Origin of the sequence: Janthinobacterium sp. EB271-G4-3-2 (assembly GCF_020858035.1) — a bacterium.
Classification (GTDB): Bacteria; Pseudomonadota; Gammaproteobacteria; order Burkholderiales; family Burkholderiaceae_D; genus Janthinobacterium; species Janthinobacterium aestuarii.
Genome location: NZ_JACYMG010000004.1, coordinates 1 through 56,886 on the forward strand (window position 1 = coordinate 1; position 56,886 = coordinate 56,886).

The 56,886-nt window shown below is 63.6% G+C and carries 54 protein-coding genes and 1 tRNA gene (1 of these 55 only partly in view); 33 read left to right on the plus strand and 22 right to left on the minus strand.

All coding sequences use genetic code 11. The annotated features are described in order from the left end of the window. Positions 1-531 precede the first annotated feature (531 nt). Positions 532-1,911, plus strand: coding sequence for a sodium-dependent transporter (locus IGS55_RS10205; protein WP_230516799.1), 1,380 nt, complete (start codon positions 532-534; stop codon positions 1,909-1,911). Here the strand turns inward: IGS55_RS10205 and IGS55_RS10210 are convergent, their stop codons facing one another. From IGS55_RS10210 to IGS55_RS10240, 7 genes are all read right to left on the minus strand, one after another. Then, positions 1,912-2,526 carry a M15 family metallopeptidase gene (locus IGS55_RS10210; protein WP_230516800.1) on the minus strand — a complete coding sequence of 205 codons (615 nt, stop codon included), beginning with the start codon at positions 2,524-2,526 and terminating at the stop codon, positions 1,912-1,914. Beyond that, positions 2,526-3,428, minus strand: coding sequence for a LysR family transcriptional regulator (locus IGS55_RS10215; RefSeq protein ID WP_034752410.1), 903 nt, complete (start codon positions 3,426-3,428; stop codon positions 2,526-2,528). The genes IGS55_RS10210 and IGS55_RS10215 overlap by 1 nt, the downstream gene beginning before the upstream one ends. 83 nt (positions 3,429-3,511) lie before the next feature. Beyond that, positions 3,512-4,312: an N-acetylmuramoyl-L-alanine amidase gene (locus IGS55_RS10220; protein ID WP_230516801.1), complete on the minus strand. Its 801-nt coding sequence runs from the start codon at positions 4,310-4,312 to the stop codon at positions 3,512-3,514. Further along, the gene (locus IGS55_RS10225) at positions 4,309-5,289 is read right to left on the minus strand and encodes an N-acetylglucosamine kinase (protein ID WP_230516802.1); all 981 of its coding nucleotides are present in this window, start codon (positions 5,287-5,289) and stop codon (positions 4,309-4,311) included. The genes IGS55_RS10220 and IGS55_RS10225 overlap by 4 nt, the downstream gene beginning before the upstream one ends. Positions 5,290-5,381: 92 nt before the next feature. After that, positions 5,382-7,043, minus strand: coding sequence for a glycoside hydrolase family 10 protein (locus IGS55_RS10230; protein ID WP_230516803.1), 1,662 nt, complete (start codon positions 7,041-7,043; stop codon positions 5,382-5,384). A 91-nt stretch (positions 7,044-7,134) separates the two neighbouring features. Next, positions 7,135-8,445: an MFS transporter gene (locus IGS55_RS10235; protein WP_230516804.1), complete on the minus strand. Its 1,311-nt coding sequence runs from the start codon at positions 8,443-8,445 to the stop codon at positions 7,135-7,137. A 45-nt stretch (positions 8,446-8,490) separates the two neighbouring features. Then, positions 8,491-9,372, minus strand: a complete 882-nt coding sequence (locus IGS55_RS10240) for an N-acetylmuramic acid 6-phosphate etherase (RefSeq protein ID WP_072456195.1) — start codon at positions 9,370-9,372, stop codon at positions 8,491-8,493. Between the two features lie 120 nt (positions 9,373-9,492). On the opposite strand from IGS55_RS10240, the gene IGS55_RS10245 reads away from it, so the two are divergent. Together IGS55_RS10245 and IGS55_RS10250 are read left to right on the plus strand one after the other, a co-directional pair. Further along, complete coding sequence (locus tag IGS55_RS10245; RefSeq protein WP_230516805.1) at positions 9,493-10,617, plus strand: helix-turn-helix transcriptional regulator; 1,125 nt, start codon at positions 9,493-9,495, stop codon at positions 10,615-10,617. Positions 10,618-10,744: 127 nt separating this feature from the next. After that, complete coding sequence (locus IGS55_RS10250) at positions 10,745-11,890, plus strand: nuclear transport factor 2 family protein (protein ID WP_230516806.1); 1,146 nt, start codon at positions 10,745-10,747, stop codon at positions 11,888-11,890. 2 nt (positions 11,891-11,892) lie between these two features. Here IGS55_RS10250 and IGS55_RS10255 read toward each other — a convergent pair whose 3' ends face one another. Further along, complete coding sequence (locus IGS55_RS10255; RefSeq protein WP_034752424.1) at positions 11,893-12,633, minus strand: GntR family transcriptional regulator; 741 nt, start codon at positions 12,631-12,633, stop codon at positions 11,893-11,895. Positions 12,634-12,859: 226 nt separating this feature from the next. On the opposite strand from IGS55_RS10255, the gene IGS55_RS10260 reads away from it, so the two are divergent. From IGS55_RS10260 to IGS55_RS10315, 12 genes are all read left to right on the plus strand, one after another. Next, entirely contained in the window at positions 12,860-14,188 is a 1,329-nt protein-coding gene (locus IGS55_RS10260; protein ID WP_230516807.1) for a serine hydrolase domain-containing protein, read from the plus strand. Between the two features lie 81 nt (positions 14,189-14,269). Then, positions 14,270-15,556, plus strand: a complete 1,287-nt coding sequence (locus tag IGS55_RS10265) for a D-amino acid dehydrogenase (protein ID WP_268991899.1) — start codon at positions 14,270-14,272, stop codon at positions 15,554-15,556. 81 nt (positions 15,557-15,637) lie between these two features. Further along, positions 15,638-16,081, plus strand: a complete 444-nt coding sequence (locus IGS55_RS10270) for a YchJ family protein (RefSeq protein WP_139092149.1) — start codon at positions 15,638-15,640, stop codon at positions 16,079-16,081. A gap of 40 nt (positions 16,082-16,121) precedes the next feature. Beyond that, positions 16,122-17,744, plus strand: a complete 1,623-nt coding sequence (locus IGS55_RS10275) for a carboxyl transferase domain-containing protein (RefSeq protein WP_230516809.1) — start codon at positions 16,122-16,124, stop codon at positions 17,742-17,744. Between the two features lie 12 nt (positions 17,745-17,756). Then, positions 17,757-18,545, plus strand: a complete 789-nt coding sequence (locus tag IGS55_RS10280) for an enoyl-CoA hydratase/isomerase family protein (protein WP_035823218.1) — start codon at positions 17,757-17,759, stop codon at positions 18,543-18,545. A 33-nt stretch (positions 18,546-18,578) separates the two neighbouring features. Next, positions 18,579-19,907 (plus strand): adenosylmethionine--8-amino-7-oxononanoate transaminase, encoded by a 1,329-nt coding sequence (gene bioA, locus IGS55_RS10285; protein ID WP_268991900.1) that lies wholly within the window; start codon positions 18,579-18,581, stop codon positions 19,905-19,907. A gap of 1 nt (position 19,908) precedes the next feature. Then, positions 19,909-21,105, plus strand: a complete 1,197-nt coding sequence (gene bioF, locus IGS55_RS10290) for an 8-amino-7-oxononanoate synthase (protein WP_230516810.1) — start codon at positions 19,909-19,911, stop codon at positions 21,103-21,105. Further along, a complete protein-coding gene (gene bioD / locus IGS55_RS10295) occupies positions 21,095-21,880 on the plus strand; it encodes a dethiobiotin synthase (protein ID WP_230516811.1) in 786 nt (261 codons plus the stop codon). Before bioF ends, bioD begins: the two co-directional genes overlap by 11 nt. 51 nt (positions 21,881-21,931) lie before the next feature. Continuing rightward, on the plus strand, positions 21,932-22,978 hold the full coding sequence (bioB, locus tag IGS55_RS10300; RefSeq protein ID WP_128140641.1) for a biotin synthase BioB: 1,047 nt from the start codon (positions 21,932-21,934) through the stop codon (positions 22,976-22,978). 159 nt (positions 22,979-23,137) lie between these two features. Further along, positions 23,138-25,165 carry an acetyl/propionyl/methylcrotonyl-CoA carboxylase subunit alpha gene (locus IGS55_RS10305; protein ID WP_230516812.1) on the plus strand — a complete coding sequence of 676 codons (2,028 nt, stop codon included), beginning with the start codon at positions 23,138-23,140 and terminating at the stop codon, positions 25,163-25,165. 10 nt (positions 25,166-25,175) lie between these two features. Then, positions 25,176-26,108 carry a 2-hydroxyacid dehydrogenase gene (locus IGS55_RS10310; protein ID WP_230516813.1) on the plus strand — a complete coding sequence of 311 codons (933 nt, stop codon included), beginning with the start codon at positions 25,176-25,178 and terminating at the stop codon, positions 26,106-26,108. Position 26,109: 1 nt separating this feature from the next. Beyond that, positions 26,110-27,033 carry a hydroxymethylglutaryl-CoA lyase gene (locus tag IGS55_RS10315; RefSeq protein WP_230516814.1) on the plus strand — a complete coding sequence of 308 codons (924 nt, stop codon included), beginning with the start codon at positions 26,110-26,112 and terminating at the stop codon, positions 27,031-27,033. 169 nt (positions 27,034-27,202) lie between these two features. Here the strand turns inward: IGS55_RS10315 and IGS55_RS10320 are convergent. Then, positions 27,203-27,279: transfer RNA gene (locus IGS55_RS10320), tRNA-Pro, on the minus strand. 148 nt (positions 27,280-27,427) lie between these two features. Here IGS55_RS10320 and IGS55_RS10325 point away from each other — a divergent pair. After that, positions 27,428-28,087, plus strand: coding sequence for a hypothetical protein (locus IGS55_RS10325; RefSeq protein WP_230516815.1), 660 nt, complete (start codon positions 27,428-27,430; stop codon positions 28,085-28,087). A 41-nt stretch (positions 28,088-28,128) separates the two neighbouring features. On the opposite strand, the gene rsmI is transcribed toward IGS55_RS10325, so the two are convergent. After that, positions 28,129-29,037, minus strand: coding sequence for a 16S rRNA (cytidine(1402)-2'-O)-methyltransferase (gene rsmI, locus IGS55_RS10330; RefSeq protein ID WP_230516816.1), 909 nt, complete (start codon positions 29,035-29,037; stop codon positions 28,129-28,131). A gap of 165 nt (positions 29,038-29,202) precedes the next feature. Here rsmI and IGS55_RS10335 point away from each other — a divergent pair, with 165 nt between their 5' ends. The 7 genes from IGS55_RS10335 (at position 29,203) to IGS55_RS10365 (ending at position 34,085) form a co-directional block, all read left to right on the plus strand. After that, complete coding sequence (locus tag IGS55_RS10335) at positions 29,203-30,414, plus strand: penicillin-binding protein activator (RefSeq protein WP_230516817.1); 1,212 nt, start codon at positions 29,203-29,205, stop codon at positions 30,412-30,414. A gap of 9 nt (positions 30,415-30,423) precedes the next feature. After that, a complete protein-coding gene (locus IGS55_RS10340) occupies positions 30,424-30,783 on the plus strand; it encodes a YraN family protein (protein WP_128140648.1) in 360 nt (119 codons plus the stop codon). A gap of 57 nt (positions 30,784-30,840) precedes the next feature. Continuing rightward, positions 30,841-31,437: a phosphoheptose isomerase gene (locus IGS55_RS10345; RefSeq protein WP_034752465.1), complete on the plus strand. Its 597-nt coding sequence runs from the start codon at positions 30,841-30,843 to the stop codon at positions 31,435-31,437. Continuing rightward, entirely contained in the window at positions 31,430-32,113 is a 684-nt protein-coding gene (locus IGS55_RS10350) for a BON domain-containing protein (RefSeq protein ID WP_230516818.1), read from the plus strand. The genes IGS55_RS10345 and IGS55_RS10350 overlap by 8 nt, the downstream gene beginning before the upstream one ends. Before the next feature lie 82 nt (positions 32,114-32,195). Beyond that, positions 32,196-32,717, plus strand: coding sequence for a peroxiredoxin family protein (locus IGS55_RS10355; RefSeq protein ID WP_034752467.1), 522 nt, complete (start codon positions 32,196-32,198; stop codon positions 32,715-32,717). Positions 32,718-32,802: 85 nt separating this feature from the next. Then, positions 32,803-33,393, plus strand: coding sequence for a sigma-70 family RNA polymerase sigma factor (locus IGS55_RS10360; RefSeq protein WP_034752469.1), 591 nt, complete (start codon positions 32,803-32,805; stop codon positions 33,391-33,393). Beyond that, the gene (locus IGS55_RS10365) at positions 33,390-34,085 is read left to right on the plus strand and encodes an anti-sigma factor (protein ID WP_230516819.1); all 696 of its coding nucleotides are present in this window, start codon (positions 33,390-33,392) and stop codon (positions 34,083-34,085) included. Before IGS55_RS10360 ends, IGS55_RS10365 begins: the two co-directional genes overlap by 4 nt. 46 nt (positions 34,086-34,131) lie before the next feature. On the opposite strand, the gene IGS55_RS10370 is transcribed toward IGS55_RS10365, so the two are convergent. Beyond that, on the minus strand, positions 34,132-34,554 hold the full coding sequence (locus tag IGS55_RS10370) for a PaaI family thioesterase (protein WP_230516820.1): 423 nt from the start codon (positions 34,552-34,554) through the stop codon (positions 34,132-34,134). Between the two features lie 84 nt (positions 34,555-34,638). Continuing rightward, on the minus strand, positions 34,639-35,796 hold the full coding sequence (locus tag IGS55_RS10375; RefSeq protein ID WP_230516821.1) for a PepSY-associated TM helix domain-containing protein: 1,158 nt from the start codon (positions 35,794-35,796) through the stop codon (positions 34,639-34,641). A 155-nt stretch (positions 35,797-35,951) separates the two neighbouring features. On the opposite strand from IGS55_RS10375, the gene IGS55_RS10380 reads away from it, so the two are divergent. Both IGS55_RS10380 and IGS55_RS10385 read left to right on the plus strand, forming a co-directional pair. Beyond that, positions 35,952-36,296 (plus strand): hypothetical protein, encoded by a 345-nt coding sequence (locus IGS55_RS10380; RefSeq protein WP_230516822.1) that lies wholly within the window; start codon positions 35,952-35,954, stop codon positions 36,294-36,296. A 90-nt stretch (positions 36,297-36,386) separates the two neighbouring features. Next, positions 36,387-38,543 carry a TonB-dependent receptor gene (locus IGS55_RS10385; protein WP_230516823.1) on the plus strand — a complete coding sequence of 719 codons (2,157 nt, stop codon included), beginning with the start codon at positions 36,387-36,389 and terminating at the stop codon, positions 38,541-38,543. A gap of 68 nt (positions 38,544-38,611) precedes the next feature. Here IGS55_RS10385 and ung read toward each other — a convergent pair whose 3' ends face one another. The 6 genes from ung to pdxR all read right to left on the minus strand — a co-directional run bounded on the left by ung (position 38,612) and on the right by pdxR (position 43,341). Next, positions 38,612-39,274, minus strand: a complete 663-nt coding sequence (gene ung, locus IGS55_RS10390; protein WP_230516824.1) for a uracil-DNA glycosylase — start codon at positions 39,272-39,274, stop codon at positions 38,612-38,614. A 90-nt stretch (positions 39,275-39,364) separates the two neighbouring features. After that, the gene (locus IGS55_RS10395) at positions 39,365-39,670 is read right to left on the minus strand and encodes a Txe/YoeB family addiction module toxin (protein WP_230516825.1); all 306 of its coding nucleotides are present in this window, start codon (positions 39,668-39,670) and stop codon (positions 39,365-39,367) included. After that, positions 39,651-39,920, minus strand: coding sequence for a type II toxin-antitoxin system Phd/YefM family antitoxin (locus IGS55_RS10400; protein WP_070223351.1), 270 nt, complete (start codon positions 39,918-39,920; stop codon positions 39,651-39,653). The genes IGS55_RS10395 and IGS55_RS10400 overlap by 20 nt, the downstream gene beginning before the upstream one ends. Before the next feature lie 122 nt (positions 39,921-40,042). Next, positions 40,043-41,050 (minus strand): lipoyl synthase, encoded by a 1,008-nt coding sequence (gene lipA, locus IGS55_RS10405; protein WP_034752483.1) that lies wholly within the window; start codon positions 41,048-41,050, stop codon positions 40,043-40,045. 38 nt (positions 41,051-41,088) lie between these two features. Further along, on the minus strand, positions 41,089-41,793 hold the full coding sequence (lipB, locus tag IGS55_RS10410; protein ID WP_230516826.1) for a lipoyl(octanoyl) transferase LipB: 705 nt from the start codon (positions 41,791-41,793) through the stop codon (positions 41,089-41,091). A 75-nt stretch (positions 41,794-41,868) separates the two neighbouring features. Continuing rightward, the gene (pdxR, locus tag IGS55_RS10415; protein ID WP_230516827.1) at positions 41,869-43,341 is read right to left on the minus strand and encodes a MocR-like pyridoxine biosynthesis transcription factor PdxR; all 1,473 of its coding nucleotides are present in this window, start codon (positions 43,339-43,341) and stop codon (positions 41,869-41,871) included. Positions 43,342-43,466: 125 nt separating this feature from the next. Here pdxR and IGS55_RS10420 point away from each other — a divergent pair, with 125 nt between their 5' ends. Beyond that, complete coding sequence (locus IGS55_RS10420) at positions 43,467-44,675, plus strand: multidrug effflux MFS transporter (protein WP_230516828.1); 1,209 nt, start codon at positions 43,467-43,469, stop codon at positions 44,673-44,675. Here the strand turns inward: IGS55_RS10420 and yfcF are convergent. After that, positions 44,626-45,264: a glutathione transferase gene (yfcF, locus tag IGS55_RS10425; protein ID WP_230516829.1), complete on the minus strand. Its 639-nt coding sequence runs from the start codon at positions 45,262-45,264 to the stop codon at positions 44,626-44,628. The two genes, IGS55_RS10420 and yfcF, sit on opposite strands and share 50 nt — an antisense overlap. Before the next feature lie 110 nt (positions 45,265-45,374). Between yfcF and gcvA the strand changes: the two genes are divergently transcribed. Next, positions 45,375-46,280, plus strand: a complete 906-nt coding sequence (gene gcvA / locus IGS55_RS10430; RefSeq protein ID WP_230516830.1) for a transcriptional regulator GcvA — start codon at positions 45,375-45,377, stop codon at positions 46,278-46,280. On the opposite strand, the gene IGS55_RS10435 is transcribed toward gcvA, so the two are convergent. From IGS55_RS10435 to IGS55_RS10445, 3 genes are all read right to left on the minus strand, one after another. Further along, positions 46,273-46,569, minus strand: a complete 297-nt coding sequence (locus IGS55_RS10435; protein WP_034752493.1) for a DUF493 family protein — start codon at positions 46,567-46,569, stop codon at positions 46,273-46,275. The two genes, gcvA and IGS55_RS10435, sit on opposite strands and share 8 nt — an antisense overlap. Before the next feature lie 316 nt (positions 46,570-46,885). Continuing rightward, entirely contained in the window at positions 46,886-48,619 is a 1,734-nt protein-coding gene (locus IGS55_RS10440; RefSeq protein ID WP_230516831.1) for a FecR family protein, read from the minus strand. A gap of 100 nt (positions 48,620-48,719) precedes the next feature. Beyond that, on the minus strand, positions 48,720-49,361 hold the full coding sequence (locus IGS55_RS10445; protein ID WP_230516832.1) for a LysE family transporter: 642 nt from the start codon (positions 49,359-49,361) through the stop codon (positions 48,720-48,722). A gap of 192 nt (positions 49,362-49,553) precedes the next feature. Between IGS55_RS10445 and IGS55_RS10450 the strand changes: the two genes are divergently transcribed. The 6 genes from IGS55_RS10450 to IGS55_RS10475 all read left to right on the plus strand — a co-directional run. Continuing rightward, on the plus strand, positions 49,554-50,501 hold the full coding sequence (locus IGS55_RS10450; protein ID WP_230516833.1) for a DUF808 domain-containing protein: 948 nt from the start codon (positions 49,554-49,556) through the stop codon (positions 50,499-50,501). A gap of 84 nt (positions 50,502-50,585) precedes the next feature. After that, positions 50,586-51,017, plus strand: coding sequence for an inner membrane protein YiaA (gene yiaA / locus IGS55_RS10455; RefSeq protein ID WP_230516834.1), 432 nt, complete (start codon positions 50,586-50,588; stop codon positions 51,015-51,017). Between the two features lie 45 nt (positions 51,018-51,062). Continuing rightward, the gene (locus tag IGS55_RS10460; protein ID WP_230537198.1) at positions 51,063-53,171 is read left to right on the plus strand and encodes an EAL domain-containing protein; all 2,109 of its coding nucleotides are present in this window, start codon (positions 51,063-51,065) and stop codon (positions 53,169-53,171) included. Positions 53,172-53,366: 195 nt separating this feature from the next. After that, positions 53,367-55,034, plus strand: coding sequence for a methyl-accepting chemotaxis protein (locus tag IGS55_RS10465; protein ID WP_230516835.1), 1,668 nt, complete (start codon positions 53,367-53,369; stop codon positions 55,032-55,034). Positions 55,035-55,058: 24 nt separating this feature from the next. Beyond that, complete coding sequence (hemN, locus tag IGS55_RS10470; RefSeq protein ID WP_230516836.1) at positions 55,059-56,507, plus strand: oxygen-independent coproporphyrinogen III oxidase; 1,449 nt, start codon at positions 55,059-55,061, stop codon at positions 56,505-56,507. 9 nt (positions 56,508-56,516) lie between these two features. Next, positions 56,517-56,886 carry the start of a sulfite exporter TauE/SafE family protein gene (locus IGS55_RS10475; protein WP_230516837.1) on the plus strand. 398 nt of this gene lie beyond the right edge of the window, so 370 of the gene's 768 nt are visible here — the first part of the coding sequence; it begins with the start codon at positions 56,517-56,519; its stop codon lies beyond the right edge, outside the window.

Genomic DNA, 56,886 nt, shown 5'->3' on the forward strand with positions numbered 1-56,886 from the left:
GCATGCCGCCAGCGTTCAATCTGAGCCAGGATCAAACTCTTCAGTTTAATCTCTGTTACTTTGCCGTTTTACCGGCACCGTCATTGCTGACGGGTCGCTCACTCAAAAAACTGACAGGCCACTACTTGCGTAGCGCCTATTTCATTATTTCTTGTGAACATTTGATATTTTAAGTTTTACAGCGATCCGAAGATCACTGCTGCACTTACATCAAATGCCCACACTTATCGACTGTTAATTGTTAAAGAACTGTATTCGGTTACTGCTTTCGCGCTATCGACAAAGCGTTGTGTTTGTCAGCTGCGAAGAAGGAAGAGTATGAAGCATTTCACTACATCCGTCAACTCCTTCTTTTCCTGCTCATCGCCGTTTCCGGCGATCCTCAAAGCCGCATTTGACTGCGTCTCATTGGGGAGGCGAACTATAGCAAAGCGCCCCGGGAGTAGCAAGGCTTTTCCCGGGTATTTGCGGCCAACTGCTACAATTTCGCCCCCTCAGCGCAAATTCGCGTCCCACCATAGAAGATTCACCATGAAACAACAAGCTCAAGGATCAGGCCTGACCCTGAAACGGGCTGGCTTTACCACTGGCTTCGGCGTGCTCGCCGCCACCCTCGGTTCCGCAGTCGGTCTCGGCAACATCTGGAAGTTCCCCTATCTGACAGGCGCCAATGGCGGCGCCGGCTTCCTGCTCATTTATTTACTCGCTACCTTATTAGTGGGACTACCCGTGATGATCGCGGAAATCACCTTGGGACGCCGGGCCAAGGTCAATCCCATCTCGACCATGGAGCAGCTGGCACCGAAGGGCAAACCCTGGTGGCTGGTCGGCTTCATCGGCATGATCGCCGCCTTCCTGATCGTCGCGTTTTACTCGGAAGTGGTGGGCTGGGTGTTTGCCTATATTGCCAAGGCCATCGATGGCTCCATCCTCAGCAGCGACAAACTGGTGACGGAAGCGGCCTTCGCCTCCCTGATCAGCAATCCTCTGCAATCGCTGTTGTGGCAATGGGGCGTGCTGCTGTTTATCGGCGGCATATTGATGCTGGGCGTGACCAAGGGTATAGAGGCGATCGCCAAGAAACTGATGCCGCTGCTGTTCCTGTTACTCCTGCTGCTCTGTGCGGTCAGCCTGTCGCTCGATAAGGCGGGCGAAGGCCTGGCCTTCCTGTTCCGTCCTGATTTTTCCAAGCTGACGGCCTCCGTCGTGCTGACAGCCATGGGTCTGGCCTTCTTCAAATTGTCCGTCGGCATGGGCACGATGATGACCTACGGCAGCTATTTCCGTGACGACCAGAATATCCCAGTCACGACCTTGCGCGTGATGGCGGCCGACCTCGGTGTATCAATGCTGGCCGGCATCGCCATCTTCCCCGCCGTGTTCACATTTGGCTTCGCACCCAGCGCGGGACCGTCGCTGGTGTTCATCACGATTCCCGCCGTGTTTTCGCAAATCCCCATGGGGCAAGTCCTGATGGTGGTGTTCTTTATCCTCGCCGCCGTGGCCGCCACGGGGGCGATGCTGTCGCTGATGGAAGTGCCCGTGGTGATTTTCCATGAACGTTTTGGCTGGACGCGCACCAAGGCAACGGTCGTGACCATGCTGCTGCTGGCCGTGCTCGGTTCCGTGTGCGCGCTCAGTAACAGCACCCTGGCAGACTTCAAGCTGTTTGATTTGAATATGTTTGATCTGTTCGACTTCGTCTCATCGAATATCTTCTTGCCCTTGGGCGGCATCGCGATTGCCTTGTTTACCGGCTGGGCCTGGGGCAAGCAGCATTTCATCGATGCGATCAGCAATCACGGCCAGTTGCAGAACAGACAACTGGCACATGTGCTGCTGTTCCTGCTGCGCTTTGTCTCGCCCGTCTTGATCCTGATCGTGATGCTGAAGGGCCTGAACGTCTTCTAGTCAGAGCACCCGGGTGTAGGTCTGGCGCACCAGCACCCGGTCGCCGCAATCGAAATGCCACCATTCGCTGTTGATGCCAAAGAAACCCGCCTGGAACATGGCCTCGCGCAAAAGGCGGCGATTGTCCACTTGCTGCTCCGTAATTTCTCCCCTTTCCAGCATCACCAGCTCCAGCGCTGGATGCGAGCGCTCACTTAGATCATCAAAACCCGTGCCCATGTCCAGTTCCTGCCCATCGGGCCCGACGATGGTGATGTCGAGCGCCATGCCGAACGAGTGAATCGAGCCACGCGACGGCTCGGCGATGTAGCCGAGCAACTCCGTTCCCTGCAGCGCATCCCATAGTTGCTGCTGCACCCGCTGCGGGCGCAGGGCGTCGAGCACCAGTAAATGATGATCGGGCCGCCGCTCGGCCAGCCACGCCACGGCCTGTTCCAGGGCCGCGGCCGCATTGCAGTGCAGCCAGGCGCAATCGATGGGGCTGTATAGGTCGCGGCCGACGAAATTGTCGGGCGTGGCATAGCGCAAGTCGACGGCGATGCCGGCGATGCTGCTCAGGTGGCGAAATTGCGGATCGCTGCCGACCGCTTCCAATTGCAAACTTGCAACAGACATCAGACTCCTCTTTCCAGGCAATTGCGCGCCGCCACGCCGATGCTGTCGGCCAGGCGCCGCGCGCCATGCGACAGCGGCGAGTGGCTCGCCGTCAATAAATACAGTTGGATCGGTATCGTCGGCGCCCAAGGACGGCGCTGCAGCCGCTCGGGCGAACCGGACGCAGCCGTAAACGGATCGACCACGGCCATGCCGGCGCCCGCTTCCACCAGCGAGCGGGCGATTTGATAGGTCTGCACTACGGTGGAAAACACGGGGTGGATATCCTGCGCCTCGCAGGCGGCGATCACCAATTCACCTAGCGGATCGTTGTCCGTATGGCCGATCAGCTCGCCGTTCAGGCCATGCGCCGTCAACGGGGTGCCGCAATCGGCCGCGCGCCAGGTGCCGGCCGGCGCGATCACCGTCATGACGCCCTGCGCGATCGGTTCGGCCACGATGCCCGGATGGCGCGGGTCTTGCAGCGACACGGCCAGGTCCGCTTCACCGAGGCGCAAGGTATTGACGATCTCGCCCGTGTGGTGGGTGGCCAGCTGGCAACGTGTATGGGGAAAGTCGCGCCGCCACTCCGTCATGGCAAACGGCAAGACGCTGATGGCGATCGTCGGCGTGGACACCAGGCGGATGGTTTCCACGGCATGGCCCTTCAGGCTGGCCGCCAGGCGGCGGATGCCCAACAAATCGCGGTTGAGCTTTTCCGTCTCGACAAACAAACGGTGCGCCTCGGGTTTCGGGTACAGCTTGCCCCGCACGCGCTCAAACAGCGGCATGCCCAGCTGCAACTCGCAATGTTGCAAGACCTTGGTCACGGCCGGTTGCGAGATATGCAGCACCTGAGCGGCGCCGCTGATGGTCCCAACTTGCATGATGGCGTGAAACACTTCGATATGACGCAGCCGCATGAGCTATTCCTTTACCTTGCCGTGGCCGCCTGGGCCGTCAACGTTCAGCATATAAGAAAAAGTCATGGGCTGGAACGGCCATGCTACTTTGCAACAACAACTGGCGCCGGCGTCGTCAGCACTTCCAGCAGGGCCGCCGTTTCGCCGTCGGGTGTGCCGTCAAACAAGGTGTTGCGGTATTTCATCTGGAAAGCGATCAGCACATTGCGCGTCGCCTCGTCGAAAACGCCCGTGTTCGGCGTCGCATAACCGTGCTGGGCCAGCTTTTTCTGGAACCAGACGGCGTCCGGTACTTGCTGCTCAAAAATAAGGCGCTGCGCGGCAACACGGTTCGCATCGGGCCAGACGATCAGGCCCGCATCGGCCAGTTGACGCCATGGGAACAACGGACCCGGGTCCTGCTTGCGCTGCGGGGCGATCTCGTTATGGCCCAGGATATTTTCAGGCGCGATGTTGTAGCGGGCCTGGATATCTTTCAACAGTGGAATCAGCTCATCAATCTGTGCCTGGGGAAACGGATACCAGAGGCGGCCTTCCGGCGTGTCCTTGTAGCCGGGGTTGACGATCTCGATGCCGATCGAGCTGACATTCAACTGTGTATAAGTCTTCCAGTTACTCACACCCGCGTGATTGGCCTGGCGCGATTCGTCGACCAGCACGTAAAACTTCGGCTTGTCCGTGTCCGTCAGCAAATAATGGCTGCTGACCACTTGTTCCGTCAGGATCTTGATCGAGCGGGGCAGGTCGCTGACCGTGTAATGGATGACGATGAATTTCACGCGCGCGCTCTGGCTGCGCGCGCTCAAGCTGTGGTCGAGGTGCGGCGCGGGCGTGGTACAGGCGGAGAGCAGGGCCACCAGCAGGGCGAGGGCGATTTTTTTCATGAAAGATCCGTGTTCGGGTTAATAAAATGTTCAGTATTGGCCTGTGTATTGACCGCCGTCTTGACGGCTATCCTGGCCGCCGCTTCATGTGGATGGGCAACTTTCTGTTCCATCGTCAACGATACAGGCAAAGCGGCGCGCATGGCTGATGCGATGGCTGGGTGCAACTGCGCCGCACGGCCCGCCAGCATCACGGGACGCGGACCATGGCGCGAGACCAGTGCCAAGGCCAGGCGCGCCAGTTCCTGTCCCGCGCGCTGCAAAATGTCCAGCGCCAGCGGGTCGGCATCCGCACTGGCGGCCACGGCCAGCGCCAGCCGGCCGATGGCGCCCCGGTCCTGGCCATACATGAAGGCGCGCGACAGCGACCAGTCGCTGCCGCCCAGTTGCGCAAACACGGCCTCGGCCATGGGCGACGCTTGCCAGCTGCCCGGCGCCTCGTCTTCGCGGCGCCAGATGTGGCGCAAGGCTTCGCGCGCGATCCAGTAGCCGCCGCCGCCATCGTCGAGCAGCACGCCGCGCCCGCCCGCGCGGTGAAACACGCCATCCGCATCGATCCATGCGGCAATCGAGCCCGTGCCAGCGTAGACCAGATAACCTTCGCCGGGTTCAAAACTGTCGCGATAAGCGATGTCGATATCGTTGCCCAAGCGGACATCGCCGGCGTCCAGCGCCAGCAACTCCGCCAGCATGTGCGCCAGCGTCACATCGTCGCCGCCAAAGCCCGTCAAGCCCGCCACCACGGCGCGCGGCTGGCCAACGGCCAGTACAGCCTGAGACAATTTCGCAAACGTGGCGTGCACGGCTGCGCGGCCCACATCGCTGCTCATTTGCAAGGCAGACAAACCTTCCACGGCGCCGTCCGCCACGATGGCGCCATCCGCGCCGGCCAAAGCCCAGCGCGTCTGCGTGCCGCCCGCGTCGATGCCCAGCCCGAGCACGGCAGTGTCAATATTATTTGCGGGGAAGGAAATCATGGCATGAGTGTAAAGCCAAGCGGGGCTTGCAGGCATGAAAGCTTGCGCATGTTTCATGCCTGCAGGTTATGGATTGCCGGTAAACCGGCAAATTACTTGGCGGCAACCGTAAACGGTGCGCGCACAGTGACGCGGGGGCTTTCATTGCCGAGGCGGTCCACGGCGCTGACCACCACCGCATTGACTTTACCAATAGCATCGTCGACCAGGGTCAGCTCGCCTTGCACGCCGGTGACCACGGTAAAGCGCCAGTCTTCCCCGTAGCGAGCCCAGACCGCGTACTGCGCCACGGGTTTGCCGCCGCCCGCCGTCAATTTGATGTTCAGGCTGGTGGAATCGCGGCGCAAGGCCAGCACGGGCGTAGCCGGTGCTTCCTTGCCCAGCCATGGCGTGGCGGGAATCAGGGCAGGGCTTTGATACACGGTCGCCTTGAGTTGCTCGCTGACACCCTTGCGGTTCTGCATCAGCGGTACCATGCTGAAATGCACTTGGCCATTCGCGCCGGGGCGCGTGCGCGTCACTTCGATCTGCTTGATGATCTCTTGCGGCGTGAAGGACTTGGCGGAATTGTCGATACGGCTCGTGTACAGGCCAGGCCACACGTGGCGGCCATACGGGTTTTGCGCCAGCCAGTAGTCGAGCAGCACGCCAAACGCTTGCGGCGCCTGCGCCACGGGCCAGTACAGCTGCGGCGACAGGTAATCGAGCCAGCCCTTGGCCAGCCACAATTCCGCGTCCGCATACAATTTATCGTACTGGCTGAAGCCGACGATGCCGGCAGGGCGACGGTCCGGACGGCCGATGCCGAACGGGCTGATGCCAAAGCGCACCCAGCTCTTTTCGCGGTGGATGCCTGTATACAAGGCCTCGATCAGCTGGTTGACGTTCTGGCGGCGCCAGGAAGCGCGGTCCAGCTGGCCGCCGGCCAGCAGATATTGCTGCCAGGAAGGCTCATCGGGAAACGGCAGTTCGCGCTTGGCGCCGCCATTGCCCGCGTCCAGCGCGGCTGTTTCCGCACCGGCGCCGGCGCCAGGCGCGTCGATCGGGTACGGGTAAAAGTAATCGTCGATGTGCACGCCGTCGATATCGTAGCGGCGCACCACGTCGAGCACCACGTCCGTCGTGTGCTTGGAGGCGGCGGCGTCGCCCGGGTCCATCCACAGGTAGCGGCCGTATTGCTTGACGGATGCCGGGTTGGTGGACGCGAAACTGTCGCGCGCCAGCGGCGACTTGGCCGTCGCGTGACGGGCCCGATACGGGTTGAACCAGGCATGCAATTCCAGGCCGCGCGCATGCGCCTGGGCCACCCAGAAGGCCAGCGGGTCATACAGGGGCAATGGCGGCTGGCCTTGCTTGCCCGTCAGGTATTCCGACCACGGCTCCAACTGCGACGGGTAAATCGTGTCGGCGCTAGGGCGCACTTGCAGCACAATCGCGTTCAGATTCAGGGACTTGGCACGGTCGAGAATGGCCAGCGCTTCCGCTTGCTGCTTGGCGACCGGTAAATTGCTGCGGCTGGGCCAGTCGATATTGGCCACCGTCGAGACCCAGGCGGCGCGGAATTCGCGCGGCGCCGGCGGCGGCACTTCGCCCGTGATGTGCTGCACGGGCGGCACGGCTGGCAAACCTGCTGCGCCCGGCGTCACTGCGGAGGGGATCCTGGTGCTGGTACAGCTGCTGAGCAATGTGGCGGTGGCCAGCGCGGCCAATACGCCGGCGCTGGCGCTCAGGCGTTTTTTAAAAGTAGACAACAAAACAATTCCTTGCAGTGATGAAGCGCAGGTCTATCGGTGCGGGCATTTTACTGTGCGCCCGCCATCCATGCGGGCGCACGGTTCAAAAGAATCAGGCCTCGGCCTTCTTGCCGAATTCGGGATCGATCTTGACCAGCGCGGCCATGATGAAAGCAGGAATGGTGGCGATGCAGACCCAGATAAAGAAGTGCTGGTAGCCGAGCATTTGCTGGATCCAGCCGCTGGCCATGCCCGGCAACATCATGCCCAGGGCCATGAAACCCGTGCAAATGGCGTAATGGGCCGTTTTATGCGCGCCATCGGAGACCATGATCATGTACAACATATAGGACGCGAAACCGAAGCCATAGCCAAATTGCTCCAACGCAATGCCACCGGCGATCACATAAATGCTGCTGGGCAAGGCGGTGGCCAGGTAAACAAAGACCAGGTCGGGCAGGTGGACGGACAGCACCATGATCCACAAACAGCGTTTCAAACCGAAGCGGGAAATGATGAATCCTCCCAGCAAGCCGCCCAGGGTCAGGGCGATCACGCCGATGGTGCCATAGACGAGTCCCACCTGTTCCGTGCTGAGGCCCAGGCCGCCCTTGGCAACAGGGTCGAGCAGGAATGGCGCGGCCAATTTGAGCAGTTGCGCTTCGCCGAGGCGGAACAGCAGCAGAAAGCCCAGGATGACGAAAATATCCTTCTTTTTGAAGAAGGAAGCAAAGGTGGCGACGAATTCTTGCAGCGGAGAAATGCCGGCGCCCTGGATGCTGGGGCGGTCGTCCTTCGGTTTCGGCAAGACAAAATAGTGGTACAGGAAGAGGGCGATGAACAGGCCCGCCAAAATCGCGAACACGACGGACCAGGCCAGCTGCACATTGCCCGTCGCATGCGTCAGGTAGCCGGCCAGATACACAAGGCCGCCCTGGCCGGCGATCATCGCCAGGCGATAGAAAGTGCTGCGCACGCCGACAAAGGCCGCCTGCTGGTGCTCTTCCAGGCCCAGCATATAAAAGCCGTCGGCGGCAATGTCATGCGTGGCGGAACTGAAAGCCATCAGCCAGAAGATGGCCAGGCTGATCTGGAAAAAGTGCGGCAAGGACGTCGTCAGGGCCACCAGCGCCAGCGCGGCGCCGATCACCAGCTGCAAGCCGACGATCCAGAAACGCTTGGTGCGGTACATATCGATGAAAGGCGACCACAGCGGTTTGATGACCCATGGCAAGTACAACCAGCTCGTGTACAGCGCGATATCGGTATTACTGAAACCGTAGTTCTTGTACATGATCACGGACAAGGTCATGACCACTACATAGGGGATACCCTGGCCGAAATACAGGGAAGGGATCCACAGCCACGGCTTATTTGACGGCTTATTTGCGCGCGCCGCGGCGGTTTGTTTCACTAGCTCCATACATCCTTCTTTGTCTCCCAGACAGAAGAATGCCGCGCCATCGGATCACGCCGCCAGTGCCGCCCGCACACTGCCGTTCGCGCCGGCCAACAATGCCTGTGCCTGGTTTGTGTTGATTTTTTTTATCAAGGCAACAATCGCCACCTTGACGTGATAGTGGCATTGCTCCAGCACGGTCCTGGCCTGCACTTCGCTGGCGCCCGTGGCGTGCATGGTCAGACGCACCGCCCGCCAGATCAGTTTGGCGTTGGTCGGCTTCAAGTCTACCATCAAGTTTCCGTAAGTTTTATGCAAACCCACCATCAGCGCGCTGGAAATCGTGTTCAGGGTGATTTTTTGCGCCGTGCCCGCTTTCAGGCGCGTGCTGCCGGATATGACTTCCGTACCCGTGTCGAGCACGATACCGCATTGCGCCTCGTGCGCCACGGGGGCATCCACATTGTTGGCGATGCCTATCGTCAAGGCGCCCGCCTGGCGCGCGGCCAGCAAGGCGCCCAGCACATACGGCGTGGCGCCGGAGGCGGCCAGCAGGATCACGACATCATTTGCTTGCGGCTGCAAGGCCAGTAAATCCGCCTCGCCTTGCTGCAAATCGTCTTCCGCCCCTTCGACGGCCGTAAACATGGCGCCCGCGCCGCCGGCCAGGATGGCGACGGCCCGCTCGGGCGGCCAGGAAAACGTGGGATTGAGTTCAACGCTGTCGAGCACGCCCAGGCGTCCCGACGTGCCCGCACCCACATACAGCAGCCGCCCCCCGGCCGCGATGCGGGGCAGGGCGGCCGTGATGGCGGCGGCGATGTCGGGCGACGCCAGCCGCACGGCCTCGACGGCCCAGAACTGGTCATCGACCAGCGCCGCCACCAGCTGCTCCACCGGATACAGGTCCAGATCCGGATGCCGCCGGCTCGGAGTTTCAGTTTTCAACATGATTTCAGAACATGGTTGAAGGTGAAACCAGTTTAATACCAACGAGCAATATCAGCCATGAAAGGTTGGCGGGCGGGCATAACGGGAGTTTATGGCTGGTGCAGGAACGTGGTGTACTACATGTACTTCGATACGTTCCCGTTTGTGTCTATACTTGGGTTCGACGCCAACATCAACGACATTCCCATGATCGCTCGCCAATTGCTGTTCCTGTTTAGCGCCCTTGGCGCCATCAACGGCATTTTCCTGGCCGTCTATTTTTTCAGCCGCCGGCCTCGCTGCCTCGCCGACTGCATGCTCGGCGCATTGCTGCTGGCCGTCGGGGTGCGCACCGCCAAATCCGCCTTCCTCTTCTTCAACCCGGCGATCGCACTCGAATTCCGCCAGCTGGGTCTGTCGGCCTGCCTGCTGATCGGTCCCTTGACCTATCTCTATGTACGCTCTTTTCTGGCCGGGCTCGGACAATTGCCTGCCGGGCAACAATGGCGTTGGCATCTCGGCTTGTCCTTCCTACTGATAGGCATAGGCGTTGCCTTTCCGTATGCCGCGTATCGTTCTGTGTGGAACCTGTCGAGTCATGCCATTCATGTGTTCTGGCTATGCTACCTGCTGGCGGCCGCCAGGCTGCTCTGGCAAAGCCGCCGTGCATGGTTGAACGACGGACAGCGGATGGCGACCAGCAACGTGCTCCTGCTGAGCGTCTTTGCAGGCAGCTGTGTCATGCTGGCGGCGTACGCGAGCACGCCGTTCACGTCCTATATCGTCGGTGCCTTGTCGTTCACCTTCTCGCTGCATGTCGCGGTCATGGTTTTTCTGCTGAGAAAAGAAACCTCTACGCCTGCCGAGCCAAAACAGAAGTACCAACATAGCCGCCTGACGCACGCCGATGCGCTTGCCGTGCTCGCTGCGCTGGAACAACAGATGACCGGGCAGAAATCCTATCTGAATCCGAATCTGACCCTGGCCCAACTGGCCAAACGGGCGGGATGCACGCAGGCGCAGGTGTCGCAGGTACTCAATGACAAGCTGAGCAAGAGTTTCAACACCTACGTCAACGAATACCGCATCGCCGAGGCGAAACAGGTGTTGACGGGCGAGCCGCAACTGAACATGGATACCGTTGCCGAGCGCTGCGGGTTCAATTCCAGTTCCACCTTTTACTCGACCTTCAAAAAAGTGGCTGGGCAGACTCCCGCCAGCTTCCGCGCCCAATCCGGCCAGGCCGTCAGGGCCGTTTCCGCGTAAAACCGCTCCGGAATCGCCATTCCGGAGTCTGACATCCTGATTGGCGACATCAATTCCCCTGCGCTTCGCTAAATTATCGACCACCAGCGACCTGAAATAGTCGTTGCTCCGATAAACGAAATTCTTTATGCAGGGTAAAACCATGATCCAGTTTTTAGTGCGAACCGTACTCGCCTGTTACTTGCTTGGCATCACCGCCGTCGGCACCGCCGCAACCGCGGACCAGGACGAACATGCCATCCAGGACACCGTACGCTTGTATCTGCATGGCACCAGCTTCAACGTGCAGGGCGAGATCAACCAGGCCTTCCATGCCAACGCCCGCCTTTACCTGGACGGCAAAGACGATGCGGAATGGGAGTTGAGCGGTCCCGAATACGCCAAACTCTTTAGCGACGAGAAAAAAGGGCAATTCAATGGACGCCACGGGCGGCTGATCAAGGTGGAGGTGAACGGCAAGGTGGCCACCGCCAAGGCCGAGATCCATATTCCCCGACAAGGAGTCCGCTATGTGGATGTCTTCCTTTTGAAAAAGATCGCCGGCAACTGGAAGATCGTCAGCAAGTCGGCCCATCGCGAGCAAGCGGCGCGCCACGCACGCAAGGTGTTGCTGGTCGTGTCGAATGTGCATCAATATCCCGGCACAAAAGTTAACGCAGGCAATAATTTTCCCGAGCTTGCCTATACCTATGATGCATTTCGCAAAGCAGGGTACGCGGTCGACTTCGTCAGTCCCGAGGGTGGCGCCGTTCCGTTGGAAATGATCGTCACGTCGGACGAGTTGCTCAAGAAGTATCTGTACGACAGTGATTTCATGTGGGCACTGGCCCATACCAAACCCGTCGCCGAGGTCAAGGCAGACGAGTATGCGGGCATGGCTTTCGTCGGCGGCGGCGCGGCCATCGTCGGCATTCCGGACAACAAGCCGCTGCAGGACATCGCCTTGCGTATCTATGAACAGCAAGGCGGGGTGATCGCGGCCATCTGCCATGGCACCGAGGGCATCAAGAACCTGAAGCTCAGCGACGGTACTTTCCTCATCCAGGGCAAGGTGCTCACCTCGTTCCCCGATGCGTTTCTCAACAAGGAATCGCCGGTATACAAAGCCTATCCCTTTTCGGCGGAAGGCAGCATCAAGCGTCAGGGCGGCATTTTCAGGCACGGTGCCAGCGGAAAGAGCCACGTCGAGGTCGATGGCCGGCTGGTGACCGGCATGAGCTGGGAGTCGTCCGTCGGCGTAGCGGAATCCATGATCCGCCTGATCCAGCAGTAAGTTTATGGCGCGCGGCGCATTTCCGCCACAAAGTCGTAATGGTCGCTGCGGCAATACGAATGCGTGAGTTCCACCGCTTCGCCCGTCTCCAGATAGGCGATGCGCGTGATGAACAGCACGGCCTGGCCATCGGGGATACCCAGTTGCTTGGCCAGCACGTCCGTCGCATTCATGGCGCGGATGTGCTGCAAGGCGCGCACGGGGGCCTTCTTGATGCTGCTCAAGTATTCATACAGCGAGTCGCCCATGGCGTCCGGGTCCGGCACCACGCTGAACGGCAGCACGCTCACTTCATACGCCATCACCACGTCGTCGGCCAGGCGCAAGCGCTCAAGGCGCGCCACTTTCGTGTTCTGGGCCAGGCCCAGGCTCAGCTGCTCATCGCTGCTGGCGATGACGACTTCACGCTTGAGCCAGCGCGAGCCGGGGCGGTAGCCGCGCTGCTGCAGCTGCTCGGAAAAGCTCGACAGGTTCGACAGCGGCTGCTCGATGCGCGGGGCAATATAGTTACCCGAACCGCGGCGGCGCACGACGAGACCTTGCTCGACGAGCTGGTCGATGGCCTTGCGGGCAGTCACGCGCGATACGTCGAGCAGTTCGGACAGGGTACGTTCGGATGGCAGGGCCTGGTCTACCTGGTAGCGGCCGTTGCGTACGTCATCGCTCAGCTTGCGGGCGATCTGCATATATAAAGGCGAATTGTCATTTAAATCGACCTTGAGTTCTACGCTGGTCTGGCTCATACAGTTCTCCTTGTCCTCCTAGTGTAATAGCGATGGCGCTTGTGCGTAGCCCGTCCACCCATGAATAAATGGAAAATGGCCATAAATAACGGTTATACACTTAAAAAAACAATGTTTTACCGTACGTATAGCTTTGCATTATAGATAAATAAGCAATTTTCATTGGCGTCGTGAAGCATCCCGCCCTATGCTGGCGATGCCTCCACTACGCCGTGAACAGGGAAACATGCACAATACAATGACGGGTTTGCTGGGCTTGCTGCTGTTGGGCACGACCTGGAGCGCACTTGCCGCCCCGCCCGGTGGCGGCAAGGACCAGCAGCGCGCGCTCGATGCCACGCTATCGACCATCGTTGATGATCCGCTCCACCCGCTGGCCAGCCTGTCCGTGCTGGCCATACGCCACGGCAAGGTGTCGTATCAGCAACAATTTGGCTACCGGCACATCGGCGCCACGCCGGCGGACAGCTTGCCCGTGACGCCGGCCACCCTGTTCCGCATCGCCTCGGTTTCGAAGATGATGACCACACTGGGGTTGATGCGGCTGGTCGAGCAGGGCAAGCTGAGCCTGGACCAGGACGTGGGCATCTATCTGGGCTTTTCCCTGCGCAACCCGCGTTTCCCCCAGCAACCGTTGACCTTGCGCAGCCTGCTCAGCCACACTTCCTCGCTGCGCGACGCGGGCGGCTATTCCTGGGGGCCGGAACGCAGCCTGCGCGACGTGTTTACGGCCGGCGGCGACAGCATGTGGGACAAGCAAACGGCGCCGGGCCGCTATTTTACGTACGCCAACCTGAACTGGGGCGTGATCGGCACGGTGATGGAAAAAGTCACGGGCGAGCGCTTCGACTTGCTGATGCGGCGCTTGCTGCTCGATCCCCTCGACGTGCGCGGCGGCTATCATCCGGCGGCATTTTCTACGGAAGACGTGGCGAACACGGCCACCCTGTACCGCAAGCGCACCTTGGACACGGAAACCTGGCAGCCGCAAGGACCGTGGATCGCGCAAGCCGACGATTTTTACCAGCGTCCGCCCACCGGCCTTGCCAACTATGTGATTGGCAGCAACGCCACCGTCTTCAGCCCCACGGGCGGCTTGCGCATTTCCGCTGCGGGATTGGGCAAGGTCATGCAGATGCTGCTCGACGGCGGCCGCTACCAACATCAGCAACTGTTGCAGCCGGCCAGCATCGCCCTGATGTTTGGCCGCCAATGGCAGCTGGCGCCCGATGCCAGCAATGGCGACAGCGAGCGGGGCCTGTACCGCGCCTGGGGCCTGGGCAACCAGCAGTTCGATGCGGTGGCGGAGCAGGGCAACGGCCTCGTCGAAGGCGCCAGCTTCACGGCCGTGGGCCATCTGGGCGACGCGTATGGCCTCGTCTCCGCCTTCGTGCTCGATTTCAAAAACAGGAACGGCATGGTGATGCTGGTGGGCGGCACGGGCAGCGATCCCGAGCAGTATCCGGGCACGTATTCCGCCATGGGGCGCAGCGAGGAACGGATACTCACCGCACTATACCGTGGTGCGATGGACAACAATCAGCCATTGCATTGAAATGGTGCATTCCTGGAAGTTATGGCTGCACCATGATGTTTCATTGGCTGCGTTGGCGGCCAGCCTCTAAGCTCTTCCCGAATGCTCCCGCACCATGGGAGCGCAACGCAGCGAGGCAACATGCAGCAACAAGTCATCATCATCGGCGGCGGCGTCGTCGGTCTGACATCGGCCTGGTGGCTGGCCGAGGCCGGCTACAAGGTCACTTTACTGGAACGCAATGAACAAGTGGCGATCGCCGCCAGCTACCGCAACGGCGGCCAGCTCAGCTATCGCTATGTGGCGCCGCTGGCGGACGCGGGCGTACCTTTCAAGGCCCTGCAATGGCTGCTGCAGAAAGACGGTCCGCTGCGCTTCCGCCCCGAGGCCGACTGGCGCCAATGGCGCTGGATGGCCAGTTTCCTGCGCAATTGCAACAGCGCCAGCAATGCCCGCACGACGGCCAAGCTGCTGCAACTGGGAGAATGGAGCCGCGCCGGCATGGCGCAACTGGAGTTGACCGTGCCGCCGGAAGCGTATGCCCGGCGCGAGGCGGGCAAGCTCATCGTCTACCGCTCGCCCGCCATCTTCCAGCGTGCCGTGGCGCGGCCCGAATCGGAAGAGGCGCGTGTCGTCTTGTCGCCGCCGGAAGCCGTGCAGCGCGAACCGGCGCTGGCCGCCTTGCAGGGTTCCCTGGCGGGCGGCATCTTTACGCAGGGCGAAGCGGTGGCCGATTGCCACGCCTTTTGCCTGGCGCTGGAAGCGCGCCTGCTGCAGCACCCGCATTGTTCGCTCTTGTTAAAAGGCGAGGCGCGCCGCCTCGTCACGCACAAGGGCAGGATCACGGGCGTCGACACCAGCCTGGGCCTGTTGCAAGCGGATCACTATGTGCTGGCGGCCGGCATCCAGAGCCGCGACCTGGCCGCCACGGCAGACATCTACCTGCCCCTGTATCCGTTGAAGGGCTACAGCCTGACGGCGCCCATCCGCGCCCAGCACCGCGCGCCCGAGATCAGCATCACGGATTTCGAGCGCAAGGTGCTGTATGCGCGCATCGGTGGCGACTTGCGCGTGGCCGCCATGGTCGACATGGTGGGCGCCGACAACAGCATCGACTGGGGCCGCATCGCCGGCCTGACGCGGCTGGCGCGCGAAGCCATGCCGCACGGCGCCGACTACGACCAGGCCACGGCCTGGGCCGGCCTGCGCCCCGCCACGCCGAACAGCGCGCCGCTGGTGGGCGCCAGCAAAGTGGCGAACTTGTGGCTCAACGTGGGCCATGGCCCGCTGGGCTTTACCTTTGCGGCCGGCACGGCGCGCATCCTGGCCGACCTGATGGCCGGCAAGGCGCCGCCGTTCGCGCTGGACTTCCTCGCGCCTAAAAAATAGGCGGACCGGCGGCAGCGGCGACCGGCGCCGCCGTTATGGCGGATAATTGCGGAACTTTTCAGCTCCCCTATTTGCCAGCGCATGCCCACACCCTCGACATCTGCCGCCTGCCCCTGTGGCGGCGCCTCCTACGCCAGCTGCTGTGGCCCGTATATCGCGGGCGACGCCTTGCCGCCCACGGCCGAAACCCTGATGCGTTCGCGCTACACGGCGTTTACCTTGCGCGACGAGCCGTATCTGCTTGCCACCTGGCATGCCAGCACCCGTCCCACCGACGCTTTATTTGCCGAAGAAGAAAAAGTCCACTGGCTGGGACTTGAGGTAAAATCTGCTTTACGTTTACGTCAACGTAAAGCAGAATCAGACGATCAAGCCGAAGAGATACACCGCGACAGCGTCGAATTCGTGGCCCGCTACAAGGTCAACGGCCGCGCGCACCGCCTGCATGAAGTGAGCCGCTTCGTGCGTGAAGCTGGTGACGGTGGCATGCGCTGGTTTTATCTCGACGGCAGTTTTCCCGAATAGCGCGACCCGAGAGACCGGGCGATAATAAAAAGGAACCGCAATGCCGCACATCGAAAGCAAACTCAATCCGCGCAGTGAAGATTTCAAGGCCAATGCCGCGGCCATGCAAGCCATCGTCGACGATCTGCGCGACAAGGTGGAAAAGATCGCGGCCGGCGGCGGCGAAGCGGCTGCCGCCAAGCACCTGGCGCGCGGCAAACTGCTGCCGCGCGACAGAGTCCAGATGCTGCTCGATCCCGGCACGCCCTTCCTCGAGTTTTCCCAGATGGCGGCTTACGCCATGTACCAGGACGCCAAGGGCGTCGATGCGGCCCCTTCCGCCGGCATCATCACCGGCATCGGCCGGGTCTCGGGCCAGGAATGCGTCATCGTCTGCAACGACGCCACCGTCAAGGGCGGCACGTATTATCCGATGACGGTGAAAAAACACTTGCGCGCCCAGGAAATCGCCGACCAGAACAACCTGCCCTGCATTTACCTGGTCGATTCGGGCGGCGCCAACCTGCCGAACCAGGACGACGTCTTCCCCGACCGCGACCATTTCGGCCGCATCTTCTACAACCAGGCGAATCTGTCGGCCAAGGGCATTCCGCAAATCGCCGTCGTGATGGGTTCTTGCACGGCCGGCGGCGCCTACGTGCCGGCCATGAGCGACGAGTCGATCATCGTCAAGGAGCAGGGCACGATTTTCCTCGGCGGCCCGCCGCTGGTGAAAGCGGCCACCGGTGAAGTCGTGACGGCCGAAGACCTGGGCGGCGGCGACGTGCACACGCGCTTGTCCGGCGTGGTCGACCACCTGGCGCAGAACGATCTGCATGCGCTGTCGCTGGCGCGCACCATCGTCTCGAACCTGAACCGCACCAAGCCGCAGCAGATGGCGCTGCGCGAGTCCGTCGAACCGAAATACCCGACGCAGGAACTGTATGGCGTGATCCCCGTCGATACGCGCAAGCCGTTCGACGTGCGCGAAGTCATTGCGCGCATCGTCGACGGCAGCGATTTCGATGAATTCAAGGCCCGCTACGGCACCACGCTGATCTGCGGCTTTGCGCACATCTATGGCGTCAAAGTTGGCATCATCGCCAACAACGGCATCTTGTTCTCGGAATCGGCGCTGAAAGGCACGCATTTCATCGAATTGTGCTGCCAGCGCAAGATCCCGCTCGTGTTCCTGCAAAATATCACGGGCTTCATGGTGGGCCGCAAGTACGAAAACGAAGGCATCGCCCGCAATGGCGCCAAGATGGTGACCGCTGTCGCGACGGCTAGCGTGCCGAAGTTCACGGTCATCATCGGCGGCAGCTTCGGCGCCGGCAATTACGGCATGTGCGGCCGCGCGTTTTCGCCACGTTTCATGTGGATGTGGCCCAATGCGCGCATTTCCGTCATGGGCGGCGACCAGGCCGCTTCCGTGCTGGCGACCGTCAAGCGCGACGGCATCGAGGGCAAGGGCGGGCAATGGAGCGCGGACGAGGAAGCGGCCTTCAAGCAGCCGATCAAGGATCAGTACGAGCACCAGGGCCACCCGTACTATGCCACCGCGCGCCTGTGGGACGACGGCGTGATCGACCCGGCCGACACCCGCATGGTGCTGGGCCTGGGCCTGTCGGCCGCGCTCAACGCCGAGATCCCGGACACGAAGTTCGGCGTATTCCGCATGTAAGGGGAGAAGACCATGGAATTTGAAACCTTAAAGCTGGTCATCGAGGGCAATGTCGCCACCGTGACCCTGAACCGTCCCGACGTGCGCAATGCCTTCAACGAGACGACGATCGCCGAACTGGCGCGCGCCTTCGAGGGCCTGGGACGCAGCGACATGGTGCGCGCCATCGTGCTGGCGGCGAATGGCGCGGCCTTCTGCGCCGGTGCGGACCTGAACTGGATGAAGAAGATGGCCGGCTACACGCATGCCGAAAACCAGGCCGACGCGCTGCAGCTGGCGCAGATGCTGCGCACGATTTACCTGTGCCCCAAGCCCGTCGTGGCGAAGATCCAGGGCGACTGTTATGCGGGCGGCATGGGCCTCGTCGCCGCATGCGATATCATTCTGGCTGCGGAAGACGTGCATTTCTGCCTGAGCGAGGTGCGCCTGGGACTGATCCCGGCCACTATTTCACCGTATGTCATCAAGGCCATGGGCGAAAACGCGGCACGCCGCTATTTCCTGACCGCGGAGCGATTCTCCGCCCAGGAAGCGCTGCGCATCGGCTTTGCCCACGAGGTAGTCGAGGCAAGCGCGCTGGACGCGAAAACGGCCGAGGTGCTCAAGGCGCTGACGGGCAACAGCCCGCACGCCGTGGCGCAAGCGAAAACGCTGGTGCGCGAGATCGTTGGCCAGCCGGTCGATGACGCGCTGCTGGCCGACACGGCCGAGCGCATCGCGCAAATCCGCGCTTCGGAGCAGGGACGCGAAGGCGTGCAATCGTTCCTCGACAAGCGCAAGCCGAGTTGGCTCATGGGCTAAAGCCCATGGTCTAGGAATATCATTGGAGCAGTTTTGAAAGCAGAAAACCAATCGGGCTGGGTCGAACGCAGTCTGCGCAGCGTGTGGCATCCTTGCACGCAAATGCAGCACCACGAGACTGTACCGCTCATCCCCGTCAGCCATGGCCGCGGCGCCTGGCTGTACGACCACGAAGGCCGACGCTACCTGGACGCCATCAGCTCCTGGTGGGTGAACCTGTTCGGCCATGCGAATCCGCGCATCAATGCGGAACTCAAGGACCAGCTGGACCGCCTGGAACACGCGATGCTGGCCGGTTTCACGCATGAACCGGTGATCGAACTGTCGGAAAAACTCTCCGCATTAACCGGCGGCGTGCTTGGCCACAGCTTTTACGCATCCGACGGTGCATCGGCCGTGGAAATCGCCCTGAAAATGAGTTTTCACGCATGGCGCAACAGCGGCAAAAGCGAGAAACAGGAATTCGTCTGTCTGAAAGGCAGCTACCACGGCGAAACCATCGGCGCCCTCGCCGTCACGGACGTCGCCCTGTTCAAGGATGCCTACGGCCCCCTGCTGCGCGCCACGCAGACGGTGATGTCGCCCGACTTCCGCCAGGCGCGGGAAGGCGAAACAGCTGAAGATGTAGCGCGCCGCGCGGCCGCCGAAGTCGAGCAGCTGTTCCAGCAAAAAGCGGACAAGATCGCCGCCATCATCATCGAGCCGCTGGTGCAATGCGCGACCGGCATGGCCATGCACGACCCGCTGTATTTGTCGCTGGTGCGCGCCCTGTGCGACCGCTATCAAGTCCATTTGATCCTCGATGAAATCGCCGTCGGCTGCGGCCGCACGGGCACCTTCTTTGCGTGCGAGCAGGCCGGCATCTGGCCCGATTTCGTCTGTCTCTCCAAGGGCATCAGCGGCGGCTATCTGCCTTTATCGCTGGTGATGACGCGCGAAGACATCTACCAGGCGTTCTACAGCACCGACGTGCGCCGCGGCTTCCTGCATTCGCACTCGTACACGGGCAACCCGCTGGCCTGCCGCGCGGCGCTGGCGACCCTGTCGATTTTCGAGGAAGACGATGTGCTGGCGGCCAACCGCGTGCGCGCCGAAAAAATCACGCGCGCCCTGGCGCCGCTGGCGCAGCACGAGCGCGTAAAACACTTCCGCCAGCAAGGCATGATCTGGGCCTTCGATGCGGTGGACGCTGCCCCGGATTTTTCGCGCCGCTTCTTCAGCACGGCGCTGGAACACGAACTGTTGATGCGCCCCATCGGTTCCACCGTCTACCTGATGCCGCCGTACATCCTCGACGACGAGGAAATCGCGGGCCTGGGCCAGCAGACCCTGACCGTCTTCAATCATGTGATCGGGGCCTGAGATGGAACTGATCGCGCGATTGCAACAGCAGCTGCAAGGGCTGGAAGAGCGTAGCCTGATCCGCCGCCGCCGCACCGTCGACACGCCTTGCGCGCCGCGCCTGACGGTCGATGGGCGCGCCATGCTGGCCTTTTGCAGCAATGACTACCTGGGCCTGGCCGCGCATCCGCGCATCGTGGAAGCGCTGAAAGAGGGCGCCGACCTGTATGGCGCCGGCAGCGGCGCTTCGCACCTGATCAGCGGCCACAGCCGCGCCCACGCGCAGCTGGAAGAGCGGCTGGCCGCTTTCGTGGGCGCCAACCTGGAACAGGCGCGCGCCCTGTATTTCTGCACCGGCTACATGGCTAATCTGGCTGTACTCACGGCCCTGGCGGCCGGCGATGCAGAAACCGAGATTTTTTCGGAAGCGCTGAACCACGCTTCGCTGATCGACGGCACGCGCCTGGCCCGCGTCAAGACGCGCGTGTATCCGCACGCCGACCTCGATGCCCTGACGGCCCTGCTGGCGGCCAGCACGGCACAGACGAAAATCGTCGTCACCGACAGCGTCTTCAGCATGGACGGCGACCTGGCGCCGCTGCCCGCGCTGCTGGCCTTGTGCGAGCGCTATGGCGCCTGGCTGGTGGTCGACGACGCGCACGGCTTCGGCGCGCTGGGAGCCGATGGCCGTGGCGCGCTCGAACATTTCAATCTGCGTTCGCCCTACCTCGTGTATGTGGGCACCCTGGGCAAATCGGCCGGCGTGGGCGGCGCCTTTGTGTGCGCGCACGAAGCCGTGATCGACACCCTGATCCAGAAGGCGCGCCCCTACATCTTCACCACGGCGGCCGCGCCGGCGCTCGCGCATGCGCTACTGGCCAGCCTGGACATCATCGCCGGGGAAGAAGGAAAACAACGCCGGGCTCACCTGGCGGCGCTGGTGGCGCAATGGAACGACGGCTTGCAGCTGCGGCACTGGCAAGCCTTGCCATCGGTAACCGCCATCCAGCCCGTCATCATCGGCGAAAATGCGGACATGCTGGCCGTCGCCGCCCAACTGTACCAGCAGGGACTGTGGGTCGGCGCCATCCGCCCGCCCACCGTGCCGGCGGGATCGGCGCGCCTGCGCGTGACCCTGTCGGCCGGCCATACGGCGCAGGAAGTGGCGCAATTGATCAATGCAGTCAACACCCTGGAAAGGACTCGCCATGAGCCTTGATGACCCTATCGTGGCGGACGTGCTGGCGGACCTGGCGCCGGCCGTGCAACCGGCGCCGGCGGCCACCGGCCTGCCATCGCGCTTTGCCTGTTTCGTCACCGGCACCGACACGGAAATCGGCAAGACCCTGACCTCGTCGGCCCTGCTGCACGCGCTGGTCGCGCGCGGCGTGCGCGCCTGCGGCATGAAGCCGGTGGCTGCCGGCGCCGAAATGCGCGACGGCGAACTGCATAATGAAGACGCCGACAGCCTGATCGCCGCCGGCAACGTCACCATGCTGCGCAGCCTGACGACGCCCTACATGCTGAAGGAACCGGCCGCGCCGCATATCGCCGCCGCGCTCGAAGGCGTCAGCATCGAGTCCGTGCCGATCCTGGCCGCCTACCTGGAAATCGCCGCCGCCTCGGACGCCGTCGTGGTCGAAGGCGTGGGTGGCTTCCGCGTGCCGCTCTCCAGCGATTTCGATTCGGCCGACCTGGCGCAGCAGCTCGATCTGCCCGTGATCCTCGTGGTCGGCATGCGTTTGGGCTGCATCAGCCAGGCCTTGCTGACGGTGGAAGCCGTCGAGGCGCGCGGCTTGACGGTGATCGGCTGGGTCGCCAACACCCTGGAAGTGGAAATGCGCTTCCTCGACGAAAATATCGATGCGCTGATCGAGCGCATCCCGGCGCCGCTGCTGGGCAGGGTACCGCGCCTGGCGCACCCGAGCGCGGAAGCGGCGGCGGCGTATCTCAATTTCACCGGCTTGCCCAACTGGCCGGCGCAGCAGTCATAGAATTACACCGAACACTTAACGTAGCTAAAAAATAGAAGCGAAGGAATCACCATGTCTTTAGTCCAAGAAGCAGCAAAAACCGTCGAACTGCACCGCCCTGCGGCGCGCATCACCCTGCCCGAAGCGGCCACTTGGCCCATCGATGATGTGCTGGCCCTGTTCGACCTGCCATTCAATGACCTGATGTTCAAGGCCCAGCAAACCCACCGCGCCAACTTCCCCGATGGCGACGTGGAACTGGCGACCCTGTTGTCGATCAAGACGGGCGGCTGCGAGGAAGACTGCGGCTACTGCCCGCAGGCGGCCCGCTACGACACGGGCGTGGAAGCGAAAAAAATCCTCGACATCGACACGGTGCTCGACGCGGCCCGCCAGGCGAAAGCCAATGGCGCCACGCGCTTCTGCATGGGCGCCGCCTGGCGTGGCCCGAAAGACCGCGACATGGACAAAGTCGAAGAGATGGTCAGCAAAGTCAAAGCGCTGGGCCTGGAAACGTGCGCCACCCTGGGCATGCTGGAAGAAGGACAGGCGGACCGCCTGAAAAACGCGGGCCTGGACTTCTATAACCACAACCTCGATACGGCGCCCGAGTTCTACGACAACGTCATCTCGACGCGCGAATACCAGGACCGCCTGGATACCTTGGGCCGCGTACGCGAAGCGGGCTTGAAAGTATGCTGCGGCGGGATCGTCGGCATGGGCGAGACGCGTCTGCAACGCGCGGGCCTGATCGCCCAGCTGGCCAATCTGAATCCGTATCCGGAATCGGTGCCCGTCAACCACCTGGTGCAGGTGGAAGGCACGCCGTTGTTTGGCCTGGAAGCGCTGGACCCGTTCGAATTCGTGCGCACGATCGCCGTGGCCCGCATCACCATGCCGAAAGCGCGCGTGCGTTTGTCGGCCGGCCGCCGCCAGATGGGCGAAGCCGTGCAGGCGATGTGCTTCCTGGCTGGCGCCAACTCGATTTTCTACGGCGACAAGCTGCTCACCACCGACAATCCGGAAGCGGAAGACGACCGCGTCTTGCTGGGCAAACTGGGCTTGCAGACACGCGGCGCCATGCTCGAATCGGTACAGAAAGAGAAGTGCGGCTGCTGATGACAGCCTTGTCGGGTTACGCCGTGCCGGCTAACCCGACCTACGAATACCGCCTCACCATGCGTAGATCGGTTTGGCGCGTAGCGCGTAAACCGACACACCAGCAGACAAGGTCCGCCAAGAGACAGCTGCCCCTTTTTGAGAGAATAGAGAGAGACCATGTTCACTAAAATCCTGATCGCCAACCGCGGCGAAATCGCTTGCCGTGTCGCCGCTACCGCGCGCCGCATGGGCATCCAGACCGTCGCCGTGTATTCGGAAGCGGACGCCAATGCCAAGCACGTCGCCGTGTGCGACGAAGCCGTGTTGATCGGCCCCGCGCCGGCCAAGGAAAGCTATCTGTGCGGCGACAAGATCATCGCCGTGGCGCTGGCCACTGGTGCGCAGGCGATCCACCCCGGCTATGGTTTCCTGTCCGAGAACGCCGACTTTGCCGACGCCTGCCACGCTGCGGGCCTGGTCTTCATCGGCCCGCCGGCATCGGCCATGCGCGCCATGGGCTCGAAGTCGGCCGCCAAGTCGCTGATGGAAAAAGCCAATGTGCCGCTGGTGCCCGGCTACCACGGCGACGAACAGGATGCGGACTTCCTGCATGGGCAGGCCGACAAGATCGGCTACCCCGTGCTGCTGAAAGCCTCGGCCGGTGGCGGCGGCAAGGGCATGCGCGTCATCGACAACAGCGCCGACTTCAAGGCCGCGCTGGCGTCGTGCAAGCGCGAAGCGATCAGCTCTTTCGGCGACGACAAGGTGCTGGCCGAAAAATACCTGTCGCGTCCGCGGCATATCGAAATCCAGGTGTTTGCCGACACGCTCGGCAACTGCATCTACCTGTTCGAGCGCGATTGTTCGGTACAGCGCCGTCATCAAAAGGTGCTGGAAGAAGCACCGGCGCCGGGCATGCCTGCCGAGCGCCGCGCCGCCATGGGCGAAGCAGCCGTCGCCGCCGCCAAGGCCGTCGGCTATGTCGGTGCGGGCACGGTGGAATTCATCGCCAACCAGGATGGCTCGTTCTACTTCATGGAGATGAACACGCGCCTGCAGGTCGAGCATCCGGTGACGGAAATGATCACCGGCACGGACCTGGTGGAATGGCAGCTGCGCGTCGCCTTTGGCGAACCGCTGCCGAAAAAACAGAGCGAACTGGCCATCCACGGCCACGCCATCGAAGCGCGCATCTATGCGGAAAATCCGGAGAAGGGCTTTTTGCCATCGATCGGCACCCTGCGCCACATGCGATCGCCATCGGCCGTCACGTTCGAACTCGGTGGCACGATGGTGCCGGCGTCCGTGCGCATCGATTCGGGCGTGCGCGAGGGCGATGCGATCTCGCCATTCTACGACCCGATGATCGCCAAGCTGATCGTCTGGGGCGCGGACCGCCGCGAAGCGCTGGCGCGCATGGCGCAGGCGCTGTCCGACTACCAGATCGTCGGCCTGGCCAGCAATATCGCCTTTTTGAAACGCCTGGTCGAAGGCGAGGCATTCAGCTCTGCCGATCTCGATACGGGCCTCATCGAGCGCAATCAAGCGTCGCTGTTCCCCGCCTTGCAAGCGGCGCCCGACACGGCCCTGGCGCTGGCGTCCGTCGCCCTGCTGCTGGAAGAAAAAGCGGCGGCCGAAACGCAATCGGCCAACCGCGCCGACCCGTGGGGCAATGCCCTGGGCTGGCGCCTGAACGGCACCCTGGGCCGCAGCCTGTCGTTCGCCGATGAATTCACGCAGGCGGGCGACAGCAAGGCCTACGCAGCGCGCGTTGCCTACAAGACGGATGGCTGGCTGTTCAACGGCCAGCCCCTGACCTTGACGGCGCGCACAGGCGACGAGCTGCATATCAAGCTCGGTGAGCGGGCCGTTCACGGCACCGTGCGCCGCGATGGCGAACAGTTCCACGTGTTTACCGGCGGCTTGCACCATACCTTGCATTACAACGATCCGATGGCGCATGCGGGCGAAGTGGAAGCGGAGGGCGGCCGCCTGACGGCGCCGATGCCGGGCAAGGTCGTCGCCGTACTGGTGAACAAGGGCCAGGACGTCAAGAAGGGCGAGCCTCTGGTCATCATGGAAGCGATGAAGATGGAGCACACGATCGCCGCGCCGCACGACGGCCTGGTGGAAGACGTGCTGTATGCGGTCGGCGACCAGGTGGCCGATGGCGCGCCGCTGCTGGCCTTCAAGGCTGCCGCATAAAGGTAAGCACATGCGCATCCTGTTACAACGTTCGGACGGCAAGGAAGCGGCGTGGATCAGCGACTTCCGCGACTTGCTGCCCGAGGCCGACATTGTCTTCTGGCGCGAAGGCGAAGCGGTTGAACCATGCGACTACGCCGTCGTGTGGCAGCCGCCCGCCGCCATGCTGCCCGAACTGGCCAAGGTCAAAGCCATTTTCAACACGGGCGCCGGCGTCGACGCGCTGTTGAAGTTTGGTGACGCGCTGCCGGCCCACGTGCCGCTGGTCCGCCTCGATGACGCGGGCATGGGCGTACAGATGGCCGAATATGTGAGCCATGCCGTGCTGCGCCACTTCCGTCGTTTCGACGATTACGAGGCGCAGGGCCGCGCGGGCATCTGGCAGCCGCTGCCCGCGTTCGACAAGGCGGACTTTCCCGTCGGTGTGCTGGGCATGGGCGTGCTGGGTACCCGCGTGCTGCAAGCGCTGGCGCAGTTCGAATTCCCGCTGCGCGGATGGAGCCGCAGCCCAAAACATGCCGATGGCATGCAATGCTATGCAGGCGAAGAGGGGCTCGAAGCATTTTTGCGCGGCACGCGCGTGCTCGTGTGCATGCTGCCGCTCACGCCAGAGACGCACAACCTGCTCGACCGCGCACGCCTGTCGATGCTGCTGCCGGGCGCCTATGTCATCAACGTGGCGCGCGGCGCGCATATCGCCGAACCGGATTTGCTGACGCTAATCCGCTCCGGGCATATCGCGGGGGCGACCCTGGACGTGTTCCGCAACGAGCCGCTGCCGCAGCAGCACCCGTTCTGGCAAGAACCGCGCATCACCATCACGCCGCATATTTCGGCCGCCACCCTGCGCCGCGAAAGCGTGGCGCAGATCGCCGCCAAGATGCGCCGCCTGCAAGCCGGAGACGTGGTCGCCGGCATCGTCAACCGTTTGCAAGGATATTGAGATGAACCCTACTACCAGTTTGCCCAAGCAGGTCAAGATCGTCGAAGTGGGGCCGCGCGACGGCCTGCAAAACGAGAAGGAAACCATCAGTGCCGCCGTCAAGATCGAGCTGGTCGACCGCCTGACCCAGGCCGGTTTTGTCAACATCGAGGCGGCGTCCTTCGTCTCGCCGAAATGGGTGCCGCAGATGGCCACCAGCGCGGAAGTGATGGAAAAGATCGCGCGCCGCCCCGGCACGATTTACTCGGCGCTGACGCCGAACATGCAGGGTTTTGAGGCTGCACTGGCGGCGAAGGCCGATGAAGTGGTGATCTTCGGTTCCGCGTCGGAAGCGTTCTCGCAAAAGAACATCAACTGCTCGATCGCCGAATCGATCGCCCGCTTCGAAGGCGTGGCGAAGGCGGCCAAGGAACACGGCCTGCGCCTGCGCGGCAGCATCAGCTGCGCCTTCGGCTGTCCCTACCAGGGAGACGTGCCGCTGGACGCCGTGGCCGACGTGGTGGGCCGCATGCGCGACCTCGGTTGCGACGAGATCGACATCGCCGACACCATCGGCGTGGCCACGCCGCGCAAGACGCAGGCGGTGATGGCGCGCGCGATTGCCGCCTTCCACGTGGGCGGGCTGTCCGGCCACTTCCACGACACCTATGGCCAGGCGCTGGCGAATATTTACGCCAGCCTGGAAACGGGCATCGCGATTTATCACTCGTCCGTCTCGGGCCTGGGCGGCTGCCCGTACGCCAAGGGCGCCACGGGCAACGTGGCCACCGAGGACGTGCTGTACATGATGCAGGGACTGGGCATCGCCACCGGCATCGATCTGGACCTGGTGGTGGACGCGGGGCAGTTCATCTCGCAGCAGCTGGGGCGCAAGGGATCGAGCCGCGCCGGCAATGCACTGGCGGCGAAACGGGCCGCGGCGTAGGTCGGATTAGCGTGGCGGAGCCACGCGTAATCCGACGCCACCAGCGCCATGGCCTACACTGTTGTCGGGTTACGCGCTTTGCGCTAACCCGACCTACCCGACCAATGCGACCCGTACAGGCGAAAAAAAAACCCAAGAGCCGAAACTCTTGGGTTTTTTTCTACAAATTTGGTCGGAGTACAAGGATTCGAACCTTGGACCCCCTGGTCCCAAACCAGGTGCGCTACCGGGCTGCGCCACACTCCGAAGACCAAGATAATACAGGCCGTATCGACTTCGGTCAAGGGGCAGGTGAAACTCTGTGTAAATTATTTACGGACGACACTGAGATGCATGTATTTTTCAACATGCCGGAAATATGCGACACTGGCTTGGCAAGTTTTCCCGATCAGACATGAAGGCGACGACGGCAATGGAGTTCAGGATAGAAAGAAGCGGCGGCGGCCAGCCCGTGCCGAACCGCCGCGGCATCGTGCTGGGCATCGCCGTGTCCTTGCTGCTGCATGGCGCATTGATCACTCTGTGGCGCCACGTGCAACCATCTGTTCCACCAGACACGGCCCCGCGCGTGGAATCGATCGCCGTGTGGATACGTCCGCTGGCGGCCAAGCCGCCCCCGCCGCCGGTCGAAGTCGTCAAGCCGAAGCGCGAACCAAAACCCATCAGCAAGCCGAAACTCGCCACGGCCCGGGAAACGCCGGCGGCGCCCACGGCGCCAGCATCGAGCCCGCAAGCCATCACGGTCGTACCGGCATCACCGGCCACACCGGCGGCCAGTCCCGATACCCTCAGGCAAGAAACCCCGGAGACGCCAAAGTTCGACATGGAAGCGGCCAGGAAAACGGCACGCAAGATGGCCGGCGAGCGCGATCCATCCAAGGTGGGCACGGCCGTGGGGCAAATCCCCGACAAGCCGCTGCAAACGGAAACCCAGCTGGCGCGCGACATCGCGCAGGGCAAGCGCGGCGATTGCCGCACCGCCTACTCAGGCGCAGGCTTGCTGGCGCCCGTGCTGATGTTGCTCGACAAGAAGGATAGCGGCTGCAAGTGGTAATAGTTTAACAACCCACCCATTTTGGGTAGATCGCAATCAAATTATTCCTGCCCCTTCAACTGCAAGGCCCGCTCATACAGCGCATTCTTCTTGCGGCCCGTGATCTGCGCCGTCAAATTCGCTGCCTGCTTGACGCTGCATTCGGCCAGCAGGATGTGCAGGATGCGCTCCGCTTCCATGTCTTCCGCGTCCTGCGCTTCCGTCGCGCCTTCGAGCAGGACGACGAATTCTCCCTTTTCGCGGTGCGCATCGGCGCGGATCCAGCTTTCCGCTTCGGACAGGGGGCAGCGGTGGATTTCCTCGAACAGTTTCGTCAGTTCGCGCGCGAACACCACCTGGCGCGTCGGTTCGAACGCTTCCACCAGGGCCGTGGCGCAATCGAGGATGCGGTGCGGCGCCTCATAAAACACCATGGTGGCCGTCACGCCGCGCAGGCTGTGCAGCATGTTTTCGCGCTGCTTGGCTTTCGCGGGCAGGAAGCCGACAAAGTAAAACTGGTCGTTCAACAGGCCGCTGGCGGAAATGGCGGTGATCGCCGCCGACGGGCCGGGCAGAGGCAGCACGCGCAGGCCGGCCGCGCGCACGGCGTCGACGATGCGCGCACCGGGGTCGGACACGGCGGGCGTGCCGGCGTCGGAAACGAGGGCGATGCGCTCGCCGGCCTGCAGGCGGGCGATCAGGGTTTGCGCCACTTCGCGCTCGTTATGTTGATGCGCCGCAATCAGGGGCTTGTTCAAGCCAAAGCGCGTCAGCAGGTGCGCCGTGTTGCGCGTATCTTCACAGGCGACGGCATCGGCAAGGCTCAGCAAATGCAGCGCGCGCAGGCTGATATCGGTCACATTGCCGATCGGCGTGGCCACTATATACAATGTTGCGATAGGATAGACCTGGTGCGCCGCCTCTGTCATGATGGGCAGGCTGGCGATGGAACTGATTTCTTGTACGGTCATTTTGGAGGTTAAATGCTTGCTAATAGTGTGAAGTTACTGCTTGTTTGTGCCGCGACCGGCATGCTGAGCGCTTGCAGCACGCCTTGCGACGCGCCCGGGCAATTGTGCGCGCCTATTGAATCTAACACAAGGGCGCTGCCGCCACCGAAGCCGTTGCCGCCGCCCGTGCCGCCCAAGCCGCCCGCGCCCGAACCGGTGACGTTTGCCGTGGCCGTACCAGATATTACCGCCTACGACGGCAACGGCGCCCCATTGGCGCCCATCAATACCAAGCCGGCGACCGGCACGCCGCAAGACATGCCGGCCGCCACGGCGCCGGCGCCGGCCGACGGCAAGGTCCACCACATCGGCCTGCTGCTGCCGCTGCGCTCCGCTTCCCTGGGCCCGGCCGCCGAACTGCTGCGCGCCGGCTTCATGGCCGCGTACGAGCGCGACCGCAGCGGCTTCGAAGTGACGGTGATCGACACGGGCGACGGCAGCACCGACGTGCTGAACAAGTTCGCGCAGGCGCAAGAGGAACAGGATATCGTCGTGGGGCCGTTGTCGCGCTCGGCCGTCACGGCCGTGGCGAATAGCGACCTGGTACGCAAGCCGACGATCGCCCTGAACCACCCGGACAACCGCGGCGAGGCGCGCCTGCCGGCCAAGCTGCTGGTGATGGGCCTGTCGATCGAGGCGGAAGCGCGCCAGGTCGCCGCCTGGGCCGCCAGCGAACAGCCGGGCGCCAGCGCGCTGATCCTGTCGGCCGGCTCGCCCTCGCAGCGCCGCATCAGCGCCGCCTTCAAGCAGGAATGGCTGCGCCAGGGCGGCAAGGTCGAGACGATGGACTTGACGGCCACGAATGGCTACCTGAGCGATGCCGAGCTGGTACAGCTGCGCGCGCGCCTGGCCGCCACGCCGCCGGGCCTGCTGTTTGCCGCGCTCGACGCCGACCAGGCGCGCCAGCTGCGCGTGGCCATCGGCAGCGATCTGCCCCTGTATGGCACCTCGTCCTTGAATCCCGGCGCCGGACGCGGCGCCAGCGGCCCCGAGCTCGACGGTGCGCGCCTGCTGGACTTGCCATGGCAAGTCCAGCGCGAGCATCCGCACGTGATGGTGTATCCGCAGCCGCCACAACCGGCCGACGCCCGCCTGACGGCCGACATGGAACGGCTGTACGCGCTGGGCATCGACGCCTTCCGCGTGGCGCGCGAAGTGGCGCTGCGGCCGAACGCGCCATTTACCCTTGATGGCGTAACGGGCCGCCTGGCCGTGCGCTTCGAGAATGAACAAAGCGTATTCGAACGCACGGAACAGGCCGCCACCTACCAGCAAGGCGTGCTGGGCACCTGGCCACCGGCCACGCCGGCGCCTGTCGCCGTGCCGCCGGCCCAATAAAGACACGCCATGCCACCCCTGCCTTTCCAGAATAAACAGGCACGGGGACGGCAAGGGGAAGACGATGCGCTCGCGTATCTGCTGCTGCAAGGCCTGGTGCTGCTAGAACGTAACTATCTGTGCAAGGGCGGCGAGCTGGACCTGATCATGCGCGATGGCGCGTCGGTCGTCTTCGTCGAAGTGCGGCTACGCAGCAGTGCAGCCTTCGGCGGCGCCCTGGCCAGCATCACGCCAGCCAAGCAGCGGCGCATGGTCGTGGCCGCGCAAACCTGGCTGCTGGGGCAAAAAACCGTGCCGCCCTGCCGTTTCGACGCGCTGGCCATCGATGGCGGGCGCATCAGCTGGCTGAAGAACATCCTCGATATGTAAGCATTTTTAACAGTGCTTGTCCGCCACGCCGCGCGCCTGCACTATAATCGGCAGACTATGAATAATCAACGCATCCTCTCGCACTTCCACGAAAGTGCCGAACTCAAGATCCAGGCAGCCACCGTACTGGCGCAACCGATTGCGCAGGCGATCGACCTGATGTTTTATGCATTGTCCAACGGCAACAAGATTCTCGCCTGCGGCAACGGCGGTTCCGCCGCCGACTGCCAGCATTTCGCAGCCGAGCTGGTGGGGCGCTTCGAACGCGAACGCTTTCCGCTGCCGGCCCTGGCGCTGACGACGGATACGTCGATCCTGACGGCCGTGGCCAACGACTACAGCTACCGCGAGATTTTCTCGAAGCAGGTGCAGGCCTTCGGCCAGGCCGGCGACATCTTGCTGGCCATCTCCACGTCGGGCAATTCGGCCAACGTGATGGCCGCCGTGGAAGCGGCGCTCGAGCGCGAAATGCGCGTCGTGGCGCTGACGGGCAAGGACGGCGGCGCCATCGGCAAGATGCTGACGGACGCCGACGTGCATATCTGCGTGCCGGCCGAGCGCACGGCGCGCATCCAGGAAGTCCACCTGACCACCATACATTGCATCTGCGACGGCATCGACGTCGCGCTATTCGGAGGAGACGTGAATGACTAAATTCGGTACTGGCCCAGGCTGGAAACGCGTACAACGCCCGCTGGCCACCGCACTGCTGTGCGGCGCCATGCTCACCTCGCTCACCGGCTGCATCGAACTGATGGTCGGCGGCGCGGTGATGGGCGGCGTTGCCGCAGCGGACCGCCGCACCCTGGGCGCCCAGACCGAAGACAAGTCGATCGCCGTCAAAGGCGAGTCGCGCATCCCCTCCATCACCGGCGACATGGGCCATGTGAACGTCACCAGCTTCAACCGCCGCGTCCTGCTGACGGGCGAAGTGCGCGACGAGGCGATGAAAAATGCCGTCGAGCGCGAAGTGCGCAATATCGAAGGCGTGGAATCGGTGGCCAATGAATTGATCATCGCCGGTCCGGCCAGCTACACCTCGCGCTCGAACGACGCGCTGATCACCACCAAGGTCAAGGCCAGCCTGGTCGACATGAAAACCATCTCGGCCGCCTCGTTCAAGGTCGTCACGGAAAACGCCACCGTCTTCCTGATGGGCCGGGTCACCCAGCGCGAAGGCACGGTCGCGGCCGACGTGGCGCGCGGCGTGGGCGGCGTGCAGAAAGTGGTCAAGCTGTTCGACTACATTTCGGAATCGGAACTGAAGCAGTTGCAGCCCGATCCGGCGCCAGCACGCACCACCAGCACTGGCGACACGGCGCAGCAATAAACGCCTCCTCCGTTTGACCTACGGCTTTGATGCGGCGATATGGCTATAATGGCCGCATCGCCGCGCTTTTCAAGTAAAAACCATGTCAACTTCGCCATCCGCAAGCAAGTCCTGGGTCAAGCCAGCCCTGATCGCCGTCTTCGTGGCGGGCGTGGCCGCCGCCGCTTATCTGTCGCTCAATGACAAGCAAAGCGCGCCGGACGTGACCTTCCACGGCATCCATGGCGAGAAAATCACGTCGGCCAGCCTGCGCGGCAAGGTCGTGATGGTCAATTTCTGGGCCACCTCGTGCACCACCTGCGTGGCGGAAATGCCGGACATGGTCGACACCTACAACAAGTACAAGGGGCAGGGACTGGAATTCGTGGCCGTGGCCATGAAATACGATCCGGCCAACTACGTGCTGAACTTCGCCGAAACGCGCCAGCTGCCGTTCAAGGTGGCGCTCGACGTCACGGGCGAAGCGGCCAAGGCCTACGGCGACGTGGCCCTCACGCCCACCACCTTCGTGCTCGACAAGCAGGGCAAGATCCTCAAGCGCTACGTGGGCAAGCCGGAATTCGCGGAACTGCACAAGCTGCTCGAGACGGCCATCGCGGGATAACACCGCACAAAACCTTGTTGCCAAGTGTTGCCAAACCGTTATAACCTTCCCAGGCGTGATCCCACTCACCTTGTGAAGGCCAGCCGTGCCCCTAGCCGCTCAATCGCTCGACCCGCAGCAACTGAAAACCTGGCTGCTTGCCACCGGCAACAAGGACGCCACCGCGTTCCGCCAGTTATATAACTCCACCTCATCGAAACTGTTTGGCTTCGCGCTGCGTATATTGCATAAGCAAGAGCTCGCTGAAGAAGCCTTGCAAGAGGGTTTCGTCGCCATCTGGAACAACGCCGCCACGTATCAAAGCCATCTGGCGGCGCCGATGACCTGGATGGCCACCATCGTGCGCAACAAGGCGTTCGATGTGCTGCGGCGCAGCGACGATACCGTGGAAATCGATGCCGAACAGTTTGATAGCGAAGTCATGAATGCACTCCGAGACCCCCAGGCCACGCCGATCGAATCGCTGCAACTGAGCGGTGACGCCAAGGCGCTGGCGTTTTGCATGTCGGCCCTGGAAGGGCTGCACCGGCAGGTGGTCGCCCTGGCGTTCTATCACGACCTGTCGCACAGCGAAGTGGCGCAGCAGATGTCGCTGCCGATCGGCACCGTGAAGACCTGGATACGCCGCAGCCTGGAACGGCTGCGCACGTGTCTGGCGAAACGGGAGGCATCATGAATATCCGCGGCAATGACACCCTGCGCCAGAAACTGGCGTCCGAATACGTGCTGGGCACGCTGAAAGGGGGCGCGCGCCGGCGTTTCGAAGGCTGGCTGCACAACGACGCCGACTTGCGCAATATCACGGCCGAATGGCGCCAGCGCCTGGAACCGATGGCCGAATTTGCCACGCCCGTGGCGCCGCCCAAGCGCGTGTGGCAGCAGATCGAGCAGCGCTTGCACCTGGCGCCGCAGGGCGGCTGGTCGTGGTTCCGCGATTCGCTGTCGTTCTGGCGTTCGCTGGGCATGGCCTCGAGCGCCATCGCCGCGCTGCTGGTGATCGTCGTGGCCACGCGCATGATGGACGCGCCGCAGATCAGCTATGTGGCCAGCCTGACGGACGAGAAAGCGCAAACGGCCCTGCTGCTGACGGCCGACAGCCGCCACGGCGCGCTCGAGGTGCGCATGGTGGGCAACGCACCCGTGCCGAGCGACAAGGATCTGGAACTGTGGGCCGTGCCGAAGAGCGGCAACCCGCGCTCCCTGGGTTTATTGGCCGACAAGGGCAACGTGAAACTGGCCTTGTCCGAACGTGCCATCGGCAACGACGTGGCCTTGCTGGCCGTCACGCTGGAGCCGAAGGGCGGTTCGCCGAATCCGGACGGACCGACGGGGCCGATCTTGTATAAAGGTAACTGGGTCAGGCTATAAGGAAATGTCGGGTTACGCAGCGCTGCTGCTAACCCGACCTACCGGCCTATTTCGGATACAAAATCATCTGCGTGCAGCGGAACAGGGCGATGGTCTTGCCCGTTTCCTTGCTTTTCACTACGGCATCCCACACTTGCGTGTTGCGGCCCTTGTGCTCGACCTTGGCCGTGCAGGTGAGCGTGCCTTCGCGGGCCGTGCCCAGGTGGTTCGATTTCAGTTCGATGGTCGTGAAATTGCTGGCGCCTTCGGGCAGGTTGACGATGCAGCCGTAGCCGGAAGCCGTGTCGGCCAGGGTCACCACGCTGCCCGCATGCAGGTAGCCGTTCGGCGCCAGCAAATGCGCCAGCACGGGCAATTCCGCCGTCAGCTGGCCGTCGCCCACTTCCGTGATGACGATGCCCAGGTGGCCGGGCAGGCGGCCGGTGCCGCGTTCATTCAACATTGCTACGGTGATCTCGGGATTGCTCATGCTGGTCCTTGTGCGGGTGAGTCGGGGATACGCCGGAAAATACTATGATGATAGCAATTTTCCCGGCAACGGTCTGGCGACCGCTTATTTCCGGCCGCGCCGCCGTTTCCACCACACCAGCGTCCCCGTCAGCAGGAACAGCAGCGGCATCAGGCCGAAGGCGGTAATAAAACTGCGCCCGGCCACGCCAAACGCCTGGCCCGAGTGCAGGGGGAATTGCCAGCCCAGGAAGACGTCTCCGGCCGGCGCCCGCAAGGGATCGCGTATGCGCAGGGGCAAGCCACTGCGCGCATCCAGGGTGATGCGCGTGGCGCCGTCGCCCTCGGCGATCTCGCCGGGCTGGCGCACGCGCACGTCATACGGCTGGTCCTTGCTGGCCGGCAGCACGATGCGCGACACGCGCGCCTGCGGATACAGCTGTTGCGCCGCGGCCATGGCCTGGCCCGCATCGAGCAAGTCGCCGTCCTGCCGCAGATTTTTCAGTTTGGCCTTGTCCGGCGCCGTCGAGACGAGCTCCACCAGCGGCACGACCAATTGCGGCAAATTGAAATAAATGCCGGAAAAGGCGAGTACGGCCAGCACGGGCGCGGCAAAGAAGCCGGCCGCCTTGTGAAACGTGTAGTTGAAGCGGGGCCAGGAACCGCCATGCGACACCGTCAGCGCGCGCTTGATGGCCGTCCACTGCAGGCGCGGCCACCACAGATAGATGCCGCTCAAGGCCATCAGCAGCAGCATCACGCCCGAGATGCCCGTGATGGTCTTGCCCACTTCGCCCGACAATAAATAGCGGTGCAGATGAAACATGCCCGACATCAGCAACGGGCGCGTGAGGCCGAAACGCCCCCAGTCGCGCTCGCCTTTGACTTGCAGGGTGTAGGGGTCGACCATCACCTGGCGCACGATGGCCTGGCTGAAAGGCGACGGTTTGCCGGCTTGCCGGTACGAGGCCACGTACACGTCGAGCGCATCGGCGGGCGGATTGAGCTGGGCCGGCTTGCCGTAGGCGGGATCGGCCGTGAGTCCATCGACCACCGCTTGCAGCGTGCGCGGCGTCACCTGGAACACCTGGCCGGGCGCGGGCGTGCTCGCCTGCAACAAATTCGGATTCAGATACGCGTCGAGCTCCGGCATCCAGGCGATGGCGGAGCCCGTCAAGCCCAGCAGGACGAACAGGGCACCGAACCACAGGCCCGCATACAGGTGCAGCTTGGCGAACAACCACTTGATCGGGCGTTTGGACATGGGAAGGCGACTCGGGGAATTTTGGGCTGCGAAACGATAGCATGAAAGGCCCGGAGTGAAAATCATTATCAGCTGGCATGCTGTCGTGCCCGCGCAGCGCAAATCAATTGCAACAAGCGCTGACAACGGGACGATTTTCTTGCTACTATGCGCCCATGTCTTCCCGCCAGCCCGCCCGCAAGCTTGCTCATCATGGTGCCGCCGCCCTCGCGCGCACGCCATGGCGGCTGTGCGTGGCGCTGTTCAGTGCGCTGGCCCTCGTGTTCCTGCTGTCGACGGCCGCCTCGCACCTGCACAAGACGTCGCTCGACGCGGAAGAGTGCGCGCTGTGCGCCACGGCCATCGACAAGGTGGCCGATCTCGCCGTGCCGCCGGCCATCAGCGAGCCGCCCGCCCAGTTATTGCCGTACCGCCTGCTGGCCATCGCGCCCGCCACCCTGGCGCCCGTCGCCGCCCTGATCCTGCCGCCCGTGCGCGGCCCGCCTGCCGCCTCACTGTAGTTCCCACGCTGTTTTTCCTTTTTCAGGCTGCCCCTTGTCGCGCGATCATGCGCGCCGGGCCGCCTGGCGTTGACTATTTTGAGGTTCATCATGCAACACACACCACGCCTGAGCGCGCTGTCGCTCGCCCTTGCCAGCCTGTTTACCGTTTCCGCCCATGCCGCCGAGCCTGCCGAAGCCAGTGCCGATACCGCACCGCAAGACATGCAAAAGGTCGAAGTCACGTCCGCCCACCTGAAAAGCGCGCGCATCGAGCTGTCGCCGAAAGTGGGCACCACCATCTACAGCATCGACAGCCACATGGTCGACATGCTGGGCCAGGGCGACAACACGCCGTTCAATGAAGTACTGCTGCGCCTGCCGGGCGTGTCGCAGGACTCGAAGGGCTCGGGCGCCTTGCACGTGCGCGACGACCATGCCAACGTGCAATACCGCATCAATGGCGTGCAACTGCCGGAAAGCATCACCGGCTTCGGCCAGTCGATCGACACGCGCTTGATCGACAAAACGGATTTCATGACGGGCGCCTTGCCGGCCCAGTTCGGCCTGCGCACGGCGGGCATTGTCGATATTGAAACGAAGGAGGGCGGCATGATGCCGGGCGGGCGCATCGGCATCATGGTCGGCAGCCACGACCACGTGGAGCCAAGTGCCGAATTTTTCGGCAGCGTCGGCAAGTTCAATTACTACCTGTCCGGCAGCTACCTGGGCAATGCGCTGGGCGTGGAAAACCCGCAAGCCACGCGCAGCGCCCTGCACGACAAGACGCGCCAGAACAAATCGTTCGGCAGCCTGTCGTATTTCCTTGATGACAACACGCGCCTGGGCGCCATGTTCGGCACGTATAACGGCCGCTTCCAGATTCCGAACAACCCGGACCAGGCGCCGGGCTTCTCGCTGGCCGGCCACAGCGATGCGCAGGCGGGCACGTCCAGCATCCCTTCATCGCAGCTCAATGAAAACCAGCGCGAAGTGAACCGTTTTCTCGTGCTGTCGCTGCAAAAGAGCCTGGGCGACGTCAATTACCAGGTGTCGGCCTTCCACCAGTATTCGGAACTGCACTTCACGCCCGATGCCATTGGCGACCTGATCTACAACGGCGTGGCCTCGGACTCGCGCCGCGCGAACAGCGCTTCCGGTGCCCAGTTCGACATCAGCTACAAGTTGCACCAGGACCACACCGTGCGCGCGGGCCTGGCCTACACGCGCCAGAAGACGACGAGCGACAACACGGTGGCCGTCTTCCCGGCGATCGATGGCGCGCAAACGTCCACCACGCCCATTACGGTGCTGGACAACAGCGGCAAGACGGGCACCCTGGCCAGCTTTTACCTGCAGGATGAATGGCATATCAGCAAGCCTTTGACCCTGAACTATGGCGCCCGCTTCGACAAGGTCTCGGCCTACACGAGCGAGCAGCAATGGAGCCCGCGCGTCAACCTCGCTTACCAGATCGCGCCGGGCACGGCCCTGCACGCCGGCTATTCGCGCTACTTCACGCCGCCGCCGCAGGAACTGGCGGCGCAGGCCAGCATCGACCTGTATGCGAACACGACGAATGCGCCGGAAATCGGCCGGTCCGACAACGTCAAGGCCGAGCGCACGCATTACTACGATATCGGCATCAGCCACCAGGTCAATGCAAAACTGACTGTGACGGCCGATGTGTACTATAAAAAGATCAACAACTTGCTCGACGAAGGCCAGTTCGGCCAGGCATTGATCTTGACGCCGTTCAACTATGCGGACGGCTACGCCAAGGGCCTGGAGCTGTCGGCCATCTACAGCGAGAAAAACTGGGGCCTGTTCCTCAACGCCAGCACGCAAAAGGCCCAGGGCCGCAACATCAATTCGGGGCAAGCCCTGTTTGGCGCCGATGAGTTGAACTACATCAGTAGCCACTATGTCTACCTCGATCATGACCAGAAATACACGCTGTCGGGCGGCGGCCACTATCACTTTGGCGACTCGCAAGTGAGCGCTGACTTCCTGTACGGCAGCGGCCTGCGCATGACACCGGACGGCGGCGCACCGAATTCCGGCCATCTGCCCAGTTACTTCACCGTCAACACGGCGCTCACGCACACGTGGAAGAACACGCCCGTGGGCAAGGTGGAAGGACGGCTGGCCCTGATCAACCTGTTCGACAAGTCGTACCTGCTGCGCGACGGTTCCGGCGTGGGCGTGGGAGCGCCGCAATACGGCGCCCGCCGCAGTTTCTACGCAGGCCTGTCGACAAGCTTCTAAAAGTTACGCGCGAAGACAGCGGCAGGGAGCAACGCCTGCCGCTGTCGGTTGCCGTACTGTGTCATGACTTATCCCCAGGTGATGGGTGCCTGCCCATGCGCCTGCAAATACGCGTTGGCCTGGCTGAACGGCTTGCTGCCAAAGAAACCTTTGCTGGCCGACAAGGGAGATGGGTGCGGCGCCGTCAGCACCAGGTGCTTGCCGGGATCGATCAGGGTGCGCTTGGCTTGCGCATAGCCGCCCCACAGGATGAACACGAGGTGCTCGCGCTCGGCGGACAGGTGGCGGATGGCGCTGTCCGTCAGCTTTTCCCATCCCTTGGCCGCATGCGAACCGGCCGCGCCGGCGCGCACCGTCAGCACGCTGTTGAGCAAGAACACGCCTTGCTCGGCCCAATCGGACAAATCCGTGCGCGTGCGCACCACGCCCACGTCGCTCAGTAATTCCTTGAAGATATTCTGCAGGCTAGGCTGCGGCGGCGTGCCTTCGGGAATCGAAAAGCACAGCCCCATGGCGGCGCCCGGCGTGTGATACGGGTCTTGCCCCAGGATCACGACTTTGACTTGCTCGAACGGCGTCAGGTCGAAGGCGCGAAAAATGTATTTACCGGGAGGAAAACACGGCCCCGCCGCGTACTCTTCCTTCACGAAGGCGGCCAGGCGTTCCCAGTAGGGCTGGGCAAACTCCTCCTCCAGCCGCGCCTTCCACGATGCGTCGATGCGTACGTCCATGGCTCCCCCGTCAATCATGTTTTTAAAACATCATTGATCAGTATAGCCGCGTCACGTCCGCTACCGCGTTACGGTACGGCTGGGCAATGGCTATTTGTCGTCATAGCGATAACGGCAGGCGGCCACGTAGATGCCGCCCGCGTCGGGCAGATACACGAGCCGGTGCTGGCGGTCGATGCGGCGCGACCAGAAACCCGTCAGGTCGCCTTTCAGCGGTTCCGGCTTGCCCGTGCCCTTGAACGGGTCGACCAGGCACTCATCGAGCAAGTCGTTGATTTTTTGCAGGATTTTCAAGTCGTTCTCTTGCCAGAACAAATAATCCTCCCAGGCATGATCGGTCCAGGCCAGCACGGCGGCGCGCGCCTGCCGTTTGTTTTCAGTCTTCCGGTTTTTCATGCCGCGCCAATGCTCGTGGCTGCGCCTTGCCCGCCTTGATCTGCGCCACGGACGCCATCAGGCGGCTGGCATTCTTGGCCGTGCCCAGCAAATACAGGGTTTCCTCGATGCTGTTGTAGTCCGACAAGGACAGCATCACCACGTGTTCGCCATTCACGCGCGTGATCACGGTGGGCGTATGGTCGTTGCAAACGTCGTCCATCACGCTTTTCAGGCCCGCGCGCGCCTCGCTGAAAGTCAGGATATTCATGCCGTGCCACCGCTCCATGGAAAGTACTTGCCAATAATTGTACAGGATGTTGTACATCGCTTCAATCAGGCAAAAAAAACCGCCCGGCTAAAGCGGACGGTTTTTGATACGGCGCAAGGTGCTTAGAAATTCAGCGCCGATTCCACGCCGGCGCTGTGCGCCTGTTCATCCGCATGGTACGAGCTGCGCACCATGGCGCCCACGGCCGCGTGGGTGAAGCCCATCTTGTACGCTTCCTCTTCGAACATTTTAAACACGTCCGGGTGCACGTAGCGGCGCACGGGCAGGTGGCTGTTCGATGGCGCCAGGTACTGGCCGATGGTCAGCATGTCGATGTCGTGCTCGCGCATGTCGCGCATCACTTGCAGGATTTCCTCGTCCGTCTCGCCCAGGCCCACCATGATGCCGGACTTGGTCTTCACGTCCGGGTACATGGCCTTGAAGTCCTTCAGCAGTTTCAGCGAGTGCATGTAGTCGGAACCGGGACGCGCTTCCTTGTACAGGCGCGGCGCCGTTTCCAGGTTGTGGTTCATGACGTCAGGCAAGCCATCCTTGAACAACAACAACGCTTTTTCCAGGCGGCCGCGGAAGTCCGGTACCAGCACTTCGATGCGGGTGTTCGGCGACAGGGCGCGCGTTTGCTGGATGCACTCGACGAAATGGCCGGCGCCGCCGTCGCGCAAGTCATCGCGGTCGACGGAGGTGATGACGACGTAGTTCAGGCGCAGCTTGGCGATGGTTTTCGACAGGTTGGCCGGCTCTTCCTTGTCCAGCGGATCAGGACGGCCGTGGCCGACGTCGCAGAACGGGCAGCGGCGCGTGCACTTGTCGCCCATGATCATGAAGGTGGCCGTGCCCTTGCCGAAGCACTCGCCGATGTTCGGGCAGCTGGCTTCTTCGCACACGGTCACCAGCTTGTTTTCGCGCAGGATGTCCTTGATTTCATAGAAACGGGTCGATGCCGAGGCGGCCTTGACGCGGATCCAGTCCGGCTTTTTCAGGCGCTCGACTTGCTCGATCGGAATGATCTTGATCGGGATGCGCGACGTCTTGCTGGCGCCTTTTTGCTTTTCGCTCGGGTTGTAGGCGGGAGCGGCGGGGGCGGTGCTGGAAATGGTCTCAGAAGTCATGGCTGCAAGCCCTTGACGGGCAATGTTGGTTTGTTTGCTCAGGCATCCGCTGCCTGAGGCGCGCCTGCGGCGCTGTTTGCTTCGCTTACATCGAGTAATACGGTCAATTCATGGGCCAGGGCCCGCTGCACTTCGGCCAGCGGCGCCACCACGCCCATGCTGCGCATGTCCACCGTCTTCAGACCGGAATAGCCGCAAGGGTTAATCCAGGAAAACGGCGCCAGGTCCATCGCCACGTTGAGCGATACGCCATGGTAGGTGCAGCCGTTGCCGCGCACTTTCAAGCCCAGCGCGGCGATCTTCGCACCCTTGTCTGGTCCGCCGGCAATATAGATGCCAGGCGCGCCATCGATGCGCTCGCCAGCGAGATTATACGCCGCCAGCACGTTGATGATGGCTTGCTCGATTTTATGCACGAACTGGCGCGCATACAGCTTGCCGCCCGGCTTGTTGCGGCGCAAGTCCATCAGCAGGTAAATCACCACCTGGCCGGGACCGTGGAACGTCACTTCGCCGCCCCGGTCCGTCTGCACCACGGGAATCGCGTCCGCGCCAGCCAGCAGATGGCCGCGGTCGGCCGCCAGGCCCAACGTAAATACGGGCGGATGCTCGACGATCCACAGTTCGTCGCGCGTGTCCGTCGTGCGCGCGTCGGTAAAGGCGCGCATGGCGGCAAAGGTGGGCTCGTAATCGACGCGGCCCAGTTCGCGGATCAGCGCCGTTTCGGTGCGGGTGGTGGTCATGACGGGTTCTGTAATCAGCTGCCGGCGCCCTGCGGACGCTGCGGCAAAGCCGTGATTATAAGCCAGGCCGCCGTTTCATTCAGCCGCAGGCGCAGGCGGCAGCAGCAACCTGCCCAATTTTTGTGCAGCATGGCGCACCTGGGCCAGGCTCAAGGCCGTATAACCGAGCAGCACGGCCGGCGCCATCCTGGCGCTGTGGCAAAAATCACCAAGCGGCTGCAGCGCCAGCCCTTCCTGCGCGGCGCGCGCGCAAAACACCCGTTCATCGCTGTCTGGCGGCAGCCACAGCACGCAATGGAAACCCGCCTGCTGTCCCGTGACCGTGTAGCGGCCGGGGGCAATCTGCTCGAGGCAGGCCAGCAACAGGTCGCGCCGCTCCTTGTAGGCCAGCCGCGCCTGGCGCAAATGGCGCACGAAAGCGCCTTCCTCGATCCAGGCGGCCAGCGCCAGCTGTTCCGTCACGCCCACGGAACGGCCCGTCAACTGCACGATGCGCAGCAACTGCGGGCGCAGAGCGGGCGGCAGCACCATGAAGCCCACGCGCAGGCCGGCAAACAGGGTTTTATTAAAACTGCCACAGTAAATCACGCGCTGGTACTGGTCCAGCGCCTTCAGGGCCGCCAACGGCGCGCTGTGGTAATTGAATTCGCTGTCGTAATCGTCTTCCACCACCCAGGCGCCGTGGTCGTTCGCCCATTCCAGCAAGGCCAGGCGGCGCGTGACGGACATGGTCACGCCCAGCGGCGACTGGTGCGCCGGCGTCACATACGCGAGGCAGGCGTCCGCGTGCGCGGCCAGGGCGGCGCAATCGATGCCCTCGGTATCGACGGCAATATCCACCGGCACGGCGCCCGCGAGCGCGAACAGGGCGCGCGCGGCCGGGTAGCCCGGTTCTTCCAGGCAAACTTTATCGCCCTCGCGCACGATGCCGCGCGCCAGCAAATCGATCGCGTGGCGGATGCCGGTCGTGACGACGATATCCTGCGGGTCGCAGCGGATGCCGCGGTATTTGGCGAGGAAGTCGGCGATCTGCTGGCGCAGCTGGGGCAGGCCGGCCGGCTCGGCGCTGCACAGCTGCTCCGGCGTGACGGCGGCCAGCGCCCGCGTGGCGCACTTGGACCAGGCGGCCATGGGAAACAGGCTGGCGTCGGCGCGCCGCGCAACAAACGGCAAGCCGTCGCGCACGCCCGTGTCCGATGCGGGCGCCGGCGCCACAGCCAGCGTGGCCGGAGCGGCATCGCCAAAGCCTGCCATCAAGAAGCGCTCCGGCACGACGGCGCACACGCGCGTGCCGGAGCCGGGCACGCGCGTCACATACGCTTCCGCGTGCAGGCGGTCGAACACGGTTTCGATGGTGCCGCGCGACAACTCCCACCGTTCGGCCAGGGTACGGCTGGACGGCAAACGGCTGCCCGCCGGCAGCATCTTCGTCAGGATGGCCGAGCGCAGCGCTTCATACGCGCCATCCTGCTTGTTGACGCCTTCCTTGTCGAGCCAGCTGGTCGGGCGAGGCAAGTCCAGGGCGTGCGGTGATTTTCCTCGCGGCATGATAATCGTCCAAGTGGTCCAATGAGTTTTCTGATGAGTGGCACTTCGCATTACACCACAACCATCCTACTCTCACCGTTCCGGTGCGCCAGCGGGGTGCACGCTTGTATGGATCGAGTACAACAATGCAGAAACACATCGCTGTATGGGCCTGGGGCGGCATCGTGCTGCTCCTGGTCTGCCTGTCGCGCATCAGCATCGACATCTATTTGCCTTCGCTGCCGGCCATGGCCGACGCCCTGCATGCCAGCGATGCGCAGTTGCAACTGACCTTGAGCCTGTTCATGGCCGGCTCGGCCGCCTCGATGCTCGCTTGCGGGCCGCTGGCCGACCGTTACGGACGCCGTCCCGTGCTGCTGGCCGGCACGGGCATTTTTGTGCTCGCCAGCATCGTCTGCACCGTGACCAGCGACGTCCACGTGCTGATCGCCGCGCGCGTGCTGCAGGCGTTCGGCGGCTGCAGCGGCACCATCATCGGCCGGGTCATGGTGCGCGACCGCTTCGATCCCGTCACGCAGGCGCGCATGCTGGGGAAAATTTCGATGGTGATGGGTTTGTCGCCTATCCTCGCGCCGCTGGCCGGCAGCGTGCTCGACGCGGCATTCGGCTGGCGCGCCGTGTTTGGCGTGCTGTGCCTGCTGGGGGCGCTGTCGCTGGGGCTGATCGCCGCGTATGTGCCGGAAACCAGGCCGGCCAGCGTCGCGCCACAGGGTAATACCCTGGCCCTGTACCGCCGCCTGCTGGGCGATGCGTATTTCCTGCGCTATGCGCTGGCCATCGGCTGCGTGTATTGCACGTATTTCCCGTTCATCGCGGAATCGTCCGTGCTGTTGCAAAGGGGCATGCATCTGTCGCCGCACGCATATGCGCTGGTGTTCGCGCTGACGGTCAGCGGCTATATCGCCGGATCGAGCCTGTTTCGCGCGCTGGGACCGCGCCTGGGCGCCGATTACATGCTGGGCGTGGCGGTGCTGATCAATGTGGCGGGCGCGGCCAGCCTCTTGCTGGCGGGTACGTTGGCACCGCGGCACGTGGCATCGCTGGTGGCGCCCATGCTGCTGGTGATGGTGTCGGTGGGCATGGCGATTCCCGCCTGCCAGCTGGCCGTGCTGCAGCCGTATGGCGACCAGGCGGGCAGCGCCTCGGGCCTGTTCTTCTTCGTGCAGATGCTCATCACGGCCGTTTGCGGCGCCGTCATCGCCGCCATCACGGACGGCAGCGAAAAGCCGCTGCTGTGGGTGACGGCGGCGGCCAGCGCGGCCTTTGCCCTCGTGTGGCGGCTGACTAAGCCAGTTGCGGCAACGGCACCTGCGCCAGCCACTGCTGCACGCTAGCGCGCTGCCACTGGGCCAGCGCATAGCCGTGCAGCGCAGGCGGCACCGGCTCGCCGCTCTTGATCAAACGCAGCAGCATCAGGGCCAGGTCCGTGTCGGCGATGCTCCAGGCGCCAGCCAGGTAGTCACCGTGCACGAGTTCGCCCGCGATCTGCAGCAGCTTGGCGGCGGCGGCTTGCGCCGCCGGCGACAGCGGCGCATGGTCGGAACGGGGCGGGTGGAACACGACGGTGGAATCGCACTCGTTGCGCAGCGCCAGCAGGTCGCTGCGCAGCCACGCCTGCACCTGCCGCGCCCGCGCCCGCTGGCGCACGTCGCGCGGCAGCACGGATGGATAGTCGGGCGCGGCAAAGACGTCGTCGAGGTAGTCGGCGATGGCGTTCGATTCCGTCAGAATAAACCCGTCATGCTCGATGGCCGGCACGCGCTGCGTCAGGCTGAAGTTGCTGAACGGCGGCTGGCGCGCCGCGCCCGCGTCCAGGTCGACGTCCCGCACGGTGAAGGGAAGCCGCTTTTCGCTCAGGGCGACAAAGGCGGACAGGGCATACGGGCTGATGCGGTTGCGGTCGACATACAGAATGAGGGACATGGCGGGCCTTCCTGTGGATAAGTGAACAGGATTCATCATAAAGCGCGGCACGTGGCGGACAAAACGAGTTATATTCGACATTCTGGTTACTTTTATTCACATCAAACTCCATGTCCAGACTGCCCAATTTTTCAGCATTGCGCGCCTTCGAGGCGGCCGCCCGCCATGGCAATTTTTCGCGCGCGGCCGAGGAACTGCACCTGACGCACGGCGCCATCAGTCACCAGGTGCGCAAGCTGGAAGAGGAACTGGGCTTGCTGCTATTCCTGCGCAACGGCCGCCACGTGACGGTCACGCCGCAGGGGCGGCAATTTGCGCTGGTGCTGGGCAAGGCTTTTACGGAGATCGCCACGGCGGCGCAAGCGCTGCGGCCCGCGCCCGCCAATACGCGGCTGACGATTACGGCGATTCCCTCATTCGCGGCGCGCTGGCTGGCGCCGCGCCTCGGGCATTTCATCGAACGCCATCCCGGCATCGAAGTGGTGCTGCAAACGAGCGGCGCCTTGCAGGATCTGGAAAGCGAAGGCATCGACGTGGGCATCCGCTTCGGCCGCGGCCATTATCCGGGCTTGCTGGTGCAGCCGCTGATGGGCGACGTGTATTACCCCGTCTGCAGTCCCCGGTACCGGGGCGGCAATTTGCCGGCCACGCCGGGCGAACTGGCGCACGCAACCTTGCTGCGCTCGCTCGAACCGTGGCGGCCATGGCTGGCGGAGGCCGGCTTGCCATTGGCCGAGCCCGTGGGCGGCGTGCTGTACGAGGATTTGTCGATGCTGATACGCTCAGCCATCGATGGCGACGGCGTGGCGCTGGTGCGCCATGTGGTGGCGTTGCAGGAGGTGGCGGCGGGGCGGCTGGTGCGCCTGTTCGACATGGCCGTGCCCTGCGCCGACGCGTATTACCTGGTCAGCCCGCCCGCTGCGGCGCGGCGCGAGCCGGTGCGCGCCTTCCGTACCTGGCTGGGCGAAGAAATCGCCGCCTTCCAGGCACGCGAAGCGCCGACCTTGCTTACATGACGATCTTGACCATTGGGTGGCCCGACAGCGCCGTGTACAGGGCGTCGAGCTGCTCGCGGCTGATGGCGCGCACGGTGACGGTCAGGCCCGTGTAATTGCCCTTGCCCGATGGGCGCTCTTCCATGCGGCCTGCGTGGAAAGTCGGATCGTGGCTGATGACCAGCTCGAGCATGGTCGGCGCGAAGTCGACATGCGTCGGGCCCATGATCTTGATGGGAAAGTCGCTCGGGTATTCGATCAGCGATTCGCTGGGAGGAATCGTCACTTCGGTCGGTGGGGTCGTTTGCATGGGAAATCCAATCAGTGCCGGTCAGAACAGGCAGCGCTTATCGCGCGGCGGCTGCATAAAAGCGTATTGTAGCCAACTTTGCGGGCGGCTGCGCCGGCCGCCATGGCGCAGACGGCAAGGCAAAAAAAAAGCCAGCTTTGTAAGCTGGCGAAAACTATTTCGTTTGGACAAAATAGCCGGAAAAGTCGATGCTGTCACTTGGAGGATAAGCAGTGGTCGTACTGTAGACAAACGACGGCGGCTTTACCTCCGGTATGTGACGAACTGCGCATTTCGCGGCTTGAACGTCGATACGGCGCGACAGACGGCACGGCCGTCAGCGCTCCACTTCCTGCATCCGGCCATTGCGGCCGGGACCGCCGCGCTCGTTGTTACGCTCATGGTTGCGCTCACGCGGCGGATTGGCGCGCTCGGCACCGCGCGCTTCCTGGGACGGACGGGCGGCTGGGGCCGGCATCGGCGGCGCGGGCCGCGGCTGGGCCACGGGAGGCGGGGCAGGCAAGACAGGCGGCGCCGTCTGCAACGCTTCGCGGCGGGGGCCACGCTCGGCGCGGTGCCAGTCGGCGCGGGGCCGCTCCTCGCCGCGCCACCCGGGGCGGGCCACATGATCTTGCACGGGCGGCAAGGCCGGCATCGCCGGCATCAGGGGCTGTTGCGGCACCGGCGGCTGGGCCGGCACGGGCGGCCGGTTCGGCTGCATGGGACGCGGCGCCATGTGCGTCAGGCCATCGTCCGTCTGCAAGCGGCCGGGACGGTTGACCCCGTCGCGCCGGGGCTCCCTCGGCTCGACGGGACGCTGCCAGTTGCCGGCCGGCGCGGGCGCCGTGCTCAACGGCAAGCTTTGCATGACGGGCGGCGGCATGGTCGTGCGGTTGCGGCGCGGCACGTCGACCGTGCGCGAGCCGCCAAAACGCTCGCCCGGCAGCATCGTCATGCCTTCGCGCCGTTCGCGCTCGCCCGCCACGGGGCGGCGCCCTTCGGCCATCCGGTTGATGCGGCGTTCATACTCGGCGCTGGCGCGGTAGCCGGGCACGTAGCGCTCGTGCGGCGACAAAGGAAACCAGCCGACGCCGGGGCGCTGGCCACGATGTGGCCCGTTATGTGGTCCATGCGTGCCGCCGACCCAGCCCACCAGCGCCGGCGCCCAGGGCACGCGGCCACGTTCGCGGCCCGGGGCCCAGCCCCAGCGGTGGCCCAGCAGCACCCAGCGGCCGTAGTGCGAGGGCGCATAACCCCACGGCGCATTGTCGACCCAGGTCCAGCCCCACGGCGCGATCCACGTCCAGCGCCCGTCGCTGTACGGCACCCAGCCGGCCGGCACGCTGCTCGGCAGCCACAGGGGGCCGTATTCCTCGTTGTCCTGCCAGGCGCCGTAGCGGTCCAGCTCTTCATAGCCGGTGGTATCGTCGGTGACATAGCGCAAGGCCGGCGCGGCGGCGGGCAAGGCTTCGGGCCAGTCGTCGAAGGCGATCCGCTGCAAGGCGCCCGTGCGCAGCTCCTCGTCCGTCAGCTCGGCGCGCTTGCCGGCACGCAAGGTCACGCCGCCCGTCGCGCCATCCACGTCGGCCTCGCCGTCAAGCACGCTGACGACGCTGGCACCGGGCTGGCGCCCCGCCTCGATGCGCACCCAGCCCGGCTGGGTCAGGATCACGCGGGCCTGGGCCGTGCTCAGTTCGAAGCCGCGCAACGCATCGGGGTTGCGCACGCGCACGCTGACCGTGCCATGGAATAGGTGCAGCTTGAAACTGTCGTCATCGAGTTCGCTCACTTCCAGCTCGGAATCGCCATCAAGGCGCACGGCGGCGGCGCCCACGCGAAATTCGGCCAGCGCGCCGCGCAGGGTGGTCAAGCGGTTATCCGTCGTGACGGGCCAGTTCAACAGGGCGTTTTGCGCGTCGCCATCGCCGGCGCGCACCAGCACCTGCCCTTCGACGGTGGAAATGCGCCCCACGCGCGCGGGCGGATCCTCGGCCAAGGCCAGCGAGCACGCCGACGACAGCAGCACGGCGCACACGGTGTTGAGGAAGGGGAAAGACAGGGTCGGACGCATGGCAGCGCTCCAGGCAGGACTTACAAGGACATGTACCGATTACATCCCCATAGTGCGGGCATCGCAAGCGGGCTTACAAATGTTTGCATGTTGATCTGGTTCAGGATGCCGCCTGGCTGCCGCGCTTGACGAAGAACAGGGCGGCGCCCACGGCCATCAGCAAGCCGCCAAAGAAACGGTTCTGCTTTTTCACGGCGCGCGCGTCGCGGAAAAAGCGCTGCATCGAGGAAGCCAGGAAGGCGTAGCTGTGCATGACGATCTGATCGATCGTGCACATGGTGACGGCCAGGATCAGCAGCTGCGGCAGCAGCGGCGCTGCCGGGCTGATAAATTGCGGCAATACCGCCACCATGAAAATGATGCCTTTCGGATTCGTCACATTGGTCAGAAAGCCCGTCAGCACGCGCCGGCCCATGGATGGCACCACGGCGTCGGCATGCAGGTCGCCCGTGACGGCCACCTTGGCGCGCCACTGCGACAGGCCCAGGTAGATCAGGTACAAGGCGCCCACCGTCTTGACGATATTGAACCCCACTTCCGAGGCCAGCAGCAGCGAGCCCACGCCGGCGCCGGCGATACCGAGCACCACCAGCAGCCCCAGTTGCAGGCCGAGAATCGTCGCGCTGGCCTTTTTCACCCCGTACGACAGGCCGTGCGACATCGACAGCACGGCGCCCGAGCCGGGCGAGACGGCGATGATGGAGGCGGCGATGACAAAGGTGATCCAGGTGGCGAAGGGCATGCGGTTTCCAAAAAATGGTGGCGATCAACAATTTTAACCCGGTCAGTGCGGCCTTGCCGGCCCGCCCTGAGGTAAGATCGCAGTCACGCCTTACCTGGGCCATCCCTTGCCGTACAACCAAGAATAACATCATGAAAAACAACACTTTCCTCGCTCCACGATTCCCTGCCACCGCCATGGGAGCGCGCTGAGATGGCCGGCTCCAGCCTGTTGGCCCTGCTCGACGACATCGCCAGCATCCTCGATGACGTTTCCCTGATGACCAAGGTGGCCGCCAAGAAGACGGCCGGCGTGCTCGGCGACGACCTGGCGCTGAACGCGCAGCAAGTGGCCGGCGTGCGCGCCGAGCGCGAGTTGCCCGTCGTCTGGGCCGTCGCCGTCGGTTCGCTGAAGAACAAGGCCATCCTCGTGCCCGCCGCGCTGGCCATCAGCGCGTTTGCGCCGTGGGCCATCACGCCGCTCTTGATGGTGGGCGGCGCCTACCTGTGCTTCGAGGGCTTCGAAAAGATCGCCCACAAATACCTGCACCCGGACGACAGCCACAAGGCCGAGCTGGCGCAGGCGCTGCGCGACCCGCAGGTGGACCTCGTGGCGCTGGAAAAGGACAAGATCAAGGGCGCCATCCGCACCGACTTCATTTTGTCGGCGGAAATCATCGTCATCGCGCTGGGCACGGTGGCCGCGGCCACCTTCGCCGAGCAGGTGGCCGTCGTCGTCGGCATCGCCCTCCTCATGACGGTGGGCGTCTATGGCCTGGTGGCCGGCATCGTCAAGCTCGACGACGCGGGCTTTTACCTGGCGGCGCGCAAGGGCGCCGGCGCGCTGATGAATGGCGTGCGCGGCTTTGGCCGCATGCTCGTGTCGGCGGCGCCGAAACTGATGAAATTCCTGTCCATCGTGGGCACCCTGGCCATGTTCATGGTCGGCGGCGGCATCCTGACGCACGGCTGGCCGTGGGCCAGCGCCATGCTGCACCATGCGGAAGAAGCGGTGGCCAGCGTGGCCGGCATCGGCCCCGTGCTGGCCGCCGTCACGCCCAGCCTGATCAATGCGGTGGCCGGCCTCATCGCCGGCGGCCTGGTGCTGGCCGGTGTCACCGCCGTGTCGGCTTTATTGCGCATGGTCAAATCAGGCAAATAAACTTTCTGGTCTGATGGGGCGGCAGGCGCATCCGTGCCTGCCGCCCCGGCCATGCCGGCGGCGCCTGCTGCCCATGGAGACCCTATGCAGACATCCCCCGCCCCACGCCCCAGCAGCGCCTTTATCGGCGCCTCCTGGGCGGCATTGCTGATCGGCATCGTCACTTACCTGTCCGGCCTGTGGAACGCCAGCATGGCCCTCAACGAGAAGGGCTATTACTTCACGATCCTCATGTACGGCCTGTTCGCCGCCATCTCGCTGCAAAAGTCCGTGCGCGACCGCGCCGAGGGCATCGCCGTGACGGGCATTTACTTTGGCCTGTGCTGGATTTCCGTGCTGCTGGCCTTGCTGCTGCTGACTGTGGGCCTGTGGAACGCCACCCTGCAAAACAGCGAAAAGGGTTTCTATGCCATGGCGTTTTTACTGAGCCTGTTCGCCGCCGTGGCCGTGCAAAAGAACGTGCGCGACGTGGCGCGCGCCACGCCGCTCGCGCCGCTGGACGTGCCGGGAACTTAAACGCCACCGCCGCGTCTATCCCCGTATCCATGTCGGGAGAGGATGATGGGCGACCAGCAGAAACGTTTGCAGATGGCACTGGAGGCGGCGCACATGGCCATCTGGGATTCGCGCATCGTCGATGGCCAGGTCATCGACGGCACGGTCAGCTGGTCGGCCAAGGGCGCTACCTTGCTGGGCCTGGAGGAACGTGCGCTGACGCAGCCGTTCCGCGCCTTTCTCGACTGCGTGCACGCCGGCGACCGCGACAAGGTCATGACCGTGCTGCAGGAGGGTGTGCGCCGGCGCGAAGGCTATGCCCTGGAATACCGCGTCGTCTGGCCCGACGGCAGCGAACACTGGCTGGCGGCCAAGGCGCAAATTTTCCTGGATGCCGCCGGCCAGCCCGAACGCACCCTGGGCATCATCTGGGATATCACCGGGCACATGGAGCGCGAGCTGATGATCGCCGAGCGCAAGGAACTGGCCGAAGTGACGCTCAGCTCCATCGGCGACGGCGTCATCACCACCGATCCGCAGGGCAAGACGCGCTATATGAACCGGGTGGCCGAGCAATTGACGGGCTGGAGCAACGACATGGCGCGGGGCCTGGACATCGGCCTGACCATGCCGCTGGTCGACGAACGCACGGGCGAAACGCTCGAGCACGTGGCCATGCGCTGCCTGCAACAGCGCCAGGCCATCGGCATTTCCCCCCGCTCGCAACTGATCACGCGCGACGGCCGGCGCATCGCCGTCGAGGAGTCGGCCGCGCCGATCTGGTCGCGCGACGGCGAGATCCTCGGCGCCGTCGTCGTGTTTCGCGACGTCAGCCACGAACGCAAGCTGAGCCAGCAACTGTCGTGGCAAGCCACGCACGACGCCCTGACGGGTCTGATCAACCGGCGCGAATTCGAACACCTGGTGGCCGGCGCCCTGCACACGGCCAAGCAGGACGGCCACGCGCATGCGCTGCTGTACCTGGACCTGGACCAGTTCAAGGTCATCAACGACACCTGCGGCCACGGCGCCGGCGACGTGCTGCTGCAGCTGCTGGCCAAGATGCTGCAGGGGCGCATGCGCGACAGCGACATCCTGGCGCGCCTGGGCGGCGACGAACTGGGCGTGCTGCTGCCCCACTGTCCGCTCGACCACGCGCGCCAGATCGGCGAACAGCTGCGCCAGTCGATCCGCGAATTCCGCTTCGCCTGGGATAACCGCAGCTTCGAACTGGGCGTGAGCATCGGCATCGTGGAAATCAACCAGGACAGCAAGTCCATGAGCGAGCTGCTGAGCGCCGCCGACCAGGCTTGCTACCTGGCCAAGGAACAGGGCCGCAACCGCATCCATGTCTACCAGGAATCGGACGTCATGCTGGCGCAGCGGCACGGCGAAATGCTGTGGATTTCGCGTCTGAACGAAGCGTTCGCACACGATTACTTCCGCCTGTACGCCATGCCCATCGTGCACCTGCACGACAGCGAGGAACACCACGACGAAGTGCTGATCCGCATCCGCAACAGCAAGGGCGACCTGATACTGCCCGGCGCCTTCATCCCCGCCGCCGAACGCTACGACATGATGCTGCCCATCGACCGCTGGGTCATCCGCGCCGTCTGCGCGCACATCGAAAGCGTGCGCGACAGCCTGCCGCCGCTCGAGGCGCTGGCGGAAAGCCGGCGCCGCGCACCGGCCCTGTATTCCGTCAACCTGTCGGGCATGTCGCTGGCCGATGCCGGCTTGCACGACTACATCACCGAGCAGTTCGTGCAATTTGCGATCGCGCCCGAGCAAATCTGTTTTGAAATCACGGAAACGGCCGTCATCGCCAACCTGCCCAAGGCGCAAATATTCATGCGCCAGCTCAAGGCCATGGGCTGCCGCTTCTCGCTCGACGATTTCGGCAGCGGCTTTTCCTCGTTCGGCTACCTGAAGGCCCTGCCCGTCGATTACCTGAAGATCGACGGCGTCTTCGTGCGCGACATCGCCAGCAACGCCATCAACCGCGCCATGGTCAAGGCCATCAATGAAGTAGGCCACGTGATGGGCCTGCAAACGGTGGCCGAATACGTGGAAGACGAGGCCACCCTGGCCGTCATCCGCGAACTGGGCATCGACTATGCGCAAGGCTACGCCGTGGGCAGCCTGCGGCCGCTGACGGCGGGCGTGGATTAGCCGCCGCCGGCAACCAGTACCATTAAAACAATGCCGCATTGCTATCGCTAAATACGTGCAAGCACGACCAATCTGGAGGATTTTGATCTACATCAATAAATTTGCGCAGGCGACTCCTTACACTGATCTCCATTCTTGCAATCGTGCAAGTCTTACTCACCAATTAGCTATTCAACTGATCAGGAAGCCGCGACCATGCGCCAAAATTTGCCAGTGACTAACCGTGAAGTCCTCGTCTTGGACGATCAGGCCATCGTGTCGAAAACGGATATGAACGGCAATATCGTGTATGTGAACCCGTACTTCAGCCAGGTCAGCGGCTTCACAGAGGCAGAGCTGCTCGGTTCGCCCCAGAACATCGTGCGCCACCCGGACATGCCGGCCGAGGCGTTTGCCGACCTGTGGGCCTCGATCCAGGCCGGCACGCCGTGGACGGGCCTGGTCAAGAACCGCTGCAAGAACGGCGATTTTTACTGGGTGCGCGCCAACGTCACGCCCATCCGCGAAGCGGGCAAGACCATCGGCTACATGTCCGTGCGCGTCAAGCCCGACCGGGAGCAGGTGAAGGCGGCCGAGGAAGCCTATGCGGCCATCCGCAACAAGGAAGGCGGCAACATCGTCATCAAGCATGGCCAGATCGTGCGCCCGGGCCTGGCGCACCTGCTGCACAACCTGACGCACATGTCGCTCAACCTGCGCATCTGGGCCGCCACCTCCATCGTCAACTGTTTGCAACTGCTGGTGTGCGTCATCAGCCTGTTCGCCAGCGGCGGCAAGATCACCAATTACGCCATCTTCGGCGCCACCCTGTTCGGCTTCCTGATCAACGTCTTCCTCTGGTACACCTTGCGCATGTCCGTGCTCAAGCCGCTGGGCAAGGCCCTGAACGGCGCGCGGGCGATTGCCGCCGGCGACCTGTCGGGCAGTTTCGAAACGGACAGCACGGATGAAATGGGCCAGCTGCTGCGCGCGCTGCAACAGATGAACAGCAACCTGATCGCCACCATCCGCGACGTGCGCATCAACGTGGAAACCATGGCCGTGGCCACCAAGCAAATCGCCGTCGGCAATATGGACCTGTCGGGCCGCACGGAATCGCAGGCGGCCAGCCTGGAAGAGACGGCATCGAGCATCGAGGAATTCTCGTCGACGGTGAAACAGAACGCGGACAACTCGGTGCAGGCGAACGAGTTGGCCGTGGCCGCCTCGAAAGTGGCCGTGCAGGGCGGCGAGATCGTTTCCGAAGTCATCACCACCATGGACGACATCAATACCTCGTCGAAGAAGATCGTCGACATCATCGGCCTGATCGAAGGCATCGCCTTCCAGACCAACATCCTGGCCCTGAACGCGGCCGTGGAAGCGGCGCGCGCCGGCGAGCAGGGCAGGGGCTTTGCCGTCGTGGCGGGCGAAGTGCGCAACCTGGCGCAGCGCTCGTCCGTGGCGGCCAAGGACATCAAGCAGCTGATTGAAATTTCCGTCGGCAAGGTGGGCGCCGGCATGCTGCAGGTGAACCGCGCCGGCGCCACCATGGAACAGGTGGTCAGCTCCGTCAAGCAGGTGACGGCCATCATGCAGGAAATCTCGATCGCCTCGCGCGAACAGAGCATCGGCGTCGACCAGGTCAACCAGGCCATCGCCCACATGGACCAGGTGACGCAGCAGAACGCGGCCCTCGTGGAAGAAGCCGCCGCGGCCGCCACGCGCCTGGCGGAAGAAGCGGCCAGCCTGTCTCAAGCCGTGAGCCTGTTCAATTTCGGCAAGATGCCGCCACCGCGCCGCGTCGCCACGCCCGGCGGCAAGTCGGGCGCTGCGGGTGCCGCGAACGCCGGCAAGCCCGCCATGAAACGCCTGGCCGCCTAAACCTTTCAAGACTTCATACACATCATGCCTACACTACTCAGCAGTGCTTCCGCCGACCTGGACGCGGTCGTCGAATTCGACCCGGTCATCATCGGCAAGATGAGCCAGTCCGGCCCCCGCTACACGTCCTACCCGACCGCCGACCGTTTCAATGCCGACTTTGGCTATGGCAACTTCCTCGAAGCGCTGGCCGCGCTGCGCATGCGCGGCGGCCGCCGTCCGCTGTCGCTGTACGTGCACGTGCCGTTCTGCGACACCCTGTGCTACTACTGCGCCTGCAACAAGATCATCACGAAAGACCGCAGCAAGGCCGCCACCTATCTCAGCTATTTAAAGCAGGAAATCGCCATGCAGGGCAAGCTGTTTGCCGGCATGAACCAGATCGAGCAATTGCACTTCGGCGGCGGCACGCCCACCTACCTGAGCGAAAAACAGATGGACGAGCTGATGGCACATTTGCGCCAGCATTTCGAGTTCGCCTCCGATGAGGACGGCGAGTATTCGATCGAGATCGACCCGCGCACCGTCTCGCGCGAGCGCGTGTTCTCGCTGCGCGCGCAAGGTTTCAACCGCATCAGCCTGGGCGTGCAGGATTTCGACGCCGACGTGCAGAAGGCCGTCAACCGCATCCAGCCGGAAGCGGAAACGGTGGCCATCATGCAGGCAGCGCGCGACGCCGGTTTCCGCTCGATCAGCATCGACCTGATCTACGGCCTGCCGAAACAAAACCTGGAAACGATGACGGAAACGCTGCGCAAGGTGATCAACGCCAGCCCCGACCGCATCGCCCTGTACCACTACGCGCACATGCCGCATCTGTTCAAGCCGCAGCGCCGCATCCTCGACGCCGACATGCCCGACAGCGCCACCAAGCTGGCCATGCTGGGCCTGTGCATCGCGCGCCTGACGGCCGCCGGCTATGTCTACATCGGCATGGACCATTTCGCCAAGCCCACGGACGACCTGGCCGTGGCGCAGCGCCAGGGCCGCCTGCACCGCAATTTCCAGGGCTATTCGACGCGCGCGGAAGCGGACCTGATCGCCTGCGGCGTGTCGGCCATCAGCTCCGTCGGCGCCGTCTACAGCCAGAATGAAAAGACGCTGGACGCCTACTACGAAAAGCTCGACGAAGGCGTGCTGCCGATCGCGCGCGGCATCAAGCTCGACACGGACGATTTGTTGCGCCGTATCATCATCCAGATGTTGATGTGCAATTTTGAATTGTCGATCGCCACCATCGAGCAGGCGCATCCCGTGAAATTCCGCAGCTATTTCGCCGCCGAGCTGGAAAAGCTGCGCGAACTGGCGCGCGACGGCTTGCTCGTCATCGAGGAAGACTGGCTGACGGTGACGCCGAAAGGGCGCTTGCTGATCCGCAATATCTGCATGGTCTTCGACCGCTACCTGACCATGGCGCGCGCGAATACGGCGCCCGACGCGGTGCAGCCGCTGCGCTACTCGAAAACGGTCTAGCGCCGCCCGATGAACGCCCTCAGCCTCGTGCCCATGTTCCTCGTCGGCCTGGCCGGCAGCGTGCACTGCATCGGCATGTGCGGCGGCATCGTCGGCGCCCTGTCGATCGGCGGCGGTGCGCCGGCGCCGGCCCGGCCCGTGATCGCCATCGCCGTGGCGCGCCCCGCGCTGCAATCGACGCAGTTGCAGGGCGTCTTGCGCGTGCTGGCCTACAACGGCGGGCGCATCGGCAGCTACATGCTGGCCGGCGCCCTGGCCGGCAGCCTGGCCGGCGCGGGCATGCTGCACCTGGCGTCACTGCAAGTGGCCGGCTACTGGCTGGCCAACCTGATGCTCGTCGCTTTGGGCCTGTACCTGATGGATGCCTGGCGCGGCCTGG

Coding starts and splice junctions, on each gene's coding strand:
- bioB (WP_128140641.1), top strand. CDS start 21,932: ATGTCTTTAGTCCAAGAAGCAGCAAAAACCGTCGAACTGCACCGCCCT.
- gcvA (WP_230516830.1), top strand. CDS start 45,375: ATGTCCAGACTGCCCAATTTTTCAGCATTGCGCGCCTTCGAGGCGGCC.
- IGS55_RS10435 (WP_034752493.1), bottom strand. CDS start 46,569: ATGCAAACGACCCCACCGACCGAAGTGACGATTCCTCCCAGCGAATCG.
- IGS55_RS10445 (WP_230516832.1), bottom strand. CDS start 49,361: ATGCCCTTCGCCACCTGGATCACCTTTGTCATCGCCGCCTCCATCATC.
- IGS55_RS10215 (WP_034752410.1), bottom strand. CDS start 3,428: ATGCGGCTGCGTCATATCGAAGTGTTTCACGCCATCATGCAAGTTGGG.
- IGS55_RS10355 (WP_034752467.1), top strand. CDS start 32,196: ATGTCAACTTCGCCATCCGCAAGCAAGTCCTGGGTCAAGCCAGCCCTG.
- IGS55_RS10440 (WP_230516831.1), bottom strand. CDS start 48,619: ATGCGTCCGACCCTGTCTTTCCCCTTCCTCAACACCGTGTGCGCCGTG.
- IGS55_RS10325 (WP_230516815.1), top strand. CDS start 27,428: ATGAAGGCGACGACGGCAATGGAGTTCAGGATAGAAAGAAGCGGCGGC.
- IGS55_RS10345 (WP_034752465.1), top strand. CDS start 30,841: ATGAATAATCAACGCATCCTCTCGCACTTCCACGAAAGTGCCGAACTC.
- pdxR (WP_230516827.1), bottom strand. CDS start 43,341: ATGCCGCGAGGAAAATCACCGCACGCCCTGGACTTGCCTCGCCCGACC.
- IGS55_RS10380 (WP_230516822.1), top strand. CDS start 35,952: ATGTCTTCCCGCCAGCCCGCCCGCAAGCTTGCTCATCATGGTGCCGCC.
- IGS55_RS10305 (WP_230516812.1), top strand. CDS start 23,138: ATGTTCACTAAAATCCTGATCGCCAACCGCGGCGAAATCGCTTGCCGT.
- IGS55_RS10370 (WP_230516820.1), bottom strand. CDS start 34,554: ATGAGCAATCCCGAGATCACCGTAGCAATGTTGAATGAACGCGGCACC.
- IGS55_RS10280 (WP_035823218.1), top strand. CDS start 17,757: ATGGAATTTGAAACCTTAAAGCTGGTCATCGAGGGCAATGTCGCCACC.
- IGS55_RS10450 (WP_230516833.1), top strand. CDS start 49,554: ATGGCCGGCTCCAGCCTGTTGGCCCTGCTCGACGACATCGCCAGCATC.
- IGS55_RS10395 (WP_230516825.1), bottom strand. CDS start 39,670: ATGAAAAACCGGAAGACTGAAAACAAACGGCAGGCGCGCGCCGCCGTG.
- hemN (WP_230516836.1), top strand. CDS start 55,059: ATGCCTACACTACTCAGCAGTGCTTCCGCCGACCTGGACGCGGTCGTC.
- IGS55_RS10240 (WP_072456195.1), bottom strand. CDS start 9,372: ATGTTGAAAACTGAAACTCCGAGCCGGCGGCATCCGGATCTGGACCTG.
- IGS55_RS10340 (WP_128140648.1), top strand. CDS start 30,424: ATGCCACCCCTGCCTTTCCAGAATAAACAGGCACGGGGACGGCAAGGG.
- IGS55_RS10205 (WP_230516799.1), top strand. CDS start 532: ATGAAACAACAAGCTCAAGGATCAGGCCTGACCCTGAAACGGGCTGGC.
- IGS55_RS10350 (WP_230516818.1), top strand. CDS start 31,430: ATGACTAAATTCGGTACTGGCCCAGGCTGGAAACGCGTACAACGCCCG.
- IGS55_RS10270 (WP_139092149.1), top strand. CDS start 15,638: ATGCCCACACCCTCGACATCTGCCGCCTGCCCCTGTGGCGGCGCCTCC.
- IGS55_RS10210 (WP_230516800.1), bottom strand. CDS start 2,526: ATGTCTGTTGCAAGTTTGCAATTGGAAGCGGTCGGCAGCGATCCGCAA.
- rsmI (WP_230516816.1), bottom strand. CDS start 29,037: ATGACCGTACAAGAAATCAGTTCCATCGCCAGCCTGCCCATCATGACA.
- lipB (WP_230516826.1), bottom strand. CDS start 41,793: ATGACCACCACCCGCACCGAAACGGCGCTGATCCGCGAACTGGGCCGC.
- IGS55_RS10250 (WP_230516806.1), top strand. CDS start 10,745: ATGCAGGGTAAAACCATGATCCAGTTTTTAGTGCGAACCGTACTCGCC.
- IGS55_RS10225 (WP_230516802.1), bottom strand. CDS start 5,289: ATGATTTCCTTCCCCGCAAATAATATTGACACTGCCGTGCTCGGGCTG.
- lipA (WP_034752483.1), bottom strand. CDS start 41,050: ATGACTTCTGAGACCATTTCCAGCACCGCCCCCGCCGCTCCCGCCTAC.
- IGS55_RS10465 (WP_230516835.1), top strand. CDS start 53,367: ATGCGCCAAAATTTGCCAGTGACTAACCGTGAAGTCCTCGTCTTGGAC.
- IGS55_RS10400 (WP_070223351.1), bottom strand. CDS start 39,920: ATGAATATCCTGACTTTCAGCGAGGCGCGCGCGGGCCTGAAAAGCGTG.
- ung (WP_230516824.1), bottom strand. CDS start 39,274: ATGGACGTACGCATCGACGCATCGTGGAAGGCGCGGCTGGAGGAGGAG.
- IGS55_RS10365 (WP_230516819.1), top strand. CDS start 33,390: ATGAATATCCGCGGCAATGACACCCTGCGCCAGAAACTGGCGTCCGAA.
- IGS55_RS10420 (WP_230516828.1), top strand. CDS start 43,467: ATGCAGAAACACATCGCTGTATGGGCCTGGGGCGGCATCGTGCTGCTC.
- bioF (WP_230516810.1), top strand. CDS start 19,909: ATGGAACTGATCGCGCGATTGCAACAGCAGCTGCAAGGGCTGGAAGAG.
- IGS55_RS10255 (WP_034752424.1), bottom strand. CDS start 12,633: ATGAGCCAGACCAGCGTAGAACTCAAGGTCGATTTAAATGACAATTCG.
- IGS55_RS10315 (WP_230516814.1), top strand. CDS start 26,110: ATGAACCCTACTACCAGTTTGCCCAAGCAGGTCAAGATCGTCGAAGTG.
- IGS55_RS10385 (WP_230516823.1), top strand. CDS start 36,387: ATGCAACACACACCACGCCTGAGCGCGCTGTCGCTCGCCCTTGCCAGC.
- IGS55_RS10245 (WP_230516805.1), top strand. CDS start 9,493: ATGTACTTCGATACGTTCCCGTTTGTGTCTATACTTGGGTTCGACGCC.
- IGS55_RS10275 (WP_230516809.1), top strand. CDS start 16,122: ATGCCGCACATCGAAAGCAAACTCAATCCGCGCAGTGAAGATTTCAAG.
- yfcF (WP_230516829.1), bottom strand. CDS start 45,264: ATGTCCCTCATTCTGTATGTCGACCGCAACCGCATCAGCCCGTATGCC.
- IGS55_RS10260 (WP_230516807.1), top strand. CDS start 12,860: ATGCACAATACAATGACGGGTTTGCTGGGCTTGCTGCTGTTGGGCACG.
- IGS55_RS10460 (WP_230537198.1), top strand. CDS start 51,063: ATGGGCGACCAGCAGAAACGTTTGCAGATGGCACTGGAGGCGGCGCAC.
- IGS55_RS10265 (WP_268991899.1), top strand. CDS start 14,270: ATGCTCCCGCACCATGGGAGCGCAACGCAGCGAGGCAACATGCAGCAA.
- IGS55_RS10220 (WP_230516801.1), bottom strand. CDS start 4,312: ATGAAAAAAATCGCCCTCGCCCTGCTGGTGGCCCTGCTCTCCGCCTGT.
- IGS55_RS10310 (WP_230516813.1), top strand. CDS start 25,176: ATGCGCATCCTGTTACAACGTTCGGACGGCAAGGAAGCGGCGTGGATC.
- yiaA (WP_230516834.1), top strand. CDS start 50,586: ATGCAGACATCCCCCGCCCCACGCCCCAGCAGCGCCTTTATCGGCGCC.
- IGS55_RS10375 (WP_230516821.1), bottom strand. CDS start 35,796: ATGTCCAAACGCCCGATCAAGTGGTTGTTCGCCAAGCTGCACCTGTAT.
- IGS55_RS10235 (WP_230516804.1), bottom strand. CDS start 8,445: ATGGAGCTAGTGAAACAAACCGCCGCGGCGCGCGCAAATAAGCCGTCA.
- bioD (WP_230516811.1), top strand. CDS start 21,095: ATGAGCCTTGATGACCCTATCGTGGCGGACGTGCTGGCGGACCTGGCG.